This is a genomic window from Flavobacterium sp. WC2416 (genome assembly GCF_041200095.1).
GTDB lineage: Bacteria > Bacteroidota > Bacteroidia > Flavobacteriales > Flavobacteriaceae > Flavobacterium.
Genome location: NZ_CP165626.1, coordinates 3,856,544 through 3,912,994, shown reverse-complemented (window position 1 = coordinate 3,912,994; position 56,451 = coordinate 3,856,544). Strand labels below are relative to the sequence as shown.

The window sequence follows — 56,451 nt, the reverse complement described above, 5'->3', positions numbered from 1 at the left end:
GTTTTATTCTAGTTTTTCTATTAAATATTGGTAGAGTATGAATACTTTTTAGATATTATATTAATAATGTTAATTTTATATTAAATATATTTGTGCATAAACAAAATAAAACAATACATTTATGTTTTATTTTCTTACTCTTTTTTTAAAAATTATAGTATGTTATACTAACAACAAAATTTATTATATGAAAAATAAATTACTTTTATTTTTACTGTTTTTGACATTTTCAGGAAATCAGATTCTTGCAAAAAAGCCCAATGAAAATCTATTTGGGACTAATCTTACTATAGCATTTTATAAAAATCTTAGTTTTACGGATACAATTAAAAAGAGTAAAAAATCTTTAAAATCGGCAAGACTTAATGCTTTCTTAGCACCTCCTTCAGTAATTGCGGGAAGTTCTTGCGGTGATGGTGTAAGTTTTGTCCAAGTTAATGTATACGCAAATGGTTCTAGTACAGATGAACAAATTGAGTGGTATGCAAGTCAAAATGCTACTACTCCTTTATATACTGGCTTTGTTTATAGTCCCAGTATTAAAACTACTAGAACCTTTTATGTACAAAGTAAATCTAAATCGACAAATGATGTAAGTATTAGGGTTCCTGTTGTCGCATCAGTATATTTATCTCCAGCTTCTGTTAGTATTTCTGTTTCTCCTAGTAATAGCCCTACAAACTTATTATGTCCTAACACACCTGTAACTTTTACAGCGAATGGGGGCGGGGATTTGTTTGAATTTTCGGTAGAAGGAGTTATTGTACAAGCTATGTCAGCTAGCAGAACTTATACAACAAGTTCACTTATGAACGGACAAACAGTAAGTGTTCGTTCAAGATATGCAAAGAACATAGATGGGTCAATGACTGAGTCTGCTTGGGGAACTGGTCCAATTGAAGATAATGTATTAACAGCACCTTTATCTGTAAGTGCTACTAAAGCATATGTAAATTCATTGAAAATTAGTCCAGAAGAAAATAACTTAGTAGTTGGTCTTGCAGGTAAAGTGGATAAAAACAGTAGTCTTTTGTTATTTTTAGATTCGAAATCAGGTGGTTTTAATATGTCTAATTATGGTGACGTTCTAACTGGTGCCACTGTTAAGGGTTTTAATTATTTTAATAATAATCCTAGTACATTTGATTCTTACTTTCAAGCTGATTATTGTTTAATTATTTCAACTGATGCAACAGAGTCAAATTATTTTGCTGATATTGTTGAATTAAAATCAGGAGAATCTGTTAGAACATCGCTTGGGAGCGCTACCCCAAGTACACCTGGCTCTTTTTTTGGGGTTAATAAAAATAATACTGGAGCTACTGATTATAATTTAGGTTTCGAGGTAGAAATTTTAAAATCATTAATTGGTTACACTTCTGGTGATATTAAATTTTTTGGTTTTACAATGAAAGATACGGATGAGACAAGTTATAGTGTAACTAACTCTTTTTTAAGTCCTGAAATTTCGAGTAATTTAGATTATGGTAATTTAGGAATAGATTATAATCTAAGAGATCCTAATCCAGTTGTTTTTTCATCAGCAGGATTAATACCATGTTATAGTAATGATTTTTATACAATAAATTTATTTGAACCACCAGTAACTTCAAGTTTAGTGCAGCCTACCTGTTCTAATCCATTGGGAACAATAACTATTGGAAGTCAAAATGGTGCTGAATATAGTATTGACGGAACTACTTATCAAGCTTCTAATACTTTTTCGGGTTTAAACCCAAATAGTTATACATTATATATTAGAAAGGCATCTGACGGTTCTTGCAGTATTAGTTCAATATCTCCTGTTGTAATTAACCCTGCACCTCCTGTCCCTTTAGTTCCTACAGCAGCAAATGTAGTTCAACCAACCTGTGCATCTCCATCTGGGACAATTGTTATAACGGCTCAATTCGGTGCTGAGTATAGTTTAGATGGTATTATTTTTAGAAATACAAATTCATTTTCAGGCTTACCAGAAAATAGCTATACATTGTATGTTCGAAATATGGATGATACAACTTGTATGACAATGTCTGCAACAACAACAATAATAAATGCAGTACCATTGCCACCTGTTGTTCCTACAACTGCCAGTGTTGTTCAGCCTACATGTGGGACACCATCAGGAACTATAACAATAACTTCCCAATCAGGAGTAGAATATAGTTTGGATGGAACTACTTATCAAGCATCTAATTTATTTTCAGGCTTAGCAGCTAATGACTATACATTATATGTTAGGAATTCTGGAGATGCCACTTGTGTAACCATGTCCGCTTCTACAACTACTATTGATGAAGCACCATTACCTCCTGTTACTCCTGCTACGGCTAGTATAACTCAACCAACATGTGCGATACCATCAGGAACTATAACAATAACTGCACAAGCAGGAATCGAATATAGCTTGGATGGAATAAGTTATCAAGGTTCGAATTCTTTCTCAGGTTTAGCGCCAAATGATTATACATTATATGTAAGAAATACGGGAGATACAAGTTGTATTACTCCGTCACCATCAGTAATAACAATAAACGCTATACCAACTCCACCAGTTGAACCTACATTAGCTAGTGTAACTCAACCTACATGTGGAACGCCTTCAGGAACTATTGTAATAACAACACAAACAGGAGTAGAGTATAGTTTAGATGGAAGTACTTATCAAGTATCAAATTCCTTTCCAGGCTTAACACCAAATAATTATACATTGTATGTTAGAAATACAGGTGATACAACTTGTATGACTATGTCTTCTTCTACAACAACAGTGAATGCAGTACCATTGCCGCCAGTTGTTCCTGCAATTGCCAGTGTTGTTCAGCCTACATGTGCCACACCATCAGGAACTATAACAATAACTTCCCAATCAGGAGTAGAATATAGTTTGGATGGAACTACTTATCAAGCATCTAATTCATTTTCAGGTCTAGCACCAAATGATTATACATTATATGTTAGAAATATAGCGGATATTACTTGTGTGACAATGTCAGCAACTAAAACAACAATAAATGTGGCTCCATTACCACCAGTTGTTCCAGTAACAGCGAGTATAACCCAACCAACATGTGCGATACCTTCAGGAACAATTTCAATAACGGCGCAAGGAGGAATTGAATATAGTTTGGATGGAGTGACTTACCAAGGATCAAATTTATTTTCAGGTTTAGCACCAAATAATTATACATTGTTTGTTAGAAATACAGGCGATACGAGTTGTATTACTATGGCTCAATCAGCAATAACTATAAATGCGATACCAACTCCACCAGTAGTGCCTTCTACTTCTAGTGTAGTTCAGCCAACCTGCGGAACTCCTACCGGGACAATTGTTATATCAGCACAAACTGGAGTTGAATATAGTTTAGACGGAAGTACTTATCAAGCATCAAATTCCTTTCCAGGCTTAACACCAAATAATTATACATTGTATGTTAGAAATACAGGTGATACAACTTGTATGACTATGTCTTCTTCTACAACAACAGTAAATGCTGTGCCAATGCCGCCAGTTGTTCCTACAACTGCCAGTGTTGTTCAGCCTACATGTGCCACTCCATCAGGAACTATAACAATAACTTCCCAATCAGGAGTAGAATATAGTTTAGAAGGAACAACTTATCAGTCGTCGAATTCATTCTCTGGACTTGCACCGAATAGTTACACATTATACGTTAGAAATTTATCAGATATTACTTGTGTGACAATGTCAGCGTCTACAACAACAATAAATGCGACTCCATTACCACCAGTTGTACCAGCAACAGCGAGTATAACCCAACCAACATGTGCGATACCTTCAGGAACAATTTCAATAACGGCACAAGCAGGAATTGAATATAGTTTGGATGGAGTGACTTACCAAGGATCAAATACATTTTCAGGTTTAGCACCAAATAATTATACATTGTTTGTTAGAAATACAGGCGATACGAGTTGTATTACTATGTTTCCATCAGCAATAACTATAAATGCGATACCAACTCCGCCAGTAGTACCAACTACTTCTAGTGTAATTCAACCCACATGTGGAACACCTTCAGGTACTATTGCAATAACTACACAAACAGGGGTTGAATACAGTTTAGATGGTATTACTTTTCAAACATCAAATTCATTTTCAAGCTTAGCGCCTAATAATTATACATTATATGTTAGAAATATAGGAGACACAACTTGTATGAATATGTCTTCTTCTACAACAACAGTGAATGCTATACCATTGCCCCCAGTTATTCCTACATCAGCAAGTGTTGTTCAGCCTACATGTTCAACACCATCAGGAACCATAACAATAACTTCGCAATCAGGAGTTGAATATAGCCTAGATGGGGTTATTTATCAAGGATCAAATTCGTTTTCAGGCTTAGCGACAAATAGTTATACACTATATGTTAGGAATATAACTGATATTACTTGTGTAACGCTGTCTTCTACAAATGTAATTATTAACCCAATACAGGTTATTGTCGTTCCAACCACTGCTAGTGTAATTCAACCAACGTGTGCAGTACCTTCTGGGACTATTTCTATTACTACACAAACTGGAGCAGAATATAGTTTAGATGGAATAACATATCAGGTTTCAAATTCCTTTTCGGGATTAATTCCAAACGACTATACATTATATGTAAGAAGTGTATCTGATAATAGTTGTGCAAATGTTTCATCAACACCAACAATAATTAATCCATTACCTACACCTCCTATAATTCCAACATTGGCAAGTGTAGTTCAGCCAATTTGTGAAGTTCCATCTGGAAGTATTGTAATTGCAACGCAAACAGGTGTAGAATATAGTTTAAATGGGGTGACTTTCCAGGCTTCAAATTCTTTTTCAGGGTTGGTGCCAAATGATTACACCTTATATGTAAGAAATATTGCTGATAACACTTGCTCTGTTCAGAGTATTTTAAAAGTTACGATTGATCCACTTCCTCCTTTACCTTTGGTGCCAACTGTAGAAGGGATTATTCAGCCAACTTGTTTAGTTTCAACGGGAACAATTAGAATTACTGCACAAGATGATGTACAATACAGTATAGGTAATGGTTATCAAGACAGTCCTATATTTGTAAATTTATTACCTGGTACTTATCCAATAAGTGTAAGATTTACAAGTAGTGTTTTTTGCATAAACACAGGAACAGTGCAAACTATTAATCCAGTTCCCCCACAAATTCAATTTGAAGTTATAGGTAATTGCGATGATAAAGATTATGTTTTGACAGCAAGTCCTCTTGCTAGTTCTTATAATCCTAATGAGGTTAATTATCAATGGAAAGACAATACAGGATTAGCAGTGGGAACAAATTCTAATATATTAAATGTTTCGAGTTTAATAGCATCTACTTCAAGTGATGTAGCCTTTCCACTGACTTATACTTTGACAATTACATCAGTTCCTAACGGTTGTGAAACTACTAATAGTGTATTAATTGAAACTATTTATTGTAATATACAAAAAGGAATTTCACCTGATGGAAATGGATCTAATGACAATTTTGATTTGAGATTATTAGGTGTTAAAAAGCTCGAAATATTTGATAGATATGGAATCAAAGTATATAACCAATCTAACTATACTAATCAATGGAAAGGTCAGTCGGATAAAGGGAATGAGCTTCCAAGTGCTACATATTATTACGTTATTGAGTTTAATAATGGTAAGACAAAAACAGGTTGGATTTATCTAATCAGAGAAAAACAATAATTTAATAAATATATTGTTGGTTTTTTTATCAACAAAATGAAAAATAAACAGATATGAATAAAATATTTTTAACTTCTCTTTTGGTTCTTTTTGCCTGTATTGATATATCGGCACAGCAAAATCCACATTATACTCAATATATGTATAATATGAATGTTATTAATCCTGCATATGCAGGTTCGAAAGAAAGTATTTCTTTTGGTGCTTTATATAGAAAGCAATGGGTAAATATAGAGGATGCACCTACTTCTTTTACTTTTTCAGGGCATGCTCCTGCAGGTAATAATGTAGGTTTAGGTCTGTCTTTTATTTCAGATAAAATAGGCCCTGTTACTGAACAAAATGTGTATGGAGATTTCTCTTATACTTTAAAATTAAATGACACTCATAGATTGGCTTTTGGTTTAAAAACAGGTGTTTCTTTTCATAAAGTGGCGCTTAGAGATATTCAATCTTCTCTACCTGACCCATCTGAAGGTATTTTTGGGGAAGACATAAATGACGCTTCATTAAATTTAGGGGCTGGTCTTTTTTACTACACGGATAAATACTACGTTTCCTTTTCAATTCCTAATATGATGAAGTCAGCACATTTAGATTATAATGGGCGTGAGTACGGTTCTGATGTTTCTCATTATTTCTTAACAGCGGGATATGTGTTTGATATTAATTATGATTTGAAATTTAAGCCTTCTTTTATGTTGAAATCAGCATTTGATGTAAAACCTTCATTAGATCTTTCTGCAAATTTTTTATATATGGAGAAAATAGAGTTAGGAGCGAGCTATAGACTAGAAGATAGCTTTGGTGCTATGGTTAATTTTGCTATCACACCTGAGCTAAGAATAGGATATGCTTATGACCATATAATTTCTGATTTAAAGGTGACTGCACCTTCTTCTCATGAATTTATAATTTTATATGATTTATTTACGCCAAAAAAGGTTTCACGTTCACCTAGATTTTTCTAATACAAAATTTTAATTAATGAAAAGATATACAACAATTTTGTTTTTTGTACTAAATAGTATTAGTATTTTCTCACAAAATAATCAAACAAAATCTGCAGATAAATTATTTGACAGATACGAATATGTAAAAGCAGCGGATGCTTATAATATGTTAGTTCAAAACGGAAATTCAGATTCTTATGTTTTTAAGCAACTAGGGGAATGTTATTATAATATGAATAACACTTCTGAATCTGAAAATTGGTATGAAAAAGCTTTACAGACGAAGCAAGATGCGGATACATATTATAAATATGCACAAGTATTGAAATCCAATAGTAAGTATGATTTATCAGATAAACAAATGAAAATATTTGTTGGAATGGAACCCAATGACCCTAGATCTAAGGAGTTTGTTAATAATTCTGATTATTTATCTAAAATTTCTAGCAAAGAAAAATTGTTTGACTTAAAGAAGTTAAATATTAATTCTGAAAAATCTGATTTTGGAGCTATTCAATATAACGATGTATTATATTTTGCCAGTTCTAGAAATGAAAGCAGAAAAATTTATGGATGGAATAACGAGCCTTTCTTAGATCTTTACAGGTCAAATTATAATGAAAAAGAGGCTACTTATTCGGAACCTGTTCCAATTTCAGAATTGAATTCTGTTTACCATGAAGGTCCTTTGACTATGACTCAAGACGGTAAAACTGTTTATTTCTCTAGCGAAAGTTTCAACGAAAAATTGTTTGATAAAAATAAAAGTAAAAGAATTAAGTTTGGTCAAGTAAATTTATATAAAGCCACTGATAGTAATGGAAAATGGTCAAATATAACTCCTTTACCTTTTAACAGTAAAAACTATTCGGTTAGTAATCCATCAATAACAAAAGATGGGGAAACACTTTATTTTGCATCTAACATGCCTGGTACTTTTGGTGGATTGGATATTTGGAAAGTTAAAGTTAAAGCTGATGGAGGTTTTGGAGATCCTGAAAATTTGGGTGCTAATGTAAATACTTCTCAAGATGAAAGTTTTCCTTTTATTACAGATGAAAGTATTCTGTATTTTTCATCAAAAGGACTGTCAGGTCTTGGTGGTTTTGATATTTTTTCAATAGATTTAAATAAAAATGAAGTTGCCAGTAATATTGGTAAACCTGTAAACTCTGAAAAAGATGATTTTGCTTTTACTTTTAATAAAAAAAATAAGATAGGTTATGTTTCAAGTAATCGTAATGGTAAAGACCAAATTTACTCTTCGATACCTGTTGTTGAAAATGGAAAAATACATGCCATTGTTAGTAATTCTGTAACGGGTTCTGTTATAACTAATGCGAGAGTGGTTGTTTCTGATATAGATAAAAAGGTTTTGGATAAACAATTAACAAACGAAAATGGAACTGTGATGTATAGTGCCAAAAATGATAAATCATATTTTGTTGAAATTAGTAAAGATGGTTTTATTTCAAAAACATTTCCTATTGCAGTTAGTAATGGAGGTGAATATAATGTTGATGCTAAATTAGACCCTATTAATGTTGTTGTTACGGATACAGAATTTATCTTTAATCCAATATATTTTAAATTTGATAAAAGTGATATTACAACACTTGGTGCGGATGAACTTGATAAGTTGGTTTATATAATGTCTCAGAATAAGGATTTGGTCATTGTAGCTAAATCACATACTGACTCTAGAGGTAGAGATGATTATAATATGGATCTTTCAGAAAGAAGAGCCAATGCGACTGTTCAATATATAATTTCTAAAGGAATAAGTGCAGATAAAATATCAGGAAAAGGTTACGGGGAATCTGAATTAAAAATAAATTGCGTAAAATGTACCGAAGAGGAACATGCTTTAAACAGACGTTCGGAATTTATCATTGTAAAGAAGTAATTTTACTTCCTGTTAAAATAAAAAAGCGAATCCTAATTTAGAATTCGCTTTTTTATTTTAACCATGTACTGTTTCATTTTTTCCGTAATTTATGATAATGGAAGCTTCAAATTCAATCCATTCTTTCCATCGTTTATCAACATCAACATTGTCAGCGTATTTTTTTGCGAAACCTAAAAACGTAGTGTAGTGCCCTGCTTCGCTAATCATTAAATCCCGATAAAATTTAGCTAGTTCTTGATCTTTTATATTTTCAGAAAGAACCTTGAATCTTTCGCAACTTCTTGCTTCAATCATGGCTGAAAATAGTAAACGCTCGCATAAAGCGTCATTACGACTTCCGTCCTTTTTCAAGAATTTAAAAAGTTCATTAACGTAGCTGTCTTTGCGTTCACGACCAAAAGTAAGTCCTCTTTCTTTTATAAGATCGTGGACCATTTTGAAATGTTCTATTTCTTCTTTTGCTATAATCATTAGTTCAGTTACTAATTCTGCTTTTTCCGAGTTTTGGGTTATTAGACTTATCGCATTAGAAGCTGCTTTTTGTTCACACCATGCATGGTCCGTCAATATTTCTTCAATATTTGATTCAACTATATTTACCCAACGGGGATCGGTTGCTAATTTTAATCCTAACATTTATTTGTGTTTTAAAGTTGTAAAATTAGTGTTTTCTTTCTTATTTATTGTCGAAATCATGGTAATGCGGTCTAAATACCATTATTTTGTATTTGTAATGATATAAGGTATGAAAGTGATTGAAAAGCTATTAATAATTGGTTTTGTTTGGCCAGAGCCTAATTCTTCTGCTGCTGGTGCTAGAATGATGCAATTGATTTCCTTTTTTAAAGAAGAAGGTTATGAGATTACTTTTGCAAGTCCAGCACTGGATAGTGATTTTATGGTCGATCTTAATTTGTTGGGAGTTGAAAAAAAAGGTATTTCTTTAAATTGTGCTAGTTTTGATATTTTTGTAAAAGAGCTAAATCCTACGATTGTTTTATTTGATCGTTTTATGATGGAGGAACAGTTTGGTTGGCGAGTAGCCGAAAGCTGTCCTAATGCATTACGACTTTTGGATACCGAAGACTTACATTGTTTGCGAGTAGCACGTCAAAAAGCCTTTAAGGAACAACGTTTATTTGAGCTATCGGATTTGTTTTATGAAGATGTTGCCAAGCGTGAAATAGCTAGTATTTTACGTTGTGATCTTTCTTTAATGATTTCTGAATTTGAAATAGATCTATTAAATGCGATTTTTAAAATAGATGGAAGTTTGTTGTATTATTTGCCACTTTTGCTAAATGTAAATGAGATTCCAAACTTACTTGAATTGCCTTCTTTTGAGGAGCGAAAGGATTTTGTTTTTATTGGTAATTTTTATCATGAACCCAATTGGAATGCTGTGCAATATTTGAAAGAATCTATTTGGCCGTCGATTAAAAAGCAATTGCCAGAAGCTGTTTTGAATATTTATGGAGCTTATCCTTCTCAAAAAGTGGTACAATTAAATAATGATAAAGAAGGTTTTTTGATAAAAGGACGTGCTGAGAATGCATGCGATGTAGTTAAAGAGTCTCGTGTAGTTTTAGCTCCGTTGCGTTTTGGTGCAGGAATAAAAGGAAAATTATTAGAAGCGATGCAATTTGGAACTCCTAGTGTAACCACGTCTATTGGTGCTGAATCTATGCGAGCTAATTTAGATTGGAATGGTTTTGTAGAGGATAATTCGGAGTTTTTTGCAAATAAAGCAATAGAGTTATACCAAGATAGAAATAAATGGATTCAAGCTCAAAGAAATGGAATTGAGATTATTAAAAATCGTTATTTAAGAAGCTTATTTGAAGATGATTTCAAAGAATTAATCCAAAGCGTTAAGGCGAATTTAGTTCAACATAGAATGAATAATTTTATGGGTGAGCTGTTGCATCATCATACTTTGAAAAGTACGAAATACATGTCAAAGTGGATAGAGGAGAAGAATAAGTTTTAAATGATGGAATGCATAAGTGATGGAAGCGACATCCTTTTATAGAATGTAATAAAAGATATAGTGTACAGCCCGACCTTGCTGTAACGAAAGTGGAAGCAAGGATATGCTCAAATAAAAAACCCGTCAAGTTTTTTACACAAGACGGGTTTTTTTATACAGATGTCTAGTCCTGAAATAGTGATACACAAAAAAGTATCCTATGGAATCATTACAACAAACGCGCTATTTAAAGCGTACGCAAAAAGACTACACTATGTCTTTAAAATTAGAAATCGTTCAAGAAATAGAACGAGGACAACTTACAGTTAGCCAAGCAACAAAGAATTACGGTATTCAATGTAGAAAGACAGTTGTACAATGGCTAATTAAATTTGGTAACTTTGATTGGGAGAACCAAATCTCTTCAAAGATGGAAAAAACACCCGAACAAAAGATTATGGAGCTTGAAGTTCAAGTCAAGCTTCTAGAAAAACAAAAGGCATTCCTGGAGCGACAGGCTTTTGTTGCAGACAAGAAGGCTATCCTGTTTGATATGATGATTGATTTAGCAGAAAAAGAATATCAAATCGATATCCGAAAAAACTCTGTACCCGAACAATCGATTATTTCAAGACAAAAGAACAACAAACAATAGCATTTACCTGTTATTTGTTCGGGATAGACAGACAGGTTTATTATCGAAGAATTCGAAGAAAAATAGTTAAACAAGATAAAGCAGAACAGGTTATTTTGATGGTTGATGCTATCAGAAAAATAATGCCTAGAATAGGCACTAGAAAACTATATTATCTTTTGTCAGACAAACTCCTATTGATAAAAATAGGCAGAGATAAATTCTTTGATATACTAAGAGCCAATCATTTATTAATACAGCCAAAACGTTCTTATCATATAACAACTAACTCCCATCATCGTTTTAGAAAACACGAGAATTTAATTTTAGATTTAGAGATAAACAGGCCTGAACAAGTCTGGGTGTCAGACATCACGTACATTGGAAAAAGAGATAATCCTTGCTACCTAAGTTTGGTTACCGATGCTTATTCAAAGAAGATAATGGGGTATTTTGTGGCTAACAACTTAAATACTCAAAGTAGTGTAATGGCTTTAAAAATGGCTCTTAAGCAAAGAAAGAATTTTAATTTACCATTGATACATCATTCTGATAGAGGAATTCAATATTGTGCCAATGAATACCAAGAAGAGCTCATCAAAAAAAGGGTTTTATGCAGCATGACACAAAATTCAGATCCTTATGAAAATGCTGTTGCAGAAAGAATAAATGGAATTTTAAAACAAGAATTTAGCATTGATAAATACAATCAAGGAGCAAAAATAACAAATCAAATTGTCAAGGAATCAGTTACTATTTACAATGGACTTAGGCCTCATTATTCGAATTTTATGCTGACTCCAAACCAAATGCATTCTCAAAACAAAACGAAGATGAGAACTTATAAAACAAAAAACAGTAGCAAAAACGTTTTTGCTACTGTTTAATATTTAATTTTAGCTAATAATCTGTATCGCTTTTTTAGGACGGGACAAGAATCAGTACTTATGCAAGCATGGTTACTGGATTTTCAATGTATTGTTTTAATGTTTGTAAGAACTGTGCTCCAGTTGCTCCGTCGATAGTGCGGTGGTCACAAGCAAGAGATAACATCATAGTGTTACCTACAACAATTTGTCCGTTTTTAACCACTGGTTTCTCAACGATTGCTCCTACAGATAGGATAGCTGAGTTAGGTTGGTTGATAATTGAATTAAATTCAGTGATACCAAACATTCCAAGATTAGAAACTGTGAAAGTACTTCCTTCCATTTCTGAAGGTAGTAATTTTTTGTTTTTTGCTCTTCCAGCAAGATCTCTAACACTTCCGCCAATTTGAGACAAACTCATAGCATCAGTGAATTTTAATACAGGAACAACTAATCCGTCTTCAACAGCTACTGCAACACCTATGTTTACATGGTGGTTGATGGTAATTGCATCTTCTTTCCACTGTGAATTAATTTTCAAGTGTTTTTTAAGAGCCATTGCACAAGCTTTAATCACCATGTCATTGAAAGATACTTTAGTATCCGGAACATTATTGATAATTGCTCTTGATTTCATTGCTTCGTCCATAGTTACTTCTATGGTTAAGTTGTAATGTGGTGCAGTGAATAAAGATTCCGCTAGACGTTTTGCAATGATTTTACGCATTTGCGAATTCTTGATTTCCTCAGTAAATACTTCTCCAGCAGGAACAAAAACTTTTGGTGCCGGTGCAGCAACAGTTTCGGTTTTAGCAGGTGCAGGTGCAGCAGCTTGTGGCACTGCAGCAGCAGGTGAGTAGTTTTCGATATCGCTTTTCACAATACGCCCGTTTTCACCAGAACCTTTAACTTGTGTCAATTGAATTCCTTTGTCGCTAGCAATTTTCTTTGCTAACGGCGATGCTAAAATACGTTTTCCATCAGTAGAAGCTTCTTGTGCTGTTGGCTCTGCCGGTGTAGCAGATGCTGATGCAACCTCTTCAGTTGTTGCTGGTTTAGCTCCTCCAAATGTGAAGTTTTCTGCTATTCCTGAGATATCAGTTCCTGCAGGTCCTATAATAGCTAATAAGCTGTCAATTGGTGCTGCATTTCCCTCTTCAATTCCTATGTATAATAAAGTTCCTTCGTTGAAAGATTCGAATTCCATTGTTGCTTTATCGGTTTCGATTTCAGCAAGAATATCACCTTCAGCAACTGTATCACCTACTTTTTTCAACCAAGTAGCTACAGTTCCTTCCGTCATCGTATCACTTAAACGAGGCATAGTTACCACTATAACACCTTTAGGTAAAGTAGCCGGAGCAGCTGTTTCTTTTACTTCAGTTTTAGTTTCAGAAGTTGTTTCTTTCTTTGTAGTATCTTCTTTAGGAGTTTCAGATTTTCCTGCCAAAATTGCAGAAATATCTTCCCCTTCATTTCCTATTATTGCTAATAATGAATCTACAGGCGCTGTTTCGCCAGCTTGAATTCCTATATGCAAAAGAGTTCCTTCGTTGAAAGACTCAAATTCCATTGTTGCTTTGTCAGTTTCAATTTCTGCAAGGATATCGCCTTCGCTAATTTTGTCACCTACTTTTTTAAGCCAAGTTGCTACCGTTCCTTCCGTCATAGTATCACTCAAACGAGGCATTGTAATTATTGTTGCCATAATTGATTTTATAGTTTATGAGGTATAAATGGATAATCTTCTTGTGCGTATACTACGTCGTATAATTGTTGAATTGGAGGATATTCCGATTCTTCAGCAAAATCAACACATTCTTGAACTAAGTCTTTAACTCTTTGGTCGATTGCGTCAATTTCTTCTTCTGTAGCATATTTTTGATCTTTAATTACATCTAGAACTTGTGTAATTGGATCAATTTTTTTGTATTCTTCTACTTCTTCTTTTGATCTATATAGTTGAGCATCCGACATAGAGTGTCCTCTATAACGATATGTTTTCATTTCTAAGAAAGTTGGTCCATCACCACGACGCGCTCTATCAATAGCTTCTGTCATCGCTTCAGCAACTTTTACTGGATTCATTCCGTCAACTGGTCCACAAGGCATTTCATACCCTAAACCTAGTTTCCAAATATCAGTGTGGTTAGCCGTTCTTTCAACAGAAGTTCCCATTGCATAACCGTTATTTTCTACAATAAAAACTACAGGTAGTTTCCATAACATAGCCATGTTGAAAGCTTCGTGCAAAGATCCTTGACGTGCTGCTCCATCACCAAAATAGGTCATTGTTACACCGCCAGTTTCAAAGTATTTATCTGCAAAAGCCAATCCAGCTCCTACAGGAATTTGTCCACCTACGATTCCATGACCACCATAAAAACGGTGCTCTTTTGAGAAAATATGCATAGAACCACCCATTCCTTTTGATGTTCCCGTAACTTTTCCTAAAAGCTCAGCCATTACTCTTCTTGGATCTACACCCATTCCAATTGGTTGAACGTGATTTCTATATGCAGTAATCATTTTGTCTTTTGTCAAGTCCATTGCATGCAATGCACCTGCTAGTACTGCTTCTTGACCATTATATAAGTGTAGAAAACCTCTAACTTTTTGTTGTATGTATAATGCTGCAAGCTTGTCTTCAAACTTTCTCCAAAGCAGCATGTCTTCGTACCACTTTAAATATACTTCTTTTGTAACTTCTTTCATCTCAATTGTTCTTTTGCTAAAGTTTTATTGTGTTATCAACTAGTACCTATAACGCAAAATAGTTTCCTCCCACAAATTTGCGAATTGCAAAAATAGGACATTCCAACTAAGAACTAAAATTAAAAAGCTAATTTTTAGCAATTTTACAACACGTTTTTGTTAAATAATAACGGGAGCAGGTTTTTTAGTGATTCTGATTTATAGACTTCGCCAGTTTCTCCCATGAAATAAATTTCTATTTGAGACTCTTGACGGATTTCATATTCAGCAATTGATTGTCTACACGCGCCGCAAGGAGGTATTGGTTCTGTTGTTTTATTGGTGTCTGAAGCAGCTGTAATCGCCATTTTTGTGATTTTTGCATTTGGGTATATTGCTCCGGCTTGAAAAATAGCTACTCGCTCTGCGCATAGTCCAGATGGATAAGCAGCATTTTCTTGATTAGAGCCCAATACTATTTTTCCATTATCTAATAATAAAGCCGTACCGACTCTAAATTTTGAATATGGTGCATATGCATTTTTCCGTGTTGAAATGGCTTGCTCCATAAGATTTTGTACTTCAATTGGTAATTCAAGTGTTGAATTATAAACAGAGAAATGGCTTGTAATAGTTATTTCTTTCATATTTTATAGGAAAAAAAGTCCAAAGTTCAGGGGTTGAAATTTGGACTTTTAATTTAAATTTTATTATAAATTAATATTCATCGTATTTGTCTCCAAAGTTGAATGTAAGAGAGAAACGAAGGGTGTTTTCTAAAGGGTTTTTTACTTTTGAAGCTGAGAATAAATAAGACACATCTACTTTAACTACATTGTATTTAAATCCGGCTCCAAGCGAGAAAAATTTTCTAGCTCCTTTAAGTGGACTTTCATGAAAATAACCTAGTCTCATTGCAAATGAATCTTGGTATAAGTATTCAGCTCCAACTGCATATGTAACTTCTTTAACTTCTTCACTAAATCCGTCTGGTGCATCTCCGAATGATTTAAAAACTCCAGAAACCCAACCAATAGAGCGGTAATTGTCATTATTTTGAGCTCTTTCTTCAGCTGTAATAGTTCCGTCTCCATTTAGATCTGGATTTTGAGGGGTTGGAACCAATAGTTTACTAAATTCAAGATTCAGTGCTACCTTGTTGTAATCGTCAAGTATGAAATCAAATCCAGTTCCTACCTTTAAGTTAGCGGGTAAAAAGTTAGTGCTAATTTCGTCATTGTCATAACTTATTTTTGGTCCTAAGTTTTGAATATTAAAACCTGCTCTCCATCTTCCGTTAAAGTCATTATAGGCAATTTCTTCTGATTGATAAAAACCCGCAACATCAATTGCGAAAGAATTTGCTGCAGAGGCATCACCGTTGTCTGAAACTACTTTTAGATTAGAATGAATGTATCTTCCTGCTACAGCCATAGAAAATTTCTCGCTTAATTTTAAGGAATAAGAACCATCTAGTGCAAACTCATTTGGTGATACAATTCTGGGAACTTCATTTGGGTCTCCAGTTTCTCTTAATTCGATATTACCAAACCCAAAATAACGTAAACTTCCAGCAAAAGCACTTCTTTCGCTTATTTTATTATAATAGGTTAATTGTCCTAATGAAATATCATTGGCTAAATCAGTAAGGTAGGGTGTGTAACTTATAGAAAAGCCTTGTTTATCAATTGCAAAAGCATATTTTGCAGGATTCCATTGTTGTGAAAAAGCATCTGCTGAAGTGGCTACACCAACATCAGCCATACCAGCAGCTCTAGCATCTGCAGATACTAATAAAAAGGGAACTGCAGTTGTTATTACTCTATCTTGTGCTTTTGCAAAAGAAAAAGTGAGTATACTAGTTGTTATAAGTATTATTTTTCTCATTTTGATGTTAAAATTCATTAAACAAATATACTATATTATTAAAGTATCACAAGCTTTTCGATCTTTTCAGCTTTTTTATTTGTTGTGCTAGACTTGACAGTGAGCTTGTAGATATAAACGCCTTTGCCTATTTTATTTCCAAAATCATCTCTTCCGTCCCAAGTGATTTCTTTAGATAAAAAACCTTCTGTTGTTATGATTTGGTTTTTTGTCCAAACTACCTTTCCAGTTATTGTGAAAACTTGAATTTGAACTGTTAGTGGTTCGTAAGGTCTGTTGTGAGTAAACCAAAATTCAGTATAATTGACAAATGGATTTGGATAATTTAAAACATGTGTCAAAGTTATTGTTTCGTCTCCTACTACTAAAAATTGAATTTCGGTAGTTGTTGGATTATTGTAAACATCCCATGCTTTAAATACAATAGTATGCAATCCGACCGAAATGTCATGTAATGGGAATCGTAAACTTCCATTTGTAAAATCATCAATATTTGTTTGGTAATAATCATTTAGTATATATGGGTTGCTTATGTCTCCATCCAAAATAGCTATAATGTCGTGTCCAATTCCGCTTGCAGTATTAATTCCATTTTCATCTTCGAGAAAAGCAAGTAAAAAAGGAGATGAGTTTGTAATGCCTCCTGAAACAAATGTCTCGTCATTCATATATAACTTAACTTTTGGGCTAATATTGTCCTCGACTGCATTTTCATTTATACCTCCTATTTTAATATTCGTGTCGTAGCCAGTTTCATTCTCTAAAACCTGCTCTTTTTTAGCGTAAAAACTTATTTTTCCATTGTCAAGAGGGATTCTAATGTCTCTTGGGACAACAAAATTAAATTCAAATATTCCGTTTTTAACAGAAGCATTTCCTCTAAATATGGTTTCTCCGAGTGTATTGAAATTTATTGGTGGGCTGTTTCCGTCGTTGTTATACGTTGTTCTTGGGATTGTCTTATCAAAAATAGTAGATGAAATTTCGCCGTTATAATTTGTCAGCGTAACATCATTTTCATCAGTTATTTCGCCAGTTACTTTCATGTGAGCTAATGATTTAAATGCATCCGTGGTTTGAGTTGTTGGGATATCATTTATTTTTGTAAGCTTTACTTTCGGTTTTGGAATAGCTAAAAACAATGCGGGATCTCCAATATAAAAAACGACATTAGTAGATGAATTCGGATTGCTGTTTTTTGATATTCGTAAAGCCTCTGCAATTGAGGTGTATTCATTAGAACCAAAAGACAATAAGTTTTGAGATAAAGTGTCGTTGAAATTTTCTGCGCTAAATTGACCAATAGCGCGAATAGTAGTAATCATTGCAATAGCACCGCCTTTCGGGTTCCAATAGGTGTATTCTCCTGCTGTTGGTCTGGTGGGATTATCAAAGCGGGAAAACTCGCAAGTAATAGTAATGAATAATGGATATTTGTATTGATTGTTTAGGTTTTGGCTATCTGATTTTTCCCAAATTCGTTCAGCCGATAATCCATCCTCACCACCGTGTCCCAAGTAGTTGAAGATTAGTGCTCCTTTTTCGAATGCATTAAAAAAGTCTGTCCTCGCTTTTGGATATCTAAAACCTCCAGCCGATGCTTCTTGGATATAAGAATCTAATATTATTTTATTGATATTAAAAAAAGGTTTTTGTGCCGTGATTCTGTCGGCCAAATTATTTTGTCTGCTTTGTAGGCTGGAATCAGATATTTGATCGGAGTCGTCACAAATCATCACGAAATTGTTTCTCCAGTTTCCGTATGATTTGATGTCATGGTATTCAATTACTTTATTAACCATATCCTCTGCTTGTGAAGGGTTGTTTACAAGCATTCGGCCAACCGCAATGTCAATTCCACCAAAATAGGAAATAATGTTTCCTTCGTTATCATCCATTAAACCATAAAAATCATCTGAGGCAAATGAAGATTCTCCAATAGTGTTGCTGTTTAAAGCATGATAAATAGGGACTATATTTGTATTGTTTATGGTTTTGTTTTTATAATCATAGGAAGCGTCTCCAAAAAGGTTTACATATTTGATCCTTTTTTCATCTGTAGAAGCATTGTCATATATGTATTTTATGCAGTTTCGTATTGCTGCAATATCTTGTTTTCCAGATGAAAATTCTTGATAAATAGACTCTGTAGTAATGACTTTTACATTTAATTTGGAATAATTCCGATGGAAATCAGCGAGTTTTTCTGCTTGATTTTTCAACTCATTTGGAGTTATTATAACGTAGTCAATATCTTGAAAGGCTCCTTGGTTGTTATTGAAAATTGTGCCTTTTATATTTTGGTTAGTTATTTTAGATTTAGTCTCTTTTAAGGGAGTGTAGTAGTCTAAAGCATCGATAGCGACGTATTTCTTGGTTTCTCCTAGATTTCCTTTAAATGAAAATAAATCTTGATTGTTGTTTTCTACTTTGGTTATATTACTGGTGTTAGTAATATCCCATATTTGAGAAATTCCATTTGCATTAGCAAAATTGTAATTGACAATGCCTATTTCTCCATTAGAAGAGTTATATTGAAAATTGAATTGCTTGCCATATCCTTGGAGTTTTCTTTTTGCCAAAAGCCCAATGTAATCCAAAAAACCTTTGGATCCAGGAACACCATTGTTGTTGTATGTTAGTTTTATTTTTACATTTTCAGCACTGTTGAAAGAGGCATTGCTGGGTAAGTTGCCAACATAAAATTCAGTGTCAGAATTGGTGTTTATGGCAGGAAAAGTGATTTGTCCGATGGTTTGACTGTTAGCGCTAACTTGAAATGATGTTGGGGTATAAGCGGCCGAAGCGGTTACGGCTTTAATTTTTATTGGGGTTGTTAAATCAATATTAGGAAAGTTGAATTCAAATTCTTGTTCTTGATTGATGTCAAATGACTCTCCAAACCATTGTCTTCCAAGGTGGGCAATATTGACTAAATCTGTTTCATGATATTGATAATCGTCAAATGTGTTTAGATTCAATGTACTGTTGCCTAAAGGTTGAGTCATTTGGCCCATTCTTTTACCATTGTCTCCAGAAGAGGTGATGTAATAGTACGACTTTGTATCGTAAAGGTTTATATTAGTTTGACTTTCTTCATTCCAAGTGTCAACTCCTTGAGCATAAAATAAGATATAATCATTAGTGTCAAATGTGCCGTCATCTTCACCAATAATTTGAATAGTATTTTCAATTAAATCATCTGGGTAATCAATATTATTTGATAAAGGAAGCATTTTTCCTCCATTGCCATATATTTTAATTTTTTTAGGATCAATTCCATTAGCTGGAAACCCTAATTCTTGTAAAAAACTTTTTGAAATTTTATAAACACCTGATTTTTCAATATAAAAACGATACCAATCGCCAGAGGACAAAACGGAATTGTAAATAAGTTTCGTGGTTTTGTTCGATTGATTAATTTTTGATGTTGAGTTATTGATGGTGTAAGAAAAAGATTTTATCCTTTTGTATCCATAAAAGTCCTTTATAATGGGAGAGAGGGTCAGGAAAGATTCTAAAACACCTCGGCTTTTGAAATTTTGTATAGTTGGGGCTATTACTTTTGGTGTGTTTTCTAGCTTTAAGTCGCCAAGTTGTTCTGCTGAAACAGATTCGTAATTTATATTTGAGATTAAAACATCATTTTTATCATAAGAATAAGGTACTTTAAGCTTTAAAGTGTAAAAAAGAATCTTTTTTTCAGTATCATAATGAAATTGATTTCCAGTAAAGATTGGAATGTTGATTTTAGTATTTCCAATTGACATCTCCGTTTTATCAAGCCATTCGATGGTGATGTTATCTGCGGTTTGGGCATTTAAAATGGAAGAAATTAAGGATAATGTAATCAGAAGTAGCTTTCGCATTATTTATTAAATTGTATTAATAATAAATTAATTGGAATGAGTAAAAATATAGCTTTTAGTGTTAAAATAAATAATAAATAGTATAAATTTGCGTTTGATTTGTATGAAATAGTTTAATATGGTTGAACTGCGCAAAATTTTTTAAAATGGTGTTGCAGGTTAATCGTTAATTATTATATTGCATCACTTAAATTATTACCTTTAAAAGAGTATGAAAGTAAACAAAATTATGGCATTTCGATTGATGTTATCGTTGATAATGATAGTAGGTTTTGCTAGTTGTAGTAAAAAATCTAGTTCAAAAAATGCATCAAGAGCTACCGGTTGGAATGTAGATAGCAAGAAAGCTTCTAGTAGTAAAAAACAAGAAGCGGGACCTGGTTTGGTTTTTGTTGAAGGAGGAACTTTTACAATGGGTAAAGTGGAAGATGATGTTATGCATGATTGGAACAACACACCAACACAACAACATGTTCAATCCTTTTATATGGATGAAACAGAAGTTACAAACTTTATGTACTTGGAGTACTTAGATTGGTTGAAAAATGTTTTTCCTCCAACAGAAGAGAACTATAAATATATATATGAAGGAGCTTCACCAGATACTTTAGTGTGGAGAAATAGATTGGGTTATAATGAAACCATGACTAATAACTACTTGAGACATCCTGCGTATGCAAGTTATCCTGTAGTTGGGGTAAATTGGATTCAAGCTGTTGAATTTAGTAAATGGAGAACCGATCGTGTAAATGAAGCAATTTTAGAAAAGAATGGTTATTTAAAAAAGAATGCAAAATCGCAAGATGTTACAGCTGAAGCTTCTTTTAGTACAGAAACGTATTTAAAAGCTCCAACAATGACATATGGTGGTAATGAGGAAATTGTTTTAAAATCTAAAGCCGGTAGAAAAAGCCCTAAAGCAGGTAAAGACGGTAAGGTTGTTGAAGCTAAAAATGTTTATGCACAACGTTCTTCAGGAATACTTTTACCTGAATATAGACTTCCAACTGAAGCAGAATGGGAATATGCTGCAGCTGCAGATGTAGGTCAAAGAGAATATAATATCTATAAAGGGCAAAAGAAATATCCATGGTCTGGTAGTTATACCCGTTCTGGAAAAAGACAAAGTAAAGGGGATCAATTAGCCAATTTCAAGCAAGGAAATGGAGATTACGGTGGAATTGCAGGATGGTCTGATGATGGTGCTGATATCACTAATGCTGTTAAAAAATATCCAGCTAATGATTTTGGATTGTATGATATGGCAGGAAATGTAGCCGAATGGGTTGCCGATGTTTACAGACCAATTATTGATAATGAGTCAAATGATTTTAACTACTTTAGAGGAAATCGTTACACTAAAAACAAAATTGGAGAAGATGGGAAAGTAGAAATTGTTACTCTAGAGACTATGAAAAAAGATACTCTTAGTAATGGTAAAATTATTGTAAGAAGTTTTCCGGGTCAAATTGCACAAGTGCCAGTTGATGAAAACGAAACGTACTTGAGACAAAATTTTGATAAGAGTAATAATATTAATTATAGAGATGGTGATAAGCAATCTTCAAAATATTATAACTTTGGTGAATCAGAGTCAGATACTGATAAAGCAAAATCGGATAAGAATATGTATAATTCTCCTAAACATAATGTTACTACAGACAGTTTAGGTATGATGGTTAGAAAATACGATAAGTCTAGTAAAAGAACTACTTTGATAAACGATGAAGTACGAGTTTACAAAGGAGGTTCTTGGAGAGATAGAGCGTATTGGTTAGACCCAGCTCAAAGAAGGTATTTTCCACAGGATATGGCAACTGACTATATTGGATTTAGATGTGCTATGTCTAGAGTAGGACCTAAGGCAGAAAAAAGAAAATCAGCTAGAAATTAATTTTTTTATATAATTATAAAAGTAAAAAGCCCTTTGATTAGGGCTTTTGCTTTTTTTAATCCTTTTTATATGGATATCCAATACATTCATAGTTTATTTTTAAAATGTAAATCGGTTTCAATTGACACACGTAAGATTGGTGTTAATTCTTTTTTTGTAGCCATAAAAGGGGAGCGATTTGATGCGAATACTTTTGCTAGCGAAGCTTTAGAAAAAGGAGCTTCTTATGTGCTTATTGATGATAAGTCTTATTATATTGATGAGCGAACAGTACTTGTTGATGATAGTTTAGTGGCTTTACAAGAATTAGCTAAATTTCATAGGGGCTATTTAAAGTTACCTATTATAGCTCTTACTGGTAGCAACGGAAAGACTACTACAAAAGAGTTAATTCAAGTTGTGCTTTCAAAAAGATACAATACAAAAGCCACTGTAGGGAATTTCAACAATCATATTGGAGTGCCTTTAACTTTATTGTCATTTACTTCAGAAACTGAAATTGGAATCGTTGAAATGGGAGCTAATCATAAAAAAGAAATTGAATTTTTATGTGAATTAGCTAAACCTGATTACGGATATATTACTAATTTTGGGAAAGCACATCTGGAAGGATTTGGAGGTGTTGCGGGCGTAATTGAAGGGAAAAGTGAAATGTATCAATACTTAGCAAAAAACGATAAATTAGCTTTTATAAATCTGGAAGATCCAATTCAAGTTGAAAAATCAAAGTTGCTAAAATCCTTTTCTTTTGGTCTAAATAAAGAAAATGCTGATGTATGTATTGCAGAAGTTAAAGCAAATCCTTTTGTGGAAATTGAATTTTCGAACATTATAATTCAGTCTCATTTGATAGGGCTTTACAATGCTAATAATTTGAATGCAGCACTTGCTATAGGAAAGTTCTTTGGAGTCGAAAATATACCTATAAAACAAGCGCTAGAGAGTTATATTCCTGAAAACAATAGATCTCAACTCTTGTTAAAAGAGACTAACGAAATTATTTTGGATGCATATAATGCAAATCCAAGTAGTATGGCTGTGGCTATTTCTAATTTTTTACAATTGGAAAAGCCAAATAAAATAATGATTTTGGGAGATATGTTTGAACTGGGCAATGAAAGTGCAAAAGAGCATAAGGAATTAGTGGACTCCCTACTAGAAGAAAACTCTATTCAATGTTTTTTTATCGGTTCTGCATTTTACGACACTAGAATAGATAAGAGTAATTTTTATTTTTATGACTCATTTGATACTTTTTCAAATTATTTAAAAACAACCAAAATTATAGACAGCACCCTCCTTATAAAAGGTTCAAGAGGAATGGCATTAGAAAGGACATTGGATTTTATATAGTAAAAAACTATTACTCATCTTTTAAAAAAGGATATTATGTACGTCATAATATCCTTTTTATTTTATATACTCATTAAGAAACCTATTAAATTTTCTTTTTTATTAAGTTCTAATTTTTTCCTTAAACGGTATCTGGCTAATTCAACACCTCCATTAGAAATATTCATGATTTCGGCAATTTCCTTGGTTGACATATTCATCAGTAAATAAGTTGATAAATCTAATTCTCGCGGTGAAATTGTCGGGTATTTTTCTTTTAATCTTTTTAGAAAATCAAAATGTACATTTTTAATGTGTTTCTCTAAATCTTTCCAGCTTTTATCTGCATTTACTTCTTTTGTAATACTTCTGTTCAATTTTGTAAATTGAGATTTTGTCGATTCATCTAATGTATCAATATTTATGTCTTTTAGTTTATGAATTATCCCGTTTAAAATTTTGTTTTTCTTCACAACCTGTAAGGAGTTGTTTACTAGCTCTTTATCTTTTGCTAAGATCTTAATTTGAAGTTTGTCATTTTTTAATTTTTCAATCTCTTTTTCTAGGTCAAATTGTTCTTGACGTATTTTCGTTTCTTTTTCAAGGTATAATCGCCTTTGTTCGATGGTTTCGTAATATTTGTTTTTACGAATTTTCATTTGAACCCTTTTACGAATATAATAGATTGCTATAATAATAAGTAAAAGGTATCCTAAATAGGCTAGATAATGTCTATACCATGGTGGCGAAATAGAAAAATTAATAATGGCTACTTCAGATTGTATTCCAAAACTATTTCTCGACTTTAATTTCATGGTGTAATCACCTTCTCTTAAATTGGTATATTCTTTTATTGAAATAGTCGACCAATTGCTCCATTTGCTGTCAAATCCGGCTAATTGATAGGAATATTCTACGCTTTCAATGTTGTCGTATGTAGGGGATGAAAAAGTAAATCGGACATGGTTAGAAGAGTATGGAATTTCGTAATTCTCTATTGTTTTATTACCATTACCTAATACCAAAGTATCTCTCGAAAAAGAAAAACTACGTATAAATACGTTTGGTTTGATTTTTAAATTATTAGTAATATTGGGATCGTAGTGCGCTAAACCAGAGGTTAGTCCAATAAAAACATTTGAAGGATCTATTGTTGTAACCGATAGGTAATTATTTACAAGGTTCCCTGTCATATTCGAAAACTCTGCTACTTTATTTTGATAATGCCCTTTTTTATTCAGCTTCAACATACCCAGTGACTCATTAAATACGTACCAAATGTTGCCATATTTATCTTCGGTTATTGAATTGATGTTTGGAATATTTTTGAAAATGGAACTTACAGATTTGTTTTCAGTAAAGGATTTTTGTTGATTTGAGTATTGGTAAAAATGATTATTCGTTTGAAAGAATATGTTATTTTTTAAATGATGAATACTTCCTATTCCTTTTATTTTTTTAGATAGGTTTTCGAATGTTTTTATGTTTTCAAAATTCTTTAAATCTTGAGATAAAGTCATTTTATATAAAACAGCATCCTTTTTCAGCCATAAATTCGTGGCATCTATTTCAAAAGTGTTCGCTGATTTTTCAAAACCTTCGATTTTGTTTCTAAATTGCCATCCACTTGCTGTGTTTTCAAATATGGCAAAACCATTGTATTTTGCTCCTATTATAAAGTTTGTTTTATTTGGAATTACTTTAAAACCAAAATAACCTTTATTGTCTAATGTTTTAATTGCTTTATTTCCGGAAATTAATAATGCACCTCTGTTATGGGCGCATAGTAACTGATCATTAATTATTTGTAAGTTCCAAGCTTGACCAGTTGTGCCTTCTACTAGTTTAAATGAATCTTCTCTAATTGTATTTTCCCAAGATTGATAAAATACACCTTGGTTTGTAGCTACATATAATTTATTTTGGAATTGTGCTGAAGCATAAACAGTACTTAAGCCATAACTGAACCCAAGATAAGTAATTGGAGAGCTTTCATTTATAAAAGTAATTCCATTGTCTAGGCCAAGCCATAAGTTTTTTTTACTGTCAATAAATGAAGTTAGAACAGTGTTGTTTTGTAGGCCTTTAGTATGATTAATATGTTGTATGATCTTCCCGTTTAGGTCACATACTATAATTCCATCTAGTACGGAATTTAGTTGTATATAATTGTCTTTTATTTTTACTCCACCAAGAGAGCTATTTTTTTTAATAAAGGAATTTGCTTGCGTATTCCAAGGGGCCATTTTTCCATTTTGATATATAAAAAGCCCTTTAGTTAAAGTTGTGATTAGTAATTGGTTGTTTGGCAAAGAGAACATTCCCCAAATTTCAGTATTATTGATATCTGTAGTGCCTTTTAAGGGGGTTAAAACACCATTTTTGTATTCTACTATTCCAAGAGAAGATTCTTGAAGGTATAAGTGGTCGTTTACCAGGAATGAAAATTGGAATCTATTAGGAGCTTCAATTATTTTAAGTTGATTGTTCTTATAACTATAGATTCTTCCAAAGGATTGAAAGATAATTGCTTTATTAACGATGTGTATTTTCCAAATGAAATCAATTAACTTGACTTGCTTTTTATTTATCAATTTTGATATAGAAACATATTCCATTTTTCCTTTTGAATTAGGTTTGAAATAACCAAACTCATTATATCCCCCTACATATACTTTACCAGAGTTATCTATTTTTAAAGATCTGATAGCAGTGGAATTTGGTAAAATGTATTTTCTCCACGATGTTCCATCAAATTGGTAAAGCCCATTGTTATTGGCAAAATATAAATTGCCGTTTTTATCTTGATCAATATTCCAGTTTTGCGTTCCTCCTTTGTAATCGGTTCTTTTATAATTGCGTATATCTGGCAGTCCAATATTTTTTACCTGTGCAAAAATTATCGTTGTGAAAAATAAAAACAAAGCAAAAAAAACGTAGAATTTTGAAGATTTCATAATTATTGTATTGGCTCGTTATAAGTTGTAATGACAGCTGTAAAGTCTTAGTTTTTGTAATGTGAAACGAGATTATTAGCTAAAATACCTCAATTTTAATAATTGTAGGGTTTATTTAATGATTTAACTTTTTGATAATAGCTATTGTTATTTTGTAAACTCTTGTTAATTAAAGTTTTAATTTTTATTTGATGTGTTTTTGTTTAGTTAGTTATTTGGCTTTGATGTGTTTTTGTAGTGATTAATAAATATTAATAACAAAAAAATAACCCTACTATTGTTTCAAATTACTAAATAATTAACCAAAATTTATAGAAAAATGAAATTAACAAAATTACTTATTTTTTGTTTTTCATCTCTATTATTCTCGATTTACGCACAAGCGCAAGACATTGTGGTAAACGGAATAGTAAATGATGAAAGTGGTATGCCAATTCCTGGGGCATCGATTTTATTAAAGGGATCTTCAAAATCAGCCTCTTCAGATTTTGATGGAAAGTTTCAAATGCAAGTGCCTTCAGATGGCATTTTAGCAATTAGTTATATTGGCTATGGAACTGTTCAAGAATCAATAAAAGGGCGTTCTCAAGTGGTTATAAAATTAACATCGCAATCTCAAGATTTGAATGAAGTTGTTGTTGTAGGTTATGGTACTCAAAAGAAGAGTGTTGTAACAGGAGCTATTTCAAGCATTAAAGCTTCTGACTTAGAAGATTTGCCAATTACAAGAGTTGAGCAATCATTACAAGGTAGAGTTTCTGGTTTGACAATAGCCGCAAACTCTGGACAACCTGGTTCTTCTGCAACTATTCGAGTTCGTGGTATTACTACATTCGGAAACAATGAGCCACTTTGGGTTGTTGATGGAGTGGTGGTTGACGCTGGTGGTATAGGTTATTTGAATCAATCTGACATTGCCTCAATAGAGGTGTTGAAAGATGCTGCTTCACAAGCTATTTATGGTGCAAGAGCAGCGACAGGTGTTATTCTTGTGACAACAAAAAAAGGGAAATCTGGAAAAATCAGTGTCAATTATAATGGTTACACTGGAATATCGGCTCCTGCTAGAAAATTAGACTTATTAAATGCTACTCAATATGCCACTTTGATGAATGAGGCTTCAGTAGCAGGTGGTGGAGATATTAAATTTTCAAACCCAGCATCATTTGGTGTAGGTTCCGATTGGCAATCAGCGATTTTTAATAATAATGCAAAACGTGTTGGACATGAATTAAGTTTAAGTGGTGGAAATGAAGTATCAACATTCTATTTGTCTTTTGGTCTTTTGGATCAAGAAGGAATTGTCGCTACTGATATCTCCAACTATATCAGAAAAAATATTAGGTTAAACTCCACACATAAAATCACTAAGAAAATTACTTTTGGTCAAACATTGGGATATTCTAGAGAGAAAAATGTAGGGTTAGGAAATACTAATAGTGAATTTGGAGGACCTTTAAGTTCTGCAATCAATTTAGATCCATTGACACCAATTGTAGAAAGAGATCCAGTTCTTGCAAATCAATCTCCTTACACAAATACAGGTGCAATTAGAGATGCTAATGGTAATCCTTATGGTATTTCCTCTTTTGTTGGTCAAGAAATGTCTAATCCATTGGCGTATATTCAAACAAGATTAGGGAATTATGGTTGGTCTGACAATTTTGTTGGTAATGCTTATTTAGAAGTTGAGCCAATAAGTGGCTTAAAATTTAGAACTACTCTTGGGGGAAAATTAGCTTATTGGGGTAGTGAAAGCTTTACTCCAATATCTTATTTGAATGCTTCAAATATTGTAGCCAAAAATAATATATCAAGAAGTACAAATACTGGCTTTGGTTGGAATATAGAAAATATAGCTTCTTATTCTAAACTTATCAATAGTCATAATTTCAGTATTTTAGTTGGTCAGGGTGCTTATGTTGATAATATTACTAGTGGGAGCGGTGTAACGTATTATAATATTCCTGTTACTAGCTATAAAGATGCTTCATTTAATTATAGTGTTCCAAAAGACCAGATTGACTCTTACGCGTATACTGGATCAGAACATGTTGTAACATCGTTGTTCTCTAGATTAAATTATGATTATAAAGAAAAATATTTGGTAACGGGTATTATTCGTAGAGATGGTTCTTCGCGATTTGGATCAAATAATAGATACGGAACTTTTCCTTCATTCTCATTAGGTTGGGTAGCTTCAAAAGAAGATTTTTGGAAGGAAAACAATGTAGTTAATCAACTGAAATTTAGAGGTGGTTATGGTGTTACAGGTAATGATGCTATTGGTGATTTTAGATATTTAGCTACAATTGGAGGTGGAAGAAATTACACTATTGGGAATTCGGGTTCTGTAACTATAGGTAATAGTCCGAATGCTCCTTCTAACCCTGATTTGAAATGGGAAGAGACAAGTCAAACTAACATAGGATTTGATGCTACATTATTTCAAAATTTTAATCTTTCGTTAGATTTATATGATAAAAAGACAACAGGCATTTTGCAAGATGTTTTGATACCTGGTTATGTGGGTTCTACAGGAAATCCTGTTGGGAATGTAGCTGATATGCAAAATAAAGGTATTGATTTAGAGTTGGGGTACCGTAAAAAAATTGGTCAAGTAAATATGTCCGTTAATGCGAATGTTTCCTATTTAGATAATAAAGTTACTTATTTAGGGAACGGTATTGATTTCTTATCTGGTGGGCAAACTATTCAGTCAAGTACTTACCCTATTACAAGAGTTCAAGTGGGGCAACCATATAATGCTTTCTATGGTTTTAAAACGGCAGGGATATTCCAAAATCAAACAGAGATTAATGAATATACTAATGCAGATGGTGGATTAATTCAACCTAATGCTGTACCTGGAGATTTCCGTTGGAAAGACGTAAATGGTGATGGAAAGATCACATCAGATGACAGAGAGTTCCTAGGTAGTCCAATTCCTAAATATACTTTTGGTTTTACTATTAATTTAGATTATAAAAATTTCGATTTATTAGTTTTTGCCCAAGGAGCAAGTGGGAACAAAATTTTTCAAGGTTTACGTAGGTTAGATATTGGGAATGCCAATTTTCAAACATCAGCTTTAGGACGTTGGACAGGAGAAGGAACTTCAAATACTTTTCCAAGATTGACTACAAATGACACGAATAAAAACTTTAATAATCCTTCTGATTTTTATCTTGAAGATGGTGATTATTTAAGATTTAAAACAATTCAGTTAGGGTATTCTTTGCCAAGCGACGCTATTAGTAAAGCAGGTTTAAGCAAAACTAGAATTTATTTAACTGCCGAAAATTTATTCACTTTCACAAAATATTCAGGATATGACCCTGAAATTGGTGGAGGAGTAATGGGAATTGATAGAGGATTTTATCCGCAAGCAAGAACATTCATGTTAGGTGTTAATTTACAATTTTAATAAAAGATATTATTATGAAACTTAAAAATATAAAATTTTCACTTATTGCTTCTGTTGTACTTTTTACAGCAACATCATGCAGTGAGGAATTTTTAAATGTGGAACCAAAAGGGACAGCATTAGAAGATAATTATTATACTAACGAAACTGAGGCTTATTCAGGACTGGTTTCCGTATATGACGTTTTAGGGAAACAGTCAAAAGGATTTGAGAATATGATTTGTATGTTAAATGCAGGATCAGATGACTTTTATGCTGGTGGTGGTGGTGCAACTGATGGTACCGGAATTCAATCTTTTTCAGATTATTCGATAAGCCCAGTTACAATTCCTGCTAGTTTTTGGAATGATTTTTATCAAGGTATTTTTAGAGCAAATATTCTACTTGAAAAATTGCCTAATGTGCCGATGAATGATGCAACTAAAGCAAGATTTACTGCTGAAACTAAGGCTTTGCGCGGTTATTATTATTTTGAATTAGTGCGAACTTTTAAGAATGTCCCATTAATTACTGAACCAATAGCTACTAGTGAAATATATAATGTTTTACAAGCTAGTTCAGATGATGTTTATGCTCAAATTGAAAAAGATTTGACAGAAGCATTACCTAATTTGCCTAATACAATAAGTGATTTAGCAAATGAAGGAGGACGTTTTTCTAAAGGTTCAGTTCAAGCTTTATTAGGAAAAGTATATTTATATGAAGGGAAAAATACTCAAGCAGCTGCTGCATTTGCTTCAGTTAATGGAACACCAGGGGGCACGAGTATGTATGGTTATAAATTGCTAAATAAATTTGCAGATTTGTGGACTATAAATAACAAGTTTAATTCAGAAGCAATTATTGAAATTACCCATACAGATAAAAGTAATGCAGATTGGGGTAATTGGGGATCAGGATCAGATGAAGGAAACAGTGTTAATGTAATGGTTGGGCCAAGGAGTTTTTCTAGACCTTCTAATTCTACGGCTCCGGATTATGCTTCGGGCTGGAGTTTCAATACAGTGACTCAAAATTTGTATGATGCCTTAAAATCAGACCCTCGTTTTGATGCAACCATTGTTGATATGAAAGCATTAAAAGCGGCAGGACAGGCGGATTATTCTCCTGGATATAAAGACACAGGTTACTTTTTGAAAAAATTTATGCCATTAACATCAGATGTTTCTACAGGTGGAGGCGCTTCAGTTTTAAATTATAAGCAAAATGTATATGCAATCCGTTTGGCTGATACGTATTTGATGGAAGCGGAAGCACTTGGTGCAACTGGAGCAAGAGCACAAGCTTTATTAGATGCGGTTAGAGCAAGAGTAGGCTTGGGCTCTGTGCCTGTTTCTATGGATGCTGTTTTAGCCGAGAGAAGATTAGAACTCGCAGGAGAAGGTCATCGTTGGTTTGACCTAGTAAGAACAGGAAAAGCAGCTGCCGCATTAGCGAGTAAAGGATTTACAACTGGTAAAAATGAAATTTGGCCTATTCCTTTGAAAGAATTGGAAAATACTAAAATTGTTCAAAATCCTAATTACAACTAATATTAAAAATGAATAAGATGAAATTAAAAATAGTTTTAAATAGAGGCGTTTACCTAATGTTTGCTTTGGCTACATTATGTTCACTAAATAGTTGTCAACCTGATGCAGTTGGTGTCGGTAATGGTCTTACTGATGCTAATGTGGATGCTTCCTTTACAGTCACGCCTGTAGAAGGAGCTTCAAATAAATTTACGTTAAGTGCTCAGAAAGCAAATGTAATTGCTTCAAAATGGGATATTGGGGAAGGTACTTTTTCAGGCAAAATGATTGAAACCGTATTTTTTCCGGATGCTGGGACCTATACGGTAACACATACTGCAATTGGTAAAGGTGGAGCTATGAATGCAACCACTAAGGATATTGTAGTTGCAACTTCTGACCCAGTCGCGGGGAATATTATTCAAGGCGGAAAATTTCAAAGCGCAACAGATCATGATAAATGGACTATTTTAAAAATTAGTGATTCGGGAACGAGTTGGTCATTTAATGAAGGAAGTGCTACCGTAAAAGGTGGGGGATGGAATCAGCAAGGAATTTATCAAGCAGTCCAAGTACAAGCCAACAAAGATTATAAAATTGACATGAAAGTATTTGGTAGTGGAGCTATAAATACATGGTTTGAAGTATATGTTTCCAAAACACCACCAGTTCAAAACACAGATTATAGTGCAGATGGAAGAAGAATGGGATTGAGTACTTGGGACGGATGCGCAACAGCTGTATTTTCAGGTAAATTATCAACTGTAGGTTGTGTTGGATCTGGAAATACGGTTCGTTTTACTGAAGCGGGAACCGTTTATTTATTAATTAAATGTGGTGGTGAAAACATTGGTACTACTGGAATTTCAATAACTAACGTTGAAATGCGAGGCAGTAATTAAAGGGAAGTTAGGTTAGGTTTGAATTTTAAGTTGGTGAAATAGCCCATTCTCATTTGATTATGGGCTATTTTTTTAAAACTAAAATAAAACATTACGTTTATTTGTAACTTAGAGTCTTTATTTTGAGACTTTTATTATCAAATAATTATTAATTAAAAAATAACAATAAATGAAAAATTATAGCTTGAAAGTCATTGCTTTATTCTGTTCTTTTACTGCTTTTGCACAACAGCATTCGCTTAAAAAAGAACAGCAAGGATTTATCACTAATGGAAAAAAAATAACGGTATATACTACTGCAGATAGTACGGATTTAAGGTTAACTCCCACAGATAATTTAGTTTTTATGCCTGCGGGACAACCTTTTGAAACAGAAATTTCAGTTTTTGTGGAACCATCTAAAACTTTTCAAAAATTCATGGGAATTGGAGGCGCAATAACTGATGCTAGTGCTGAAGTTTATGCTAAATTATCCAAAGATAAACAGCAGGAACTCATGAATGCATATTATGATAAAGACAAAGGAATTGGTTATTCTTTGTTACGAACAACAATTCATAGTTCTGATTTCAGCAATGGAAGTTATACTTATATCAAGGAAGGGGATACGTCTTTGAAGACTTTTTCTATTGAGCATGACAGGCAATTTCGTATTCCAATGCTTAAAGAAGCAATCAAAACGGCTGGAGGGAAATTATTGACCTATGTTTCTCCTTGGAGTCCACCAGCTTTTATGAAAAGCACAAATAATATGCTAAAAGGGGGCATTTTGTTGCCAGAGTTTTATCAAGCATGGGCAAACTATTATGCTAAATTTATTAAGGCATATGAAAAAGAAGGCATGCCTATTTGGGGGCTTACCATACAAAACGAGCCAATGGCGGTCCAAACGTGGGAGTCTTGTGTATATACAGCTGAAGCTGAGCGCGATTTCTTGAAAAACTTTCTGGGACCAATAATGGCAAAAGAGGGCCTTGGTAATAAAAAAATTGTGGTTTGGGACCACAATCGTGATTTAATGAATCAAAGAGCAAATACTATTTTTTCTGATCCTGAAGCTTCAAAATATGCTTGGGGTATGGGTTTTCATTGGTATGAAACTTGGGCAGGTGGAGCGCAAATGTTTGATAATGTACGCAAAGTACATGAAGCATATCCAGATAAAAAATTACTTTTTACTGAAGGGTGCATTGAAAAATTCGATGCTAAAAAATATCAATTTTGGCCTAATGCAGAGCGTTATGGCATTTCTATGATTAATGATTTTAATAATGGAACTGTAGGATGGACGGACTGGAATATCTTATTGGATCAAAATGGTGGTCCTAATCATGTTGGAAATTTCTGTTTTGCACCGATTCATGCGGATACTAATACAGGAGAATTAATCTATACTCCTTCCTATTATTACATCGGACATTTTTCAAAATTTATTCGTCCTGATGCCAAAAGAGTAAGTACAGCAGTTAGCAGAAGCAGTTTGTTAAGTACTTCTTTTTTGAATACAGATGGTAAAATGGTCACTATTGTAATGAATCAAAGTGACAAAAAAGTCACCTATAATTTATTTGTAGCTTCAGAGAAAACAGTAGTGCAAATCCCAGCTCATGCTATTCAAACATTAGTCTACTAAAAAACAACAATATGAATCAGTATTTAAAAAGAGTACTTAAGATTACCTTTTTTATAACGGCAATAGTTCTGCAAGTAAAATGTTCTTCATCAAGTGATAGTGGTTCAGAGCCAGCACCGCCAACACCAGTACCTCCTGTGACAGTGGTTAATGAAGTTGATTTTTGGTTGACTAAAGGAGATCAAAGCGTAAAACTTCAAAAACAAACAGGTGTCTTGGGGTTTGGAACTTCGGCTAACGGTTATGCTAGTATAGAAGTAAATGAAGCCCAAAAATACCAAACAGTTGATGGCTTTGGTTATACTTTAACTGGGGGTAGTGCAGATGTCATTAATCAACTGACTTCTTCAAAGAAAAATGACCTTTTACAGGAATTATTCGGATCTGGTGAAAGTGCAATTGGGGTCAGTTATATCAGGATAAGTATTGGCGCATCGGATATGAATGCTACTCCATTTACCTATAATGATTTACCAACTGGGGATTCTGATTTGGCTTTAGCAAAATTCAGCTTGGATCCTGACAGAAATGGAGTTATTGCTTTATTGAAAGAAATACTATTGATTAACCCAAAGATTAAGATTGTAGCAACACCGTGGTCAGCGCCTCTTTGGATGAAAGATAAAGACAGTTTTATGGGAGGACACTTGCAAACAAAATATTATGAAGTTTATGCACAATATTTTGTGAAATACATTCAACAAATGAAAGGGGAAGGAATTACAATCGATGCGATTACTCCTCAAAATGAACCTTTGCATGGAGGGAACAATCCAAGTATGGAGATGACAGCAATAGAACAAACTAATTTCATTAAAACAAATTTGGGACCCGCTTTTAAAACAGCAAACATCACTACAAAAATTATTGCTTATGATCATAATTGTGATAATATACAATATGCTAACACCGTATTAAGCGATGTTGATGCAGCTGCTTTTGTAAATGGAACTGCTTTTCATTTATATGCTGGAGATATTAGTGCACTTTCTATGGTTTACGATGCTTTTCCAACTAAAAGCATTTATTTTACGGAACAATTTACGGCTTCTACGGGTGATTTTAAAGGAGATTTAAAATGGCATTTAAAAAATATAATCATTGGTTCTATGCGAAATTGGAGTAGAAATGCATTAGAGTGGAACCTAGCAAATTCAGGTTCTTTTGGCCCACACACCTCTGGGGGTTGTTCGACTTGTAAAGGTGCCATAACCGTTAATTCTAGTGAAAGTTTGGAACGTAATGTTGCTTATTATATTATTGCTCACGCTTCTAAATTTGTTCCGGCTGGTTCTATAAGAATCGGAAGTAATGTTAGTGGTGATTTAAATAATGTGGCTTTTATAACTCCCGAAGGGAAAAAGGTTCTAATTGTTGAGAATGACGGTACTGTTAACACCTTATTTAATATTAAGTTCAATGGAAAATGGATAACAACTTCCCTAGATGCAGGTTCAGTGGGAACCTATGCATGGTAATGAAATTTTAAAACACATTAAACTCAAAATTAGTATATGAAAAAAGGAGCTTTAATAATTACAGTATTGTTCTCAATTGCGTCTTTTAGTCAAGGGTTTTTACATACTAACGGGCAAAATATTGTTGATGGGAATGAGCAGAATCTAATTCTAAGAGGTCTAGGTTTAGGTGGTTGGATGGTTCAAGAAGGCTATATGCTCAAGACCGATCAATTTGCAGGACCACAGTATGTTATAAAACAAAAAATCACTGATTTAATTGGTGAAAAGAGTACCGAAGATTTCTATAAAGCATATAAAGAAAACGGAATTACAAAGAGAGATATTGATTCTCTTGCGACTTGGGGATTTAATTCAGTTCGATTGCCCATGCATTATAACTTGTATACTTTACCTGTTGAAGAAGAAAAAAGTGCAGGAGAGAATACATGGCTTGAGGAAGGTTTTACAATGACTGATCATCTACTAGAATGGTGTGCGGCAAATAAAATGTATTTAATTTTAGATCTTCACGCCGCTCCTGGAGGGCAAGGGAGAGACGCTAATATATCCGATTATGATACGTCTAAGCCGTCTTTGTGGGAAAGCGAAGCCAATCGAAATAAAATGATTGCCTTTTGGAAAAAAGTGGCGGTACGCTATAAAGATAATCCGTGGATTGGTGGGTATGATATTATAAATGAACCCAACTGGAATTTTACGGGAACCAATAATAATGGATGTGATGAAACTTCAAATGGGCCTTTAAGAGCACTTCAAGTTAATATTACGAAGGCAATACGAGAAGTAGATACGAATCACTTAATTATTATTGAAGGCAATTGCTGGGGCAACAATTACAATGGAATTTTTCCGCTTTGGGATGATAACATGGCTATGAGTTTTCATAAATATTGGAACCACAATACACAAGGTGCGATTCAGAAAATGTTGGATTATAGAACGCAATACAATGTTCCAATATGGTTGGGAGAAAGTGGTGAAAATTCTAATGTTTGGTTCAAAGATGCTATTTCTTTAGTAGAATCCAATAATATAGGTTGGGCTTTTTGGCCAATGAAAAAAATAGAAAATATCGCAGGAATTACCTCAGTTAAAAAGAATCCTGATTATGAGATTTTACTTCAATATTGGAAAAATGGCGGAATGAAACCCAGTCCAGATTTTGCTAAAATAGCACTGATGCAGTTAGCGGAAAATTTTAAAATGGAAAATGTGACCGTCAAGCCAGATGTCGTTGATGCGATGTTTAGACAAGTGCAAACGAATGAAACAAAGGCCTATAAAAAACATAATTTACTAGGAAAAATCTTTGCGACCGAATACGATTTGGGTACCAATGGATTTGCTTATTTTGATAAGGATGTAGTAAATTATAAAGTGGATACGGGAACTTTTGAAGAGTGGAATAAAGGAAATTCAATGCGTAATGACGGAGTTGATATTTTACCATGTACGGATGCAATTTCAAATGGATTCCAAGTTTCATTTATAGAAAATGAGGAGTGGTTGCAATTTACATTAGATTCAAAATCAAAAAAAACGTATGATGTTGCAATTCGATACGCAAGTTCAAAAGCAGATGGGAAGCTACATTTTGAAATGGAAAATGGAATGAAATCATCGGGTATAAAACTTCCAAGAACGGGTGGTGATGCGGTATGGAAAACGGTTGTTTTGCATGGATTAGATTTAAATAAAGGAATAAATAAAATCAAAGTAGCTTTTGACAAAGGAGGTTTTAATCTTAATTATTTTGAATTTATAAAAAGTAAAAAATAACTATTTACACTAAGGTCAATCAATAGAAATCAACATCTTTAAAATATTATTTATAATGAAAAACATTGCTTATAAAATAACATTGTTATCTTTTGTTTTGCTATTCGCATTTCTGTCTTGTAGCGACAATGGAGGAACTTCAAATGAAGTGCCTGTAGTTGTGCCGTCAAATTTATCGGTTAAAGCTACAGTTGTTGGTACATCTACTGCAAATCCTAATGGAGATGGGAGTGGCGTAGTGAATTTTAAAATCACGGCGAATAACGCGGTTTCTTATAAAATATTGGTTGATGGAAAAACGATTGAACAAACCTCTGGAGATTATTCATATACTTTCAAAACGGCAGGAACTAATACATTTACGGTTTATGTGTCAGCATATAATGGAGTAAATTTTATTAGTTCTTCGGTTGTGGTGGTGGTTAATGTAGCTTTAAATTTAATTTGGTCAGATGAGTTTAATGTAGATGGAGCTCCTGATGTCTCTAAATGGAATTTGCAAACTTGGGATCCGGGTTATGTTAATAACGAACTTCAATCTTACACCACCCGTGCAAAGAATATAAAAGTGGAAGACGGCCTTTTGAAAATTACAGCACTTAGAGAAGATTATGGTAAAGGGAAGTTTACTTCTGGAAGAATAGAAAGCAATGGAAAATTTGAATTTACTTATGGTACAATTGTGATAAGAGCAAAAGTACCTACTGGAGTTGGTACATGGCCAGCTGTCTGGATGCTAGGTAGTAATATTGGTAGTGTTGGATGGCCAGCTTGTGGAGAGTTAGATATTTTAGAATCTGTGGGAAAAAATTTAAATCAAAATCACTCTTCGTTGCATTCACCAGGAAGATCAGGAAATACGCCTGATACAGGAATTATAAAAGTTCCTAATAGTAATACAGAATTTCATATTTATAAAGCAAGTTGGACTGCTACCGATATTAAGTTTTATGTTGATGATGTCTTGTATTATACTTTTCAAAATTCGGATAAATTTCCATTCAATAAAAACTTTTATCTAATAGTAAATTTAGCTATGGGAGGCGTTTGGGGAGGTGATGTTGATCCCAATTTCACATCTTCCACTTTTGAAATTGATTATGTTAGGGTTTATAATTAGGGTTTTATTGTTTATTATTGCCCATATTTTGGCTGCTGTTTTGTAATTCGAACAATCTTATCTATATATAATTTGATAAAATGAAAAATTTAAAAAACATCTTTTTTCTTCTGATTTTTGGTCCAATGTGCACAGTTTTACCAGCGCAATCATTAAAGATTATGACGTACAATATCCGATTGGATGTAAGTAGTGATGGAGAAAATGATTGGACTCATCGTAAAGATTTTTTTACATCACAAATTCAATTCCATGAGCCGGATGTTTTTGGAGTTCAAGAAGCTACCCCCAATCAAGTTGTTGATATCTCAAATGTACTTTTGAAATATAATAATGTAGGCATGGGAAGAGAAGGGGTTGGAAAAGGAGAGTCTTCTAATATTTATTTTAAAAAAGATAAATTCACAATACTGGATTCTAGCACTTTTTGGCTTTCAGATACACCCAATGAAATTTCAATGGGTTGGGATGCGGCTTGTAATAGAGTTTGTACATATGCTCTTTTTAAGGATAACAAAACAAAACAGTTTTTCTGGGTTTTTAATACCCACTTGGACCACATTGGAGAAATGGCTCGAACCAAAGGAATTGAGCTAATTCTTTCTAAAATTGCATCGCTAAATGCGAAGAAATATCCAGTAATTTTCATGGGGGATTTTAATACAGAACCTAATGAGGATCGAATAATCAAGTTGCAAAAAGTAATGGATGATACTAAGGACCTTTCACAGAATAAACCTTTTGGACCTGAAGGAACTTTCAATGGTTTTAAACATAATGAGCCAGTAACTAAAAGAATTGATTACATTTTTATATCAAAAAATAATAATTTAAATGTAATGAAATATGCTGTTTTGAGTGACTCCAAGGATTTGAAATACCCATCAGATCATTTGCCGGTTTTAGTAGAACTTAACTTTAAAAAATAATATGAAAAGAAGATTAAAAACGATACAGCTTTTGTTATTGTTGCCTATAATTGCCCTTCAATACAATTGTAGCCCTTCAAGGAAAACAATGGAAACGACTCATGAAGTTTCTTTTTGGATGACTAAAAGTGATCAATCGGTGCTATTGCAAAAACAAGAAAAAAACTTGGTATTCAATACTATTGCTAATTCGAATCCAACAATTGATGTTGATGACTCTCAAAAATTCCAAACGATTGATGGTTTTGGCTTTAGTTTAACAGGAGGAAGTGTGACGGCTATCAATAAATTAGAAAAATCAAAAAAAGCGGCCCTTTTACAAGAATTATTTGGTAATAAAGAGGATGCAATTGGGATTAGCTATTTGCGAATTAGCATTGGAGCGTCCGATTTGAATGAGGCTGTTTTTTCGTATGATGATATGCCTAAAGGGGAAACCGATTTGAAGTTGGAGCATTTTAATTTTGGTTCAGACGCAAATGATTTGATTCCACTTCTAAAAGAAATTATAGCAATAAATCCATCGATTAAAATTATGGGATCGCCATGGTCTCCACCTGTTTGGATGAAGGACAATGGAAATACAAAAGGAGGCAGTTTACTTCCTCAGTATTATAAAGTATATGCGGAGTATTTTGTAAAATACATTCAACGTATGAGTGAAAAAGGAATTACTATTGATGCTATCACACCTCAAAACGAACCCTTGCACCCGGGGAATAATCCAAGTTTGTTAATGACTGCTTTAATGCAAGCTGATTTTATAAAAAATAACTTAGGTCCTGCTTTCAAAAAAGCCAATTTAAAAACAAAAATCGTAATTTACGACCATAATTGTAATAAGCCAGAATATCCTTTGACCATTTTGAATGATCCTGAAGCATTGCCATTTGTTACAGGTTCAGCTTTTCATTTGTACGAAGGAGACATCAGTGCGCTGTCAACAGTGCACAACGCTTTTCCTAATAAAGAGGTATATTTCACAGAACAATACACAGGTTCGGGGAGCAGTTTTGAATCGGATTTAAGATGGAGTGAAAAAAACGTGGTGATTGGTTCCATGCGAAATTGGAGTAAAAATGCGCTATCTTGGGGCTTAGCCAATGATGAATTCTATAGGCCTTTTACACCAGGTGGTTGTAGCACTTGTAAAGGAGCGTTGATGATTGATAAAAAAGGAGTAATTAAAAGAGAAGTGGGGTACTATATTATTGCTCATGCTTCTAAGTTTATTCCTGATGGTTCAACTCGAATTGCTAGTAATTTAATTGATCATCTGACTAATGTGGCTTTTAGAACTTCTGGAGGAAAAACTGTTTTATTAGTTTTGAATGATGGAGAAAATAATGAAACTTTTAATATTAAATACAATAATAAATGGGTTACTACGACTTTAAATTCTGGAGCGGTAGCAACTTATATTTGGTAATAAATAAAAAAATAATGATGAGATTTAAGATTTTTTGCACACTGTTTTTGAGTTGTTTTATTATCAATAATGCTATATCACAAGAGGTTAAAACGATAACTTATTTCAAAAACGACACCATAAAACTGGATTTGGATTTATATTTGCCTCAAAAGAAAACCAATCAAAAAACACCCTTAATACTCTTTGCTTTTGGGGGTGGATTTTCTGGAGGGGATCGTACTAGCGGAAAAGAGTTTTGTAAACTACTAGCTCAAAATGGGTATGCGGCAGCAAGTATTTCTTATACTTTATATATGAAAGATAAAAACTTTAGTTGTGATGGTATTTTGACCGAAAAAATTAAAGCCATTCAAATTGGAGTGAGTGATATGTGGCAAGCTACTTCGTATTTGATAAAAAATGCGGATAATTATAATATTGATGCTTCTAAAGTATTTATAAGTGGAATAAGTGCAGGTGCCGAAATTGGTTTTCAGGCTAGTTATTGGGATTATAAATTAATGAATTTATATGAAAATAATTTACCAGATAATTTTAAATACGCTGGATTTATGGGAGGTTCAGGTGCCATTATGGATTTGAATTTGATTACTGAAAAAAACTGTATTCCAATGCTTTTGGCTCATGGTAGTGCTGACGGAACAGTTCCCTATGGAACAGCTGCGCACCATACTTGTCCAACTAATTCCTCTGGATGGTTGATGTTGTTTGGTTCATATTCAGTATATAATTATGCATCACAATTTAATAAAGGGATTGAATTAATTACTTTTTGTGGTGGAGGGCATGAGTTTTCAGGCTATTTATTTGAGAAAGAACCGCACTATGTTTTAGAATTTTTAAAAGAGGTTTTAGCAGGAAACAAATTTCAAAACCATATTGTAAAACCTTCATCTAAAGCAGAAAAGTCTAAATATTTGTTTTGTAATTAAGTTTATAACTAAATACTATTATTAAAGTACAATTAAAAAAAAATGAAAAAAAGAACCACTTTAATCTTGTTGATGATTTCTTTTATAGGGATTGCACAACAATCAATTGATCAAAAAGTAAATGCATTGCTAAAGCAAATGACATTGGAGGAAAAAATTGGGCAACTCAATCAATATACTGGTAATAACCAGGCAACCGGACCTATAACGATTAATCTAAATAAGGAAACAGAAATTAAGCAGGGTTTAATAGGTTCGATGTTGAATGTTTTAGGAACTCAATATACGCGACAATATCAAGAATTGGCGATGCAATCCCGTCTTAAAATCCCTTTGTTATTTGGACAGGATGTTATTCATGGATACAAAACTACGTTTCCAATTCCTTTGGCCGAAGCGGCTAGTTGGGACTTAGATGCTATGGAACTTTCGGCAAGAATTGCAGCAACTGAAGCGGCTGCAAGTGGAATCCATTGGACATTTGCTCCAATGGTTGATATTGCTCGTGACCCACGCTGGGGACGTGTAATGGAAGGCGCTGGCGAGGATACGTATCTTGGTTCAAGAATTGCTGCTGCCAGAGTTAAAGGTTTTCAAGGGAAACTAGGGGATGTGAATTCAGTTATGGCTTGTGTAAAACATTTTGCTGCTTATGGCGCAGCTGTTGGAGGTAGAGATTATAATTCGGTTGATATGAGTGAGAGAATGTTATGGGAAACCTACTTGCCTCCATTTAAAGCAGCATTAGATGCTGGTGCAGCAACTTTTATGAATTCATTTAATGATCTTAATGGGATTCCAGCTACTGGAAATAAGTATTTGCAAAGAGATATTTTAAAAGGAAAATGGAATTTTCAAGGTTTTGTTGTTTCTGACTGGGGTTCTATTGGAGAAATGGTCAATCACGGTTACGTAAAAGATAATAAGGAAGCTGCATTGGCTGCAATAACTGCAGGAAGTGATATGGATATGGAAAGTAATGCTTACCGCTATCATTTGGCTGAATTGGTGAAAGAAAACAAAGTGCCAATTGCTTTGATTGACGATGCAGTAAAAAGAATTTTGCGTAAAAAATTCGAATTGGGTTTATTTGATGATCCATATAAATACTGTAATCCTGAAAGGGAGCAAGCAGCATTAAATAATCCAGAACATAGAAAGACAGCAAGAGAAGTTGCGGCAAAAAGTATCGTTTTATTAAAAAATGACAATGCTATTTTACCACTTTCAAAATCGATTAAGACGATTGCTTTCATAGGACCATTAGTTAAAGAACACAAACAGAATATGGGATTTTGGGCTGTTGAATTGCCTGATTTGGATTATGATAAACAAGTAGTTTCTCAATGGGAAGGATTGCAAAATAAAGTTAGTAAAAACACTCAGTTGCTTTACGCCAAAGGATGCGAGACAACTGGAGATACTAAAGAAGGCTTTGCTGAAGCAGTTGCTGTAGCTAATCAAGCTGATGTTGTTGTTTTAAGTGTTGGTGAAAGTTGGAATATGAGCGGAGAAGCTAAAAGCCGTAGTAATATTCATTTACCAGGAGTTCAAGAAGAACTAATAAAAGTCATTCAGGCAACTGGAAAGCCAGTTGTAGTTTTAATCAATGCTGGAAGACCACTGATTTTTAATGATACTGCTGATACTGTCCCTGCTATTCTTTATACATGGTGGTTAGGTACTGAAGCAGGAAATGCGATTGCTGATGTTTTATTTGGAGACTACAATCCTTCGGGAAAATTACCAATGTCTTTTCCAAGAGAAGAGGGACAAATTCCAATTTACTACAATCATTTTAATACAGGAAGGCCTGCGCCAAACGAAACGGCAACTAATTATGTTTCGGCATATATTGATTTAAAAAATAGTCCTCGTTTTCCTTTTGGTTATGGATTGAGTTATACTACTTTTAAATATTCTGATTTGAAATTATCTCAGAATAAAATAAAAAGCAATGAAACAATTGAAGTTTCGGTAACCATAACTAATTCAGGAAAAATAGCTGGAGAAGAAGTAGTTCAATTGTATTTAAGAGATAAAGTGGGTTCAGTGGTAAGACCAATTATTGAACTGAAAGATTTTCAAAAAATAAAATTAAATGCGGGAGAAAGTAAAACAATCCAGTTTCATATTGACAAAGAGAAATTGTCTTTTTACAATGCAGCATTACATTGGATAACTGAACCTGGTGATTTTGATTTGATGATTGGTTCGTCTTCGGCAGATATCCGTTTGAGAGATAGTTTTGAATTAACGAATTGATTTTAGAATAAAATGAGCAATTTAAAAAATGCATTGTTGTTATTTATAATGCCATTTATGGTTTTTGCACAAACTAAAAAAGATACTATAAGGGTATTTTATTTGGGCGGCCAGTCCAATATGCAGGGTTTTGGTTATGTGAAAGAGCTTCCAGATTCTTTAAATAAATCAAATAAAAATGTTTTTATTTATCAAGGAAACCCTGTTGGGGATAATGATGTAGCTGGAGGTTTGGGAAAATGGGATTTTTTAAAGCCAGGTCATGGAACAGGATTTGCATCAGATGGAAAGAACAATATGCTTTCGGATCGATTTGGTATTGAGCTTTCGTTTGCCAAAAAACTACAAGAATTATATCCATATCAAAAACTTGCAATTATAAAATATGCTAGAAATGGATCTTCTATTGATAGTAGTGGGACTGCTTATTTTGGTTCTTGGGAACCTGATTTTAGAAGCGGAAAAGGAATCAATCAATACGATTATTTTCTCAAAACAGTTAATAACGCTATGGCCATGAAAGATATAAACGGTGATGGAGTCGAAGATATTTTGATTCCAAGCGGTATCATCTGGATGCAAGGAGAAAGTGATGCCGATAAATCGGAACTAATTGCCAATCAATATTATTCGAATTTAAAAAGGTTGATGGAGTTGATGCGAGCCGCTTTTAGAAATAATGATTTGCCTATAGTAATTGGAAAAATATCGGATTCTGGTGATGATGTCGATGGAAAAATTTGGGCTTATGGCGAATTAGTTCAATATGGACAAGAAAAATTTGCAGCAATGGAACCCCATGTAAGCATTGTACGAACTACAAGTACTTATAAATATACAGACAAATACCACTACAAAAGTGATGGATATATTGATTTAGGAAAAGAATTTGCAAAATCAATTTTCCTTTTGAATAAATAAGAAAACATCTAATTGTAAAGGAGCAACTTTTATTTGAAAAATATTTTAAAACAAAAAAGCCGATAGTTTCTAATAGAAAACTATCGGCTTTTTAAGTAAGGCGTATAACTTATTTTAATATTTTGTTTTTTAGCCACAACCTTGTTGGTTCATCATAAAGCTTTAGACAGGCATAAGCAACAATAATACTTGTAACCAAAGTTAATATGCTGTAAGGATACGCTTCGCTAATTTTAATTTTTGTGTCAGCAACCCATCCAGTGTAAATATAAATAAAGGCATAATGCGTGATGTAAATTGGATAGGATATATCACCCAAAAATTTGCAAATACGAGCTGCATTTTTACCTTTTATTTCACCACTAGCTCCTAAATAAACAATTAAGGGAAATAGAATAATGATACTTAAAGAGTCATAAAGGCCATTTTGCCATAAGTTTTCACCACCCCCAATTCGTGGCATTGCTAAAACAAAAACAATTAACAGACTAGACCAGAAGAACGCATTTTTAATAGTTATAATTTTCACTAGTCTGTGCAGTAAAATTCCACCAAAGAAGGGAAACATTAAGCGGGAGAGTCCTATATGAATTTGTGTAGAATCAATTGCCCAGCCACCAATAACATCACCAGTTTCACTAGTAACTGCAAGGTGAATTAATGCACATCCAGATAGGAATACAAGTATGGAAAGTACTGTTTTTGAAAATTTCCTTACAAAAAGGGCATAAAGAATATTACCTATATATTCATAAAATAAGGACCAGCCTGGGCCATTAAGAGGATGCATTTCGGTCCAACCTCTTATGTCTAAAGAAGGAGGGACTGGTATTAATGTAAACCCTATAATCATAACTAGAATCATTTTCCAAATAGGCACCTCATGAATTGTTGGCCACAAAATAGAATCTTGAAAATAAAAACAAATGGCCCCGATAATCATTCCCATAATGACCATAGGTTGAAGTCTCACCAGTCTACGTTTGAAAAAATCACCAATAGACATTTTTTCCCAACGATCATCATAAGCATAGCTAATAACAAATCCAGAAAGTAAGAAGAAAAAATCTACAGCAAGGTAGCCATGATTTATTATTTGATCCAGATGGCTTGTAGCGTGTGCTTCAAAAATATGAAATGCAACAACCATAATAGCTGCTACACCTCGTAAACCGTCTAGAATGGGGTAGTGGGGTTTTGAATGTAATGCGTTTGTTTTCATCGGTTTATTAATGTGGTTTTTTTAAAATGGTTAGTTTTGTAGTTGTTGTGTAATTTTGACGCAATGTACACGTTTTTTTTATTTGCATTCCTTTTTTTGATAATTTTTCTGTTTTCAGAATGATGCTTTTAGTTAATTTTGTAAGAATTATATTTATTATAATTTAAAATAATCCCATATTCTTAAATATTTACAGTATTTGAGCTTATTTAATAGATTGTGAACTTTGAAAATAATACTTTCTTCTATTTTCTTAAATAAAAAAAACTAAATTGCGAAGATCGAAGAGATGAAAGTGTAATTATCAGAAAAAGAGTTTAATGTTAAAAAATATTTTAGATAACAAGGAAAGATACCAACCAGGCTTATCAATTGATTGTGTCATTTTTGGGTTTCATGATAACCAGCTTAAAGTGTTGCTAATAAAAACCAAGTATAGTAACAAATGGTCTTTGCCAGGAGGATTTGTCCCTGTAGATCAAGATATTGATCAGGCTGCAGTAACAGTTTTACACGATAGGACTGGATTGGAAGGTATATTTTTGAGGCAGTTTTCAACTTTTGGAAAAGTCAAAAGGAATAATTCGGATTTTAGTCAAGAGGTTTTAAATTTTCATTCTATTCCAATAGAAGAAGGGGAATGGTATTCTAACCGTTTTGTAACTGTAGGCTATTATGCTTTAGTTGATTTTTTTAAAACAATGCCCAATCCAGAAGGGAAAAACGGAATTGTAGAATGGATTGATCATAATGCTGTTCCTGATTTGATTATTGATCATAAAGAAATTTTAGATAAAGCATTAGAAACACTGCGGGTAGAATTGAATTTAATGCCAGTAGGGTATAATTTACTTCCTGAAAAATTCACGATTCCAGAATTGCAAAAATTGTATGAAACTATCCTTGGTAGAACGCTTGATAGAAGGAATTTTCTTCGTAAAATAACTGCGATAGGAATTTTGATAAAATTAGATGAAAAGAAAAGTAATGTTGCTCATAAAGCGCCCAATTTATATAGTTTTGATAAACATAAATATGAAGAAGTGGTTAAAAATGGACTGACTCAAGGCTGGTAATTTTGTAACAATTTAGTTCTAAGGAAAGAATTTACTAACTATTTTATTAGGTCATTTTTCTTTATTTTTGAGACACATCTCTTTTTATTTAATAATAAATATTTATAATTTAAAAATCATGCAACAGGCTGAAAAGTTATCAAAATTGAATTTTTTTTTGAAAGAAGTGAAAATTAATGACACTAATTTTCATCTTAGATTGGGAGCAAATTTTCCAATTATAAATGATTTATTTCAAAAACTATATTCGGATAGCCCCAATAAAGAGGAAGCGTTTCAATTGCTAATGCAGTCTTTAGTTAAAAATTTTGAAAATCGATCTGATTTTCAAAAGAAACGAGATTTGAACCGTGTATCTAATCCCAATTGGTATTCAAGTGAAAAAATCGTTGGAATGATGTTATATGTTGATCTTTTCAATATTGATTTCAATGGGCTAAAAGCAAAAATCCCTTATTTTCTTGATTTGGGTATTAATACGGTGCATTTAATGCCTTTTTTGGATGTTCCAGAATTTGAAAATGACGGTGGATACGCTGTGCGAAATTATCGCGAAGTGAATCCTAAGTTTGGTTCTATGGATGATTTTGAAGCTTTGGTTACTGAGTTTCAAAAAAACGATATGAATCTAGTCATGGATTTAGTGCTGAATCATTGTGCTGATGAACATGAATGGGCTATAGAAGGCCGTAAAGGGAATCCAAAATATAAAGATTTTTTCTATTTCTTTCCAGATAGAACTTTGCCTAACGCTTATGAAAAGTCGATGGTTGAGATTTTTCCAGATACCGCTCCAGGAAACTTTACTTATTTGCCTGAAAATGATAAATGGGTGATGACTTTGTTTTATGGCTACCAATGGGATTTGAATTATAAGAATCCAATGGTTTTGGCTGAAATGATTGATATTATGTTGTTTTGGGCCAATAAAGGTATCGATATTTTTCGTTTTGATGCAGTTGCATTTATGTGGAAGGAAATTGGTAAATTCAACCAAAATTTACCCGAAGTACATTTATTATTGCAACTTTTTAAATTGTGTGGGCAAATTGTTTCCCCAGGTGTAGCTTATATAGCTGAAGCGATTGTAGCTCCAGATGAGATTATAAAATATTTTGGACAAGGATTATCACAAGGGGATGAATGTGATATCGCTTATAACGCTAATTTCATGGCTTTAAGTTGGGAAGCAATGGCTACTCGCAATACAAATTTGCTTAAAAAATCAATGAGAGCGGTTCCTACAAAACCTAGAAATACAACTTGGATCAATTATGCAAGATGTCACGATGATATAGGATTTGGTTTTGATGATAAATTAGTGACTGAATTAGGGCTTAATAGCCTACAGCACCGATTGTATATCTTGAAACATTATTGTGATGGATTTAATGGGAGTTTTGCTTTAGGGCAGCGATTTATGATTGAGCATGAAACGGGTAATGCTCGAATTTCGGGATCCATGGCTGCTTTATGTGGTTTAGAAAAAGCATTAATTGAAAATAATGTGAAAGAAATTCAAATTGCCATAAAGAGAATTAATTTGCAACATGCCGTTATTTTGTCTTTAGGAGGATTACCAATGATTTATAGTGGTGATGAGGTAGGTTTGCCTAATAATTATGATTATTTAAATGATGAAAGTAAAAAGTATGATAATCGCTGGCTCCATCGTTCTAAAATGAATTGGAGTTTGGTCGAAAATATAGAAGATTCTCCATCGGCACAAGCTCAGGTCTACAAACAGTTAAAGCAATTAATTAGAATTAGGAAACAAACTCCAGCTTTCGCAGATAACAATGATTTGCAATATATCGATTATGAAAACAGTCATTTGTTAATATATAAAAAAACAGATTCTCAAGGGAAAGAAGTATATGTTATCTCGAATTTCTCAGACTATGATACTTTTTTTAATAGTAACGTGTTTGAAAATTTAAAAAGCACAAAATTATTTAATTTACTTACTGGAGAGGATTTTGATATTCAAGAAATTAATTTCATCAGTGCGTATGATATTTTGTGGCTGAAAAAATAAGTTAAATTAAACCTGTAAAAAAACTCCATTATTTCTAATGGAGTTTTTTGTGATCGATGATCGGTTACAATCGAACACTTGATAGTAATATTGGCACTTTTCGATATTTATAATAGTAATTATGCTTTGAGGATTTACAGTTATCTTGGTATCGAATAAAAATGGTAAGCATTGGAATGGAAAGCGTAAACTTCAGCCCGCTTACATGGGAGTATCTCAGCATTCACCTTGCTTTTCGAATGAAATATTTTAATAGTGAAATAGTTAATTTGAATTTATTTTTTTGAATTGCAACGGACTAAGACCGACTTCTTTTTTAAAAAGTCTTGAAAAATAAGACATATTATCAAATCCAAGAGAATAAGCAATTTCAGACACTGTTTTGTCGTCAATTATCAGAAGGTTTTTTGCTTCAGATATTAAAAATAAATGAATATGCTCTAAAGCCGTTTTTCCGCTTTCCTGTTTAAGTAAATCGCTTAGATAGCGCGGACTTAAATGCAATAGTTCTGCAAGTTGATTAACCGATGGAAGACCCTTATCGAGTTGTCCGTTATTTACATATTGAGCAAGAATTTCATTAAATTTAGTTACCGTTTTACCGGAAATTTCAAAGCGGTTTATAAATTGACGCTTGTAAAATCGCTGTGCATATTTTAATAATGTACTAATATTAGAAAGTATAATTTCTCGACTATATTCGTCTTGGTTATTATAATATTCGTTTTCTATTTTATGAAAAATATCCCAGGCTATTTTTTCTTCCTGAGGAGAAAGATGTAGCGCTTCGTTAGTTTCATAATCAAAATAATTATAAGTAGAGAGTTCGTTGCGAAGCGGTTTACCATTAATAAAATCTTCATGAAAGAAAATTAGAAATCCATCTTCGTCGAATTCAAGGTTTTTCATTTCTATAACCTGTCTTGGTTTTACAAACATCATAGAACCACGTTCATGATCATATTTTGTGCGTCCATACATGACAACTCCAGCTTTTAGTTTTTTGAACCCAATCATATAAAAATCACTTGTAAATTCGCGGTCACCTAAAGAACACTTGTCTTTACAACGATAAATACTTATTAACGGATGTTCTGGTTTTGAAAAACCATTTTCACGATGCAATTCTGCCAGATTTTTATAATGTTTCATCTTTTCAGTATTTAAGACAGTACAATCTACAGAATTTAATCTGATAGATTGTACTAATTTTAATTTTTAATGACCGTGTGCATTTGCAGAAACTTCTTTCCATTCTTCAAATTCAGCAAGACGTTCCGCATAAACCTTTTTAACGGCAGGATAAGCTACTTTTCCTAAAAGGAAATGTAAAGGTGGTTTTTCACTATCTATCAATGCCAAAACTGCTGTGGCTGTTGTTTCGGGATTTCCCCAGCCATCTGGAACTGGTGCTTCAAAGAAAGCTTTTTTAAGTGGAGCATAAGTTTCAGTAGGTTCAGTCTGAAAAGCTGAAGCACCGGACCAATCTGTTGCAAAACCATTTGGTTCTATTAAACTCACTTTAACCCCAAATTCTGTAAGTTCAGTAGCCAATGTTTCAGTCAGACCGTTAACGGCATATTTTGATGCGTTGTAAAGTCCTAAAACCGGTAAAGTTACCAATCCTAAAAAGCTTGAAACCTGAATTACGTGACCACTTTTTTGCTCACGAAAAATAGGCGTTATAGCTTGGGTAACCCAAAGTACACCAAAAAAGTTAGTCTCCATTTGAGCACGCGCTTGTTCTTCTGTTGTTTCTTCAATTGCACCAAACAATCCAAAACCTGCGTTGTTTATAACTACATCTATACGATTAAAATGATCTTTTGCTTTTTGTACTGCTGTAAAGCATGCTGCACGATCATTAACATCGAGTTGAATAGGAAAAATGGCATCGCCAAATTCAGCTACAAGTTCTTTTAGATTTTCTAAATTTCTTGCAGTTGCTGCTACTTTATCGCCACGTTGTAAGAGAGCTTTTGCCCAAATTTTACCAAAACCTCTTGAGGCTCCTGTAATCAAAATTATTTTTGACATGATTAATTATATTAAAATTATATCAACAAAGTTACATAGACTGTGCATGAAGGATTTTCACAAAAGTGGGAATTACTGGTACATTTTAACGGAGTTAAAAGTCTAATTCGATATGCTGCGTGTACTCTTGAATTTGATAAATAAGCAATTTCAAAATCGCTTAAAACTGGTCTTCTCAATATGTTTCCAGATCTGGATTCTGGAATATGGGAGGTTTCTGCCAGAATTTTGTTCGAATGATAATTGGTTTCTTTTTGGATAATTTCCTTAGTCAAATTCAGCATATGGCTGTGCTACTTCTGGAAGAAAGATTCCAGTGTTTCGCATGTTTTCTGAAATCGTAAGAAATAAGTCGTATTAAAAAGCTCAAAAACCAGCTTGGGCTTCGAAAATAGAATCGATTATTAATGATGAAAACTGGGGAAATTTGTATTTGAACAAACTAGCAAATGAGTTAGGCTTGTATCTTGTTTATTTATCAAGAAAATTTCCAGAGTATTTTAATGTGGACTTCGCAGATTATATTCGTGAAAAAAAGCTAGAACAAGGGAAGTTTATTTCATTAAAATAAATCGATTACTAATTCAGCTATTTCACATCAATGCGGATTTTCGGATGAAAGCCATTTTTCGAGATATTTATAGCAAAGTTCAAAATGACGCCAAAGTAATTCCAAAAAACAGTTCAAAAAGATAAGAATATGCCATTAGGTTTGCAATCTGCTATTTTAAGTTTTTTAAATTCTATATTTTTGTTTTCACATAAAACGATATCAGTATGTATAATTTCAAAAATGATTATTCAGAAGGTGCTCATCCTTCTATTTTAAATACGCTTTTAGCAACTAATATGGTGCAACAAATAGGTTATGGAGAAGATGATTATTCAGCTCAAGCAAAAACTATTTTAAGAAATAAAATGAGTAATGCTAATGCAATTATCTATTTTGTGTCTGGAGGGACGCAAACTAATCTTCTTGTTATTACTACCTTGCTACGATCACATGAAGCGGTTATTAGTGCAAAAACTGGGCATATTTATGCTAATGAAACTGGAGCTATAGAGGCAACAGGGCATAGAGTAATTACTGTTGAGACACAAGATGGGAAACTTAGACCATTAGATATTAAAAAAGTGTTGCAAGATCATTTATTAAGACCACACGTTGTAAAACCAAAAATGGTTTATATCTCTAATTCAACCGAAATAGGTACGATTTATAATAAAGAAGAATTGCAAGAGCTATCTGAATGTTGCAGATCGGAAGAGTTGTATCTTTTTTTAGACGGGGCAAGATTAGGACATGCACTAATGGCTGAAAACAATGATTTGACTTTGTCTGATATTTCAGCACTTACCGATGTGTTTTATATTGGGGGAACAAAAAATGGAGCTTTGCTTGGTGAAGCAATTGTGTTTAATACTGTAAAACTAGCAACAGATTTTGATTATTTATTGAAACAAAAAGGAGCGCTATTGGCAAAAGGAAGAGTACTGGGGATACAGTTTCTGGAGTTATTCAAAGAGGACTTGTATTTTACTTTAGCAAAATATGCTAATGCTATGGCAATGAAAATTGCAGATGCAATTAAAGATAAAGGATATTCTTTTTTAACAAATTCTACTACAAACCAAATATTTCCTATTTTACCCAAAGATATAATTGAAAAATTAAGTCAAAAATATGCGTTTTATGTGTGGAAAGATATTGATGAAAATACATCTGCTATACGTTTAATTACATCATGGGCAACAGACGAGAATAAAGTGAATGAGTTGATTGATGATTTAAAGAAACTATAAATTTAAACTCAATAGTAGGGAATTATTTTGGTGAATTGCTCAAAAAATTTCTAAACATAAAAAAAACCTCTAAAATCAAAAGACTTTAGAGGTTTTTAAGTTATGGTGGGCGATGAGGGGTTCGAACCCCCGACCCCCTCGGTGTAAACGAGGTGCTCTGAACCAGCTGAGCTAATCGCCCTAACACAATTTGTAAATTTTCATTTCCTTATTGCGAGTGCAAATATAGACTAGTTTTTCGCTTACGCAAAACATTTATATGAATATTTTTTTATTTTTTTTATTTGATTTATATCTTGTTGAATTTTAATTTGTTGGGATTTTAAAAACGAAATAAAAAAACTCCATTTGATCAAAGATAAGTGGAGTTTTAAAAGTTTCTAGGAATTATTTGGAAAGTGTGGGCTCATTATGGTACAAATAATCGCCATGTATTCCAGTAAAGGCCTTGTTTAATTCAGCAAAGAATGCTTTTCGATCTTCTTCTTTTGGCCATGCGAGTTGAATTAACTCATTTTGTTTGTCGTTAGCTTTTTCTAAATCAGATAAGGAATCGTATAAATAGGCTTCCAAGAAGTCTCTGCTATCAGATCCCCAGGAATGACGATGTGGGTAGTATGCTTTTATATAGGGGTTGTTCAGTGTTATTTTTTCGTTGAATTCTTTTAACCCTTTTCCCTGTCCATTCAATGACATTTGAGATTTTCTAATATATACAATCATGGGTTCTTTGGAAGTAGTTTTAAGGTCTTTGCTTCCAGCAGCTACTGTAGTGTATATTTCATCTGAATGCATTGGGCCATAATAACTAGTGTATTTGTCAAAAAAGGCCTTTCTTGCTTTCTCATCAGGCCATCCTTTTTTAATCAAGTCATTTGATACGTCATTGGCTTTTTCTATATCTTCCCATGTTTTGAATACTGAGACGAGTAAAACTTCGGAGCTATTTTCAGTATAATAATGGTTTAATAGTTCGGAACCTATTATTAAATCATTCTTACTAGTTACTTTGTCAAAGTACTCCTGTTCTGTTTGCTTCCAATCTTTTCGGTCAGTATCTAAGTTTCGATGCAATGTGGTTACCGTAACGAATACTGGTTTTGGGTCTTCTTGAGCATGTAGTTTGATACTCAATAGGAGCGTTAAAATTAACATTCCTAATACTAAATTTCTGCTTTTTTTCATGATAATTTTGTATTAAATGATTAATTACTAAAAACGAGTATTAAATTTAACACATTAACAGTCAGAAACTTAGCTTTTTTTAAAATATTTTTTAACACAAAAATAGCTTTGTAATCTATATCCCTTTGTTTAAAGGTAATTCGGCAACTACAAAAGTGCTTCCGCCGATATAAATAAAATCATTTTTTGTAGCATTATTCCTAACGGATGCGTATGCATCTGATACAGAGCGGTATGTATTTCCTGTTAGATTGAATTTTTTAGCTGTAGTTTGTAAGATTTCGGCATCTAATCCACGGGGAATGTTGGGTTTACAAAAGTAGTAAAAAGCGTCAATTGGGAATAAAGGTAGAATTTCATTCAAATCCTTGTCATTTACTAAACCAAGGACAATATGTAATTTCTCAAATGTTTCTTTTTCTATTTGATGTAGTACAATAGATAAACCTTCTTTATTGTGAGCGGTATCACAAATGATTTTAGGGGAACTTCCTAATTGTTGCCATCTGCCTTGAAGTCCAGTATTTTTAACAACGTTCAATAATCCGTTTTCAATATTAACTTGGGTAAGACTAAATTCATTTTGCGTATTTAGAATACTGATCGTTTGAAGAACTGTTTTTTTATTGAATTCTTGATAGTCACCAATTAAATCAGATGGGAATGTTTTTGAAATTAAGTCCGAAGCAAAATAAATTTCAGAATTACATTCTGTAGCCTTTTTAATAAAGACTTCTTTTGTTTCAGGAGTATATTCTCCAATAACCACTGGAATTTCAGGTTTGATAATTCCTGCTTTTTCAAAGGCTACTGCTTCTAGCGTATTTCCTAAAAACTGCGTGTGATCTAATCCTATATTGGTAATTACGGATAGTAATGGGGTAATGATATTGGTTGCGTCGAGTCTTCCGCCCATTCCTACTTCGATAATGGCAATATCTACTTTTTCTTTCGAAAAATAATCAAATGCAAGACCGACACTCATTTCAAAAAAGCTGATTTCATTGGACTCAAAAAATGATTTATTTGTATTGATAAATTCGCAGACGAATTCTTCTGAAATATCTATTCCATTAATTTTTATGCGTTCTCTAAAATCTTTTAAGTGCGGGGAGGTGTATAGCCCTACTTTGTAACCAGCCTCTTGTAAGATGGAGGAAAGCATGTGTGAAGTAGATCCTTTTCCATTAGTGCCTGCTACATGAATACATTTTAAATTTTTATGCGGATTAGCAAGATGATTAATCAGGAGGTGTGTGTTTGTTAAATCTTTTTTATAGGCCGATGCACCCTGAAGTTGATACATAGGAAGTTGATTGAACATCCATTCTGTAGTTTCTTGATAATTCATTTTATTGCAAAGTTTAGAAAATTGAGTTCAATTTTCAAATAAATATTATTCTCCTAATTTGAAGTTCACAGTGATGAAACCTATTTGTGTTTCGGGAGCATTTGAGTCAGGTTGCCATTTGTATTTTCTAGCTGTCGCTAATGCGGGTTCTACAAGACAAGGGTTTGTGTTTGTTGTTCCTTTGGTATATTTTGCAGCAACGACATTTCCGTTTCGGTTAACAGTTATTTGAACGACAACTGTTCCAAATTCATTACATTTTTGTACTTCTTTACCTCTAGAACTAATACTTCTTCCATTTAAACCCCATCCGCTACCATTTCCTGTTCCTGTTCCAGAACCGTAGTAGCTGTTAGCATAAGGATCTCCGTTTAAGCTTCCTTTGTCGCCTGCTACATTGTCATTTCCTTCTCCTCCTTTGGCTTTTCCATCGGATTTAGGACCGTTTATCAAACTGGATAAGGCATCTGAAGTACTTTTTGAGGGTTTTGGATTTTCTTTTGGTTTTGGTTTTACCTCTTCTGTTGCAACTTGTTTAGTGGGTTGCGCTTTTTTAACCTGTTTGATAACAACTGCTTCTTCAATATCTTGAGCTAGTATTTCGTCTTCACTAGATGCAGCCTGCTTGGCAGCTGTAGGTTGTGGTGCTGATTGAATGGCTTCGGTAGGTTGAATGTCTCCAGACCCAAACTCTGAGGTTCCAAAATTGATTGCTATTCCATTT

At 33.2% G+C, this 56,451-nt stretch carries 36 protein-coding genes and 1 tRNA gene (1 of these 37 running past the window's edge); 23 read left to right on the top strand and 14 right to left on the bottom strand.

Annotation, left to right across the window (positions count from 1 at the left end; all coding sequences use genetic code 11):
• Window positions 1-187 precede the first annotated feature (187 nt).
• From AB3G39_RS16610 to AB3G39_RS16600, 3 genes are read left to right on the top strand one after another with little or no spacing between them, the layout of a single operon-like run.
• Entirely contained in the window at window positions 188-5,716 is a 5,529-nt protein-coding gene (locus AB3G39_RS16610; protein ID WP_369765736.1) for a gliding motility-associated C-terminal domain-containing protein, read from the top strand.
• 53 nt (window positions 5,717-5,769) lie between these two features.
• Complete coding sequence (locus AB3G39_RS16605) at window positions 5,770-6,687, top strand: type IX secretion system membrane protein PorP/SprF (protein WP_367757027.1); 918 nt, start codon at window positions 5,770-5,772, stop codon at window positions 6,685-6,687.
• A gap of 16 nt (window positions 6,688-6,703) precedes the next feature.
• The gene (locus AB3G39_RS16600) at window positions 6,704-8,575 is read left to right on the top strand and encodes an OmpA family protein (RefSeq protein WP_367773416.1); all 1,872 of its coding nucleotides are present in this window, start codon (window positions 6,704-6,706) and stop codon (window positions 8,573-8,575) included.
• A gap of 57 nt (window positions 8,576-8,632) precedes the next feature.
• On the opposite strand, the gene AB3G39_RS16595 is transcribed toward AB3G39_RS16600, so the two are convergent.
• Complete coding sequence (locus AB3G39_RS16595) at window positions 8,633-9,214, bottom strand: tRNA-(ms[2]io[6]A)-hydroxylase (protein ID WP_369765735.1); 582 nt, start codon at window positions 9,212-9,214, stop codon at window positions 8,633-8,635.
• A 109-nt stretch (window positions 9,215-9,323) separates the two neighbouring features.
• Between AB3G39_RS16595 and AB3G39_RS16590 the strand changes: the two genes are divergently transcribed.
• From AB3G39_RS16590 to AB3G39_RS16580, 3 genes are all read left to right on the top strand, one after another.
• Entirely contained in the window at window positions 9,324-10,568 is a 1,245-nt protein-coding gene (locus AB3G39_RS16590) for a glycosyltransferase (protein WP_369765734.1), read from the top strand.
• Between the two features lie 199 nt (window positions 10,569-10,767).
• Complete coding sequence (locus tag AB3G39_RS16585; RefSeq protein ID WP_369764744.1) at window positions 10,768-11,202, top strand: transposase; 435 nt, start codon at window positions 10,768-10,770, stop codon at window positions 11,200-11,202.
• Window positions 11,203-11,216: 14 nt separating this feature from the next.
• On the top strand, window positions 11,217-12,068 hold the full coding sequence (locus tag AB3G39_RS16580) for an IS3 family transposase (protein WP_369764745.1): 852 nt from the start codon (window positions 11,217-11,219) through the stop codon (window positions 12,066-12,068).
• Window positions 12,069-12,126: 58 nt separating this feature from the next.
• Here AB3G39_RS16580 and AB3G39_RS16575 read toward each other — a convergent pair whose 3' ends face one another.
• The 5 genes from AB3G39_RS16575 to porU form a co-directional block, all read right to left on the bottom strand.
• Entirely contained in the window at window positions 12,127-13,758 is a 1,632-nt protein-coding gene (locus tag AB3G39_RS16575) for a 2-oxo acid dehydrogenase subunit E2 (RefSeq protein ID WP_369765733.1), read from the bottom strand.
• A gap of 8 nt (window positions 13,759-13,766) precedes the next feature.
• The gene (pdhA, locus tag AB3G39_RS16570; protein ID WP_367757036.1) at window positions 13,767-14,765 is read right to left on the bottom strand and encodes a pyruvate dehydrogenase (acetyl-transferring) E1 component subunit alpha; all 999 of its coding nucleotides are present in this window, start codon (window positions 14,763-14,765) and stop codon (window positions 13,767-13,769) included.
• Window positions 14,766-14,908: 143 nt separating this feature from the next.
• Window positions 14,909-15,391, bottom strand: a complete 483-nt coding sequence (cdd, locus tag AB3G39_RS16565) for a cytidine deaminase (protein WP_367773425.1) — start codon at window positions 15,389-15,391, stop codon at window positions 14,909-14,911.
• A 70-nt stretch (window positions 15,392-15,461) separates the two neighbouring features.
• Window positions 15,462-16,631, bottom strand: a complete 1,170-nt coding sequence (gene porV, locus AB3G39_RS16560) for a type IX secretion system outer membrane channel protein PorV (protein WP_367773427.1) — start codon at window positions 16,629-16,631, stop codon at window positions 15,462-15,464.
• A gap of 38 nt (window positions 16,632-16,669) precedes the next feature.
• Window positions 16,670-20,500 (bottom strand): type IX secretion system sortase PorU, encoded by a 3,831-nt coding sequence (gene porU / locus AB3G39_RS16555; protein WP_369765732.1) that lies wholly within the window; start codon window positions 20,498-20,500, stop codon window positions 16,670-16,672.
• 211 nt (window positions 20,501-20,711) lie between these two features.
• On the opposite strand from porU, the gene gldJ reads away from it, so the two are divergent.
• Together gldJ and murF are read left to right on the top strand one after the other, a co-directional pair.
• Window positions 20,712-22,394: a gliding motility lipoprotein GldJ gene (gene gldJ, locus AB3G39_RS16550; RefSeq protein ID WP_367773431.1), complete on the top strand. Its 1,683-nt coding sequence runs from the start codon at window positions 20,712-20,714 to the stop codon at window positions 22,392-22,394.
• Window positions 22,395-22,463: 69 nt separating this feature from the next.
• On the top strand, window positions 22,464-23,747 hold the full coding sequence (gene murF, locus AB3G39_RS16545) for a UDP-N-acetylmuramoyl-tripeptide--D-alanyl-D-alanine ligase (protein WP_369753080.1): 1,284 nt from the start codon (window positions 22,464-22,466) through the stop codon (window positions 23,745-23,747).
• 62 nt (window positions 23,748-23,809) lie between these two features.
• On the opposite strand, the gene AB3G39_RS16540 is transcribed toward murF, so the two are convergent.
• Window positions 23,810-26,683: a triple tyrosine motif-containing protein gene (locus AB3G39_RS16540; protein WP_369765731.1), complete on the bottom strand. Its 2,874-nt coding sequence runs from the start codon at window positions 26,681-26,683 to the stop codon at window positions 23,810-23,812.
• A 319-nt stretch (window positions 26,684-27,002) separates the two neighbouring features.
• Between AB3G39_RS16540 and AB3G39_RS16535 the strand changes: the two genes are divergently transcribed.
• The 12 genes from AB3G39_RS16535 (at window position 27,003) to AB3G39_RS16480 (ending at window position 45,015) form a co-directional block, all read left to right on the top strand.
• Window positions 27,003-30,110, top strand: coding sequence for a SusC/RagA family TonB-linked outer membrane protein (locus tag AB3G39_RS16535; RefSeq protein ID WP_369753082.1), 3,108 nt, complete (start codon window positions 27,003-27,005; stop codon window positions 30,108-30,110).
• 14 nt (window positions 30,111-30,124) lie between these two features.
• Window positions 30,125-31,642, top strand: coding sequence for a RagB/SusD family nutrient uptake outer membrane protein (locus tag AB3G39_RS16530; RefSeq protein WP_369765730.1), 1,518 nt, complete (start codon window positions 30,125-30,127; stop codon window positions 31,640-31,642).
• 17 nt (window positions 31,643-31,659) lie between these two features.
• The gene (locus AB3G39_RS16525) at window positions 31,660-32,523 is read left to right on the top strand and encodes a PKD domain-containing protein (RefSeq protein ID WP_367773441.1); all 864 of its coding nucleotides are present in this window, start codon (window positions 31,660-31,662) and stop codon (window positions 32,521-32,523) included.
• Window positions 32,524-32,692: 169 nt separating this feature from the next.
• Entirely contained in the window at window positions 32,693-34,156 is a 1,464-nt protein-coding gene (locus tag AB3G39_RS16520; RefSeq protein ID WP_369753083.1) for a glycoside hydrolase family 30 beta sandwich domain-containing protein, read from the top strand.
• Between the two features lie 11 nt (window positions 34,157-34,167).
• Entirely contained in the window at window positions 34,168-35,634 is a 1,467-nt protein-coding gene (locus tag AB3G39_RS16515; RefSeq protein WP_367773444.1) for a glycoside hydrolase family 30 beta sandwich domain-containing protein, read from the top strand.
• A 36-nt stretch (window positions 35,635-35,670) separates the two neighbouring features.
• Window positions 35,671-37,416, top strand: coding sequence for a cellulase family glycosylhydrolase (locus AB3G39_RS16510; protein WP_367773447.1), 1,746 nt, complete (start codon window positions 35,671-35,673; stop codon window positions 37,414-37,416).
• A gap of 55 nt (window positions 37,417-37,471) precedes the next feature.
• Entirely contained in the window at window positions 37,472-38,536 is a 1,065-nt protein-coding gene (locus AB3G39_RS16505) for a glycoside hydrolase family 16 protein (RefSeq protein WP_369753086.1), read from the top strand.
• Window positions 38,537-38,616: 80 nt separating this feature from the next.
• Window positions 38,617-39,465 carry an endonuclease/exonuclease/phosphatase family protein gene (locus AB3G39_RS16500; RefSeq protein WP_369765729.1) on the top strand — a complete coding sequence of 283 codons (849 nt, stop codon included), beginning with the start codon at window positions 38,617-38,619 and terminating at the stop codon, window positions 39,463-39,465.
• Window position 39,466: 1 nt separating this feature from the next.
• A complete protein-coding gene (locus tag AB3G39_RS16495; protein ID WP_369765728.1) occupies window positions 39,467-40,894 on the top strand; it encodes a glycoside hydrolase family 30 beta sandwich domain-containing protein in 1,428 nt (475 codons plus the stop codon).
• 14 nt (window positions 40,895-40,908) lie between these two features.
• Window positions 40,909-41,829 (top strand): alpha/beta hydrolase, encoded by a 921-nt coding sequence (locus tag AB3G39_RS16490; RefSeq protein ID WP_367773455.1) that lies wholly within the window; start codon window positions 40,909-40,911, stop codon window positions 41,827-41,829.
• Between the two features lie 42 nt (window positions 41,830-41,871).
• Window positions 41,872-44,094, top strand: a complete 2,223-nt coding sequence (gene bglX / locus AB3G39_RS16485) for a beta-glucosidase BglX (protein ID WP_369765727.1) — start codon at window positions 41,872-41,874, stop codon at window positions 44,092-44,094.
• A 12-nt stretch (window positions 44,095-44,106) separates the two neighbouring features.
• A complete protein-coding gene (locus AB3G39_RS16480) occupies window positions 44,107-45,015 on the top strand; it encodes a sialate O-acetylesterase (RefSeq protein WP_367773459.1) in 909 nt (302 codons plus the stop codon).
• A gap of 109 nt (window positions 45,016-45,124) precedes the next feature.
• On the opposite strand, the gene AB3G39_RS16475 is transcribed toward AB3G39_RS16480, so the two are convergent.
• Window positions 45,125-46,237, bottom strand: a complete 1,113-nt coding sequence (locus AB3G39_RS16475; protein ID WP_369765726.1) for an acyltransferase family protein — start codon at window positions 46,235-46,237, stop codon at window positions 45,125-45,127.
• 320 nt (window positions 46,238-46,557) lie between these two features.
• Here AB3G39_RS16475 and AB3G39_RS16470 point away from each other — a divergent pair, with 320 nt between their 5' ends.
• Both AB3G39_RS16470 and AB3G39_RS16465 read left to right on the top strand, forming a co-directional pair.
• Window positions 46,558-47,313, top strand: coding sequence for an NUDIX domain-containing protein (locus AB3G39_RS16470; protein WP_367773463.1), 756 nt, complete (start codon window positions 46,558-46,560; stop codon window positions 47,311-47,313).
• Window positions 47,314-47,479: 166 nt separating this feature from the next.
• Window positions 47,480-49,351: an alpha-amylase family protein gene (locus AB3G39_RS16465; protein ID WP_369766252.1), complete on the top strand. Its 1,872-nt coding sequence runs from the start codon at window positions 47,480-47,482 to the stop codon at window positions 49,349-49,351.
• 264 nt (window positions 49,352-49,615) lie between these two features.
• Here the strand turns inward: AB3G39_RS16465 and AB3G39_RS16460 are convergent, their stop codons facing one another.
• A complete protein-coding gene (locus tag AB3G39_RS16460; RefSeq protein ID WP_367773466.1) occupies window positions 49,616-50,503 on the bottom strand; it encodes a helix-turn-helix domain-containing protein in 888 nt (295 codons plus the stop codon).
• 66 nt (window positions 50,504-50,569) lie between these two features.
• Window positions 50,570-51,388, bottom strand: coding sequence for an SDR family NAD(P)-dependent oxidoreductase (locus AB3G39_RS16455; RefSeq protein WP_367773468.1), 819 nt, complete (start codon window positions 51,386-51,388; stop codon window positions 50,570-50,572).
• Between the two features lie 777 nt (window positions 51,389-52,165).
• On the opposite strand from AB3G39_RS16455, the gene AB3G39_RS16450 reads away from it, so the two are divergent.
• A complete protein-coding gene (locus AB3G39_RS16450; RefSeq protein ID WP_367757080.1) occupies window positions 52,166-53,191 on the top strand; it encodes a low specificity L-threonine aldolase in 1,026 nt (341 codons plus the stop codon).
• A 103-nt stretch (window positions 53,192-53,294) separates the two neighbouring features.
• On the opposite strand, the gene AB3G39_RS16445 is transcribed toward AB3G39_RS16450, so the two are convergent.
• From AB3G39_RS16445 to AB3G39_RS16430, 4 genes are all read right to left on the bottom strand, one after another.
• Window positions 53,295-53,372 (bottom strand) — tRNA-Val (locus tag AB3G39_RS16445).
• 206 nt (window positions 53,373-53,578) lie between these two features.
• On the bottom strand, window positions 53,579-54,376 hold the full coding sequence (locus AB3G39_RS16440) for a hypothetical protein (RefSeq protein WP_367773472.1): 798 nt from the start codon (window positions 54,374-54,376) through the stop codon (window positions 53,579-53,581).
• Window positions 54,377-54,491: 115 nt separating this feature from the next.
• Window positions 54,492-55,727 (bottom strand): folylpolyglutamate synthase/dihydrofolate synthase family protein, encoded by a 1,236-nt coding sequence (locus AB3G39_RS16435; protein ID WP_369765725.1) that lies wholly within the window; start codon window positions 55,725-55,727, stop codon window positions 54,492-54,494.
• Between the two features lie 45 nt (window positions 55,728-55,772).
• On the bottom strand, window positions 55,773-56,451 hold the 3' portion of the coding sequence (locus AB3G39_RS16430) for an energy transducer TonB (protein ID WP_367773476.1). 119 nt of this gene lie beyond the right edge of the window; 679 of the gene's 798 nt are visible here — the last part of the coding sequence; its start codon lies off the right edge, out of view; the stop codon is at window positions 55,773-55,775.

What these genes read in the sequence shown, in the direction of transcription:
- AB3G39_RS16610 (WP_369765736.1), top strand. Translation starts at nt 188, where the DNA reads ATGAAAAATAAATTACTTTTATTTTTACTGTTTTTGACATTTTCAGGA.
- AB3G39_RS16605 (WP_367757027.1), top strand. Translation starts at nt 5,770, where the DNA reads ATGAATAAAATATTTTTAACTTCTCTTTTGGTTCTTTTTGCCTGTATT.
- AB3G39_RS16600 (WP_367773416.1), top strand. Translation starts at nt 6,704, where the DNA reads ATGAAAAGATATACAACAATTTTGTTTTTTGTACTAAATAGTATTAGT.
- AB3G39_RS16595 (WP_369765735.1), bottom strand. Translation starts at nt 9,214, where the DNA reads ATGTTAGGATTAAAATTAGCAACCGATCCCCGTTGGGTAAATATAGTT.
- AB3G39_RS16590 (WP_369765734.1), top strand. Translation starts at nt 9,324, where the DNA reads ATGAAAGTGATTGAAAAGCTATTAATAATTGGTTTTGTTTGGCCAGAG.
- AB3G39_RS16585 (WP_369764744.1), top strand. Translation starts at nt 10,768, where the DNA reads ATGGAATCATTACAACAAACGCGCTATTTAAAGCGTACGCAAAAAGAC.
- AB3G39_RS16575 (WP_369765733.1), bottom strand. Translation starts at nt 13,758, where the DNA reads ATGGCAACAATAATTACAATGCCTCGTTTGAGTGATACTATGACGGAA.
- pdhA (WP_367757036.1), bottom strand. Translation starts at nt 14,765, where the DNA reads ATGAAAGAAGTTACAAAAGAAGTATATTTAAAGTGGTACGAAGACATG.
- cdd (WP_367773425.1), bottom strand. Translation starts at nt 15,391, where the DNA reads ATGAAAGAAATAACTATTACAAGCCATTTCTCTGTTTATAATTCAACA.
- porV (WP_367773427.1), bottom strand. Translation starts at nt 16,631, where the DNA reads ATGAGAAAAATAATACTTATAACAACTAGTATACTCACTTTTTCTTTT.
- porU (WP_369765732.1), bottom strand. Translation starts at nt 20,500, where the DNA reads ATGCGAAAGCTACTTCTGATTACATTATCCTTAATTTCTTCCATTTTA.
- gldJ (WP_367773431.1), top strand. Translation starts at nt 20,712, where the DNA reads ATGAAAGTAAACAAAATTATGGCATTTCGATTGATGTTATCGTTGATA.
- murF (WP_369753080.1), top strand. Translation starts at nt 22,464, where the DNA reads ATGGATATCCAATACATTCATAGTTTATTTTTAAAATGTAAATCGGTT.
- AB3G39_RS16540 (WP_369765731.1), bottom strand. Translation starts at nt 26,683, where the DNA reads ATGAAATCTTCAAAATTCTACGTTTTTTTTGCTTTGTTTTTATTTTTC.
- AB3G39_RS16535 (WP_369753082.1), top strand. Translation starts at nt 27,003, where the DNA reads ATGAAATTAACAAAATTACTTATTTTTTGTTTTTCATCTCTATTATTC.
- AB3G39_RS16530 (WP_369765730.1), top strand. Translation starts at nt 30,125, where the DNA reads ATGAAACTTAAAAATATAAAATTTTCACTTATTGCTTCTGTTGTACTT.
- AB3G39_RS16525 (WP_367773441.1), top strand. Translation starts at nt 31,660, where the DNA reads ATGAAATTAAAAATAGTTTTAAATAGAGGCGTTTACCTAATGTTTGCT.
- AB3G39_RS16520 (WP_369753083.1), top strand. Translation starts at nt 32,693, where the DNA reads ATGAAAAATTATAGCTTGAAAGTCATTGCTTTATTCTGTTCTTTTACT.
- AB3G39_RS16515 (WP_367773444.1), top strand. Translation starts at nt 34,168, where the DNA reads ATGAATCAGTATTTAAAAAGAGTACTTAAGATTACCTTTTTTATAACG.
- AB3G39_RS16510 (WP_367773447.1), top strand. Translation starts at nt 35,671, where the DNA reads ATGAAAAAAGGAGCTTTAATAATTACAGTATTGTTCTCAATTGCGTCT.
- AB3G39_RS16505 (WP_369753086.1), top strand. Translation starts at nt 37,472, where the DNA reads ATGAAAAACATTGCTTATAAAATAACATTGTTATCTTTTGTTTTGCTA.
- AB3G39_RS16500 (WP_369765729.1), top strand. Translation starts at nt 38,617, where the DNA reads ATGAAAAATTTAAAAAACATCTTTTTTCTTCTGATTTTTGGTCCAATG.
- AB3G39_RS16495 (WP_369765728.1), top strand. Translation starts at nt 39,467, where the DNA reads ATGAAAAGAAGATTAAAAACGATACAGCTTTTGTTATTGTTGCCTATA.
- AB3G39_RS16490 (WP_367773455.1), top strand. Translation starts at nt 40,909, where the DNA reads ATGATGAGATTTAAGATTTTTTGCACACTGTTTTTGAGTTGTTTTATT.
- bglX (WP_369765727.1), top strand. Translation starts at nt 41,872, where the DNA reads ATGAAAAAAAGAACCACTTTAATCTTGTTGATGATTTCTTTTATAGGG.
- AB3G39_RS16480 (WP_367773459.1), top strand. Translation starts at nt 44,107, where the DNA reads ATGAGCAATTTAAAAAATGCATTGTTGTTATTTATAATGCCATTTATG.
- AB3G39_RS16475 (WP_369765726.1), bottom strand. Translation starts at nt 46,237, where the DNA reads ATGAAAACAAACGCATTACATTCAAAACCCCACTACCCCATTCTAGAC.
- AB3G39_RS16470 (WP_367773463.1), top strand. Translation starts at nt 46,558, where the DNA reads ATGTTAAAAAATATTTTAGATAACAAGGAAAGATACCAACCAGGCTTA.
- AB3G39_RS16460 (WP_367773466.1), bottom strand. Translation starts at nt 50,503, where the DNA reads ATGAAACATTATAAAAATCTGGCAGAATTGCATCGTGAAAATGGTTTT.
- AB3G39_RS16455 (WP_367773468.1), bottom strand. Translation starts at nt 51,388, where the DNA reads ATGTCAAAAATAATTTTGATTACAGGAGCCTCAAGAGGTTTTGGTAAA.
- AB3G39_RS16450 (WP_367757080.1), top strand. Translation starts at nt 52,166, where the DNA reads ATGTATAATTTCAAAAATGATTATTCAGAAGGTGCTCATCCTTCTATT.
- AB3G39_RS16440 (WP_367773472.1), bottom strand. Translation starts at nt 54,376, where the DNA reads ATGAAAAAAAGCAGAAATTTAGTATTAGGAATGTTAATTTTAACGCTC.
- AB3G39_RS16435 (WP_369765725.1), bottom strand. Translation starts at nt 55,727, where the DNA reads ATGAATTATCAAGAAACTACAGAATGGATGTTCAATCAACTTCCTATG.